This window comes from Arsenicicoccus sp. UBA6765 (assembly GCF_002453335.1).
GTDB lineage: Bacteria > Actinomycetota > Actinomycetes > Actinomycetales > Dermatophilaceae > Arsenicicoccus > Arsenicicoccus bolidensis.
In genome coordinates, this window is record NZ_DKGR01000024.1 from 193,386 (window position 1) to 237,819 (window position 44,434).

Genomic DNA, 44,434 nt, shown 5'->3' on the forward strand with positions numbered 1-44,434 from the left:
CACGCGCCGGGCTTCGTCATACCGGAGAAGCAGATCGACCGGCCTTGGTCACATCAGCCTGGCGAACGAAGGCTGGTCGATGGACCTACCGGGGGTAGGTGCATCAGCCTGGCGAACGAAGGCCGGTCGATGCCTTTACCCCCGGCGGGTCAGGCGTTGGCGACGCGCTCCTTGAGACCGTCGAGCTCGGCGCGCAGCTCGGCGGGCAGCTCGTCGCCGAACTTGCCGAACCACTCCTCGACCAGGGGGAGCTCCTTCTCCCAGCTGGCCTTGTCGAAGGCCAGCGCGGTGGCGAGCTGCTCGTCGGTCAGGTCGAGGCCGTCGGTGTTGATCTCCTCAGGCTTGGGCAGCAGGCCGATCGGGGACTCGACGCCCTCGGCCTTGCCCTCGAGGCGGTCGACGACCCAGGCGAGGACGCGGGAGTTCTCGCCGAAGCCCGGCCACACGAACTTGCCGTCGTCGTCCTTGCGGAACCAGTTGACCTGAAAGATCTTGGGCAGCTTGTCCGCGTCGCCCTTCTGGCCGATGGTGAGCCAGTGCTGGACGTAGTCACCGGCGTTGTAGCCGATGAAGGGCAGCATGGCCATCGGGTCGCGGCGCACGACGCCGACCGCACCGACCGCGGCGGCCGTGGTCTCCGAGGAGAGCGTGGCGCCCATGTAGGTGCCGTGCGTCCAGTCGCGGGACTGGGCCACGAGCGGGATGGTCGTGGCGCGACGCCCGCCGAAGAGGATCGCCGAGATCGGCACGCCGTTGGGGGAGTCGTACTCCGCCGCGGCCATCGGGCACTGGCTGATCGGTGTGCAGAAGCGGGCGTTGGGGTGGGCGGCCTTCTCCCCCGACTCCGGGGTCCACTCGTTGCCCTTCCAGTCGATGAGCTCGGCGGGCTTCTCGTCGGTCATGCCCTCCCACCAGACGTCGCCGTCCTTGGTGCGGGCGACATTGGTGAACACCGAGTTGCCGGCCTCGATCGTCTCCATCGCGGACCGGTTGGTGCTCCACCCCGTGCCGGGAGCGACGCCGAAGAGGCCGAACTCGGGGTTGACGGCATACAGCCGGCCGTCCTCGCCGAAGCGCATCCAGGCGATGTCGTCGCCGACCATCTCGGCCCTCCAGCCGGGGATGGTGGGGGCGAGCATGGCGAGGTTGGTCTTGCCGCAGGCGCTGGGGAAGGCGGCGGCGATGTAGTGGGTCTTGCCCTCGGGGTTGGTGAGCTTGAGGATCAGCATGTGCTCGGCCATCCAGCCCTCGTCGTGGGCGATGGCGGAGGCGATCCGCAGGGCGTAGCACTTCTTGCCGAGCAGGGCGTTGCCGCCGTAGCCGGACCCGAAGGACCAGATCGCCCGCTCCTCGGGGAAGTGGACGATGTACTTGGTGTCGTTGCAGGGCCACGGGACGTCCTCCTCGCCCTCGGCCAGCGGCGCGCCGACGGAGTGCAGGCACTCGACGAAGTCGGCCTGCGTCTCCTCCATCTGCTTGAGCACGTCCGAGCCGACGCGGGCCATGACGCGCATCGAGGCGACGACGTAGGCGGAGTCGGTGATCTCGACGCCGTACATCGGCTGGTCGGCCTCGAGGTGGCCCATCACGAAGGGGATGACGTACATCGTGCGGCCCTTCATGCACCCCTGATAGAGGTTGCGCATGATGCCCTTCATCTCGTCCGGGGCCATCCAGTTGTTGGTGAAGCCCGCGTCCTTCTCGTCCTTGGAGCAGATGTAGGTGCGGTCCTCCACGCGAGCGACGTCGTTGGGGTCGGACGCGGCGTAGTAGCTGTTGGGCTTCTTGTCGTCGGCGAGCTTGATGAAGGTCCCGGAGTCGACCAGCGCCTGGTTGAGCTGCGCGGCCTCCTCGTCCGTGCCGGTGATCCAGTGGATCTGGTCCGGCGTCGTCAGAGCGGCGATCTCCTCGACCCAGGCCGCGAGCTTCTTGTGCGTGGTGGACATGTGGATCCGGCCATCCCTTCTGGTTGCCGTCATTGGCAAGGTGTGCTTGTCACGGTAACCGCTGCCCACAGGCCGGGCCACCGAGAGAGTCGATCTGGGGGGAAGGTCACACTGAGGCTCACCTTCCCTGACATAGTTGAGTCGAGATTCGTATGACGAGACGCGAGGAGTGCGGTCACGTGCAACAGCTGCTGATGGGTGGGGTCCAGGTCGACGCCGGGAGCGAGCAGGAGGTCATGGACCTCTATCGCGCCGCACTGCGGGGCGAGGGCCGCCCGCTCGCCATCGAGTCCGCCAACCTCGACCACCTGCACTGGTACCCCTCGGGCTCGCACGACCGCTCTGCCGGCTCGGTGGGCGACGGCTCTGGCGGTCTGCGCTGGCTGACCCTCATGGACGGCGCGCCCTTCGTCCTCACGGCCAAGCGGGTGACCGGCGTGACCTACCCCCGGCTGACGGGCGCGAGCCTGCTGGAGCCCCAGCTGCGCGTGGCGGCCGAGGAGGGTGCGTCGGTCGGCTTCCTCGGCGGTATGCCGGACATGCACGTGCGTCTGCGCGAGGAGCTCGGCCGCCGTCTGCCGGACCTCCGCATCGCGGGGACCTGGGCCCCGGAGCGGGCCGACATCACCTCGCCCGAGGGCGCGGCCCGCTGGGCCGAGACGGTGCGCGAGGCCGGCGCCGACGTCGTCGTCGTGGGGCTGGGCAAACCGCGCCAGGAGGACTGGATCCGCGACCACGGCATCGCGTCCGGGGCGCGGGCCCTGCTGGCCTACGGCGCGGCGGCCGACTTCATCGCGGGGACCGTGCAGCGGGCGCCGCAGTTTTACCAGGACAACCACCTCGAGTGGGCCTACCGCCTGTCGCGCGAGCCCAAGCGGCTGGCCCGTCGCTACCTGCTGCAGGGTCCGCCCTCGCTGGCTCGCCTGGTCACCCACACCCGGCCCCGCCGCCGCTACTGAGGCCGCCACCGGCTCGGGCCGGGTCGACCGATTTCGTGGGGAGGCCCCCTCTGCTGTAAAGTCGGACCTCGTTGCGGACGCCCACGGGCGGCGCGGCGACTGCACCCGTAGCTCAACGGATAGAGCATCTGACTACGGATCAGAAGGTTAGGGGTTCGAATCCCTTCGGGTGCGCTCTGTGTTGAGACAGAAGCAAGGGCCCCGGCCGGCGGAGACGCTGGTCGGGGCCCTTCGCATTCCCCTGGGTCCCTGCGGTCCTCGCTGACGCCGAGCCGCGAGGCCCGAGCGCGAGGTCGCGGTGGAGGCGCGGGCGGCTGTCGATGCCGGCGCCTCAGCCGTTCACGTCCACCCCAAGGACGCCGCCGGGGTGGACACCCTGGACGCCGATGACGTGGCGAGGTTCGTGCTGGCCGTTCGACAGGCGTGTCCGGGCGTTCCCGTGGGCGTGACCACCGGCGCCTGGGCGTCACCCGACCCGGCGGCACGGGTCCGGTCGGTCCGGTCGTGGACGGCGCTGCCCGACTTCGCCTCGGTCAACTGGCACGAGGAGGGAGCGGACGACGTCGCCGCCGCCCTGATCGACCGCGGCATCGGCGTCGAGGCCGGGATCTGGCCCGGGGAAGGGCTGGCCCGGTGGCAGGCCTCGCCCTGGCGCGGGAGCTGCTTGCGAGCCTTGGTCGAGCTGGCCGACGTCCCAGACGAGGATGCCGCCGCCTGGGTGGCCCGTCAGGCGACACCACTCGTCGACGGAGTCCACCGCCTCGAGCCGGAGCTCCCGGTCCTGCTCCACGGCGCAGAGGGCAGCACCTGGGCAGCCGTCGACCTCGCTGCCCGACTGGGGCTGGACACCCGGGTCGGCCTCGAAGACACCACCCGGCTGCCGGGCGGCGCGACCGCTGCCGGGAACGCGCAGCTGGTGGAGGCCGCCCTCACCCGCGTCGCCGAGACCCGGTCGAGCAGAGCGCCCGCGGCCGATCCCGACAGCAACGACTGAGCGCGCGGCATGCCGCCGCGGCCTGCCGCGGTCAGGCGGCCCGGAGGCGGTGTGCGCTCTGTCCGGGGGAGAGGTCGAGACGGCGCAGGAGCTGCGCGTTGACGGCCACGACCACGGTGGACAGGGACATCAGGACGGCGCCGACGCTCATGGGGAGGACGAAGCCCACGGGTGCGAGCACCCCTGCGGCGAGTGGCACCGAGACGAGGTTGTAGCCGGCGGCCCACCAGAGGTTCTGGCGCATCTTGGCGTAGGTGGCCCGGGACAGCTCGACCACCGACAGGACCGACCGCGGGTCGGAGGATGCGAGGACGACGCCGGCCGAGCCGATCGCGACGTCCGTGCCGGCCCCGATCGCGATGCCGACGTCCGCCTGGGCGAGGGCGGGAGCGTCGTTGACGCCGTCGCCGACCATCGCGACCCGGCGGCCCTCGGCCTGCAGCTCTGCGACCTTGGCGGACTTGTCCTCCGGTCGGACGCCCGCAAAGACGCGGTCGATGCCGAGCTCGTGGCCGACGGTGTCGGCCACGGCCTGCGCGTCGCCCGTGATCATGACCACCTGTATGCCGAGGTCGTGCAAGGCGTCGACCGTCTCGCGGGACTCGGCCCGGATCTCGTCGGCGAGCCTCAGCGCCCCGGCCACCTCGCCGTCGACCAGGACGTGGAGGATGATCGCGCCCTCGGCGCGCCAGGCATCCGCCGCGGGGAGCTCGCGCTGGGCCCGGTGCTCGAGGAGCTGTGGACCACCGACCTCGACCACGGACCCGTCGACCGTTGCTCGGACGCCCACTGCGGGCGACGACGAGAAGTCGGTGGCGCGCCCCACCGAGATCGCTCGCGCCTGGGAGGCGCCGACGATGGCGCGTGCGAGAGGGTGCTCGCTGTCGGTCTCCGCGGCGGCGGCCAGCGCAAGCAGCTCGTCGGCCGAACGACCCCGGGCGGGCTCCACGGCGGTGACGGTGGGCTCGCCCTTGGTCAGCGTGCCGGTCTTGTCGACGAGCACGGTGTCCACCGTGCGCATGGACTCCAGCGCCAGTCGGTCCTTGACGAGGACACCTCCGCGGGCGGCTCGCTCGGTGGCGATCTGGACGACCAGCGGGATGGCCAGGCCCAGGGCGTGGGGGCAGGCGATGACGAGCACCGTGATGGTGCGGATGACGGCCGAGTCCGGCATACCCGCACTGGTCCAGACGATCGCAGTCACGATCGCGGCCGCGAGCGCGAACCAGAACAGCCAGGCCGCAGCCCTGTCGGCGATCCGCTGGGCTCGCGAGGTGGACGACTGGGCGTCGGCGACCAGAGCGCGGACCCCGGCGAGGGTGGTGTCGTCACCGACGGCCGTCACCTGGACCCGCAGGCCCGAGTCGGTGGCGACGGTGCCCGCGACCACGGCGTCGCCGGCTGCCCGGCGGACGGTCCGCGACTCGCCGGTGATCATGGACTCGTCCATGCTGGCGGACCCGGCGACGATCCGGCCATCCACCGGGACCGAGGCCCCCGGACGGACGACGACGACGTCACCGACCACCAGCTCGGAGGGGTCGACGGCAACCACGTCGTCGCCGACGACCTTCTCGGCCTCGTCCGGGAGGAGGGCGGCGAGCGAGTCGAGCGCGGAGGTGGTCTGGGCCAGAGACCTCATCTCGATCCAGTGCCCGAGGAGCATGATCACCACCAGCAGCGCCAGCTCCCACCAGAAGTCGAGGGTGTGGTCGACCAGCCCCAGGCTCGCGCCCCAGGAGGCCCCGAACGCAACAGTGAGGGCGAGCGCGATGAGCAGCATCATGCCGGGCCTGCGCGAGCGTGTCTCCGACCAGCCGCCCTCGAGAAACGGTCGGCCGCCCCAGAGGTACATCACCGTGCCGAGGACCGGTGAGACCCATGGCAGCCAAGAGCTCTCGGGCAGGGAGTAGCCGGCGAGCATCGCGAACATCTCGCTGAGGCCGACGACCGGGACGGCAAGGACCAGCATCACCCAGAAGAGGCGGCGAAAGACCTCGACGTGGTCCGCGTGCTCGTGCCCGCCGTGGTCGTCGTGACTCCTGTGCTGGGCGTGGTCGTGACGCATGGTCCTGGTCCTCTCGATGTCATATACCCCTAGGGGGTATATGACGGAACAGACTCGCCCCACCGGGTATTCCACCGGGGCCTCGTGCGAAAGAACGTGGGAAAGCCGTCGGGTGCGTGACACTGGGGCCATGCAGCCCGCACCTGCACCGGTCCGTGCCCTGGTCGTCGATGACGAGCCCGTGCTCGCAGGCACGGTTGCCACCTACCTGGACCGGGCCGGCTTCCAGACGTGCGTGGTCGCGGACGGTCGCGAGGCGGTGGAGGTCGCCCGTGGGTGGGTGCCCGAGGTGGTGGTGCTCGACCTGGGCCTGCCCGGGCTGGACGGCGTCGAGGTGTGTCGCCAGATCCGCACCTTCTCCGACTGCTACGTCCTGATGCTGACCGCGCGCGCCGACGAGGTCGACCTGCTGGTGGGGCTGTCCGTGGGGGCCGACGACTACATGACCAAGCCGTTCAGCGCGCGCGAGCTCGTCGCCAGGGTGCACGTCCTGCTGCGTCGCCCGAGGTCGGGTGGGCTGGTCCAGCGCTCGGTCCGCCGCATCTTCGGTGACCTCGTGATCGACCCCGACGCGCGGGAGGTCGAGGTGGGAGGGGTGCTGGTCGACCTGACGCGCACCGAGTTCGACGTACTCGACGCCCTGTCCAGCCAGCCGCGGCTCGCGTACTCGAGGCGCCAGCTCGTGGACGCCGTCTGGGGGCCTGACTGGGTCGGCGACGACCGCCTGGTCGACGTGCACGTCGCCCACGTCCGCCGCAAGCTGGGCGACGATCCCGCCAGCCCGCGCTACGTCTCCACCGTGCGTGGCGTCGGCTACCGGATGGGGACGGGGCGATGACGTCCCGACGGGTGAACGGGTCGCTGACCCACCGGCTGGTGCTCGCCCAGGTGGCGGTGATCGCCGCGATGACCGTCACTATGGTCGTCGCAGCGCTCATCGTCGGGCCGGCGGTGTTCGACCAGCACATGCACGAGGCGGGCCACGGCGAGCAGCCGCAGCTCCTCGCACACGCCCAGGAGGCGTTCCGGTCCGCGGGGCTGGCGTCGATGGGGGCCGGTGTCGCGCTCGCGGTCCTGGCGGCGGTCGGGGCCAGCGCCTTCGTGACCCGCCGGATCGGCCGCGCCCTGGACGCGCTCGCCAGGGGCGCCGACGAGGTCGCCCAGGGCCACTACGACCAGCCGGTGATGATGCAGCCGACGGGGCGAGAGCTGGACGCCGTGGCACGGACGTTCAACGCCATGGCCGGGCAGATCGCCGGCACGGAGGCCACCCGTCGCCGCCTGCTCACCGATCTCTCGCACGAGATGCGCACCCCGATCGCGGCGATCCAGGTGACCCTCGAGGCGGTCGAGGACGGTGTGACACCCCTCGACGACGCGACGCTCGACACGCTGCGCGCCCAGACCCGGCGCCTCGAGCGCCTCGCCACCGACCTCAAAGACGTGTCTGCTGCCGAGGAGGGGCGGCTCGACCTGCGGAGAGAGGCGGTGGACCCGGCCGATGTGGTCCGGGCGGCCACCGGTGCGGCGGCTGCGGCATACGGCCGTCAGGGGGTGCGCCTGGAGCTCGACGTCGGCGAGGACCCTCCTGCGCGGGTGCGCGCCGACCCGTCACGGCTCGGCCAGGTGGTCGACAACCTCCTGCGCAACGCGCTGCAGCACTGCACGGCGGGGGACGGGGTCCGGATCGAGGTGCGCAGCCGCGCGACGGGCACCACGGTCGCGGTCAGCGACACCGGGTCGGGCATCGCGGCTGAGCACCTCCCGCACGTGTTCGAGCGCTTCTACCGCGCTGACCCGGGACGGCGCCGCGATCCCGAGTCCGTCACGGGGACCGGTGTGGGACTGTCCATCTCGCAGGCCATCGTCTCGGCCCACGGAGGCACCCTCGACGTCCGCAGCGACGGCCCGGGCACGGGAGCGACCTTCACCATCGCCTTGCCCCCGGCCTGACCTTCATAGAACCTTCACAGTTCCTGCGGCAGCTCTTCGCAAGCGTGGCGCAGCGTGGTCCCCATCGAGCTCGACCGAACCCGGGAGACCATCATGAGCACGCTGACCGCGGCCACCCCCGCCACGACCGATCACGCACCGCGGCGCGGTGCCGCCACCACCCTCGCGGTCCTCACGGCGCTGGCCGTGGTCGGCGGCCTGGTGGCGCCCGACCGCACCCAGGGCAGCGGCATGGACGGGATGTCGATGACGCATTACATGGGCCTGCTCGCGGTCCAGCAGCCCTGGAACCTCTTGCTGTTCATGGCGATTCCCGTGATCCTCGCCGAGACCCTGGCGATCACGGAGCTGGTCATCCTGTTTGCCCGCCCTGCGCCGTCGTGGGTGCACGGGCTCAGCCGCTGGGCGGGCCTGCTCGCGGGGCCGGTGATGGTCGCGATCCTCGTCCACCTGCTCCGGCACGCCGTCATCCCGCTCACCCTCGACGGTGGATGGCGAGGGCCGGCCGATGTCATCGCGGTCCTGGCCTACCTGCTCGGCGCCGTGCCGATGGTCGGCATCAGCCTCGTGGCGGCGGGCCTGATCGGGCGGGACGAGCGCCACGCCCGCAAGCTGCACGTGGTCTTCGTGGCGGTGTTCCTCGTGGTCGCCCACGTCGCCATGATCGCCGGGATGCTCGACCCCGCCGTCATGGGGTGGACCCAGGGCGGCGGGCAGCACGAGATGCCGGGCGGCACGATGATGCCCGGCATGCACCACTGAGCTCAGACGAGGGCGCTCAGGTGCACGACGGGTCGGGTGCCCGAGGGCGCGGTCTGCTTGGCGGCGCGGGCGACGTCGGCCTCCGACGCGCCGGGGGTGAGCGTGACGGTGAGGGCCAGGCGGCGGCCCTCCCACGTGGCGGTGCACGACTCGACCCCGTCGAGCAGGGCCACGTCGTGGGCCACACCGTCGGCCTCGACGTGCCGGCCGTAGACCTGCCGCCGCCCCTCCACGGGGCCGTGCGCCACCACGCGTCCGTCCGGGAGGAGCGCCGCGAGCTGCCCGGTGGCGACGGTCCCTGACGCGGTGTGGGCGACGAGCTCGCCGACCTGGGTGAAGCCCGTCGTCCGACCGAGGGCGTCACGGATCGCGTAGCCACGGGGGGCGGCGGCGTCGAGCCCGGGCACCGTCAGCTGGTCCGGGGAGAGGACGTCGCCCCAGCGCGGGGCGGGGGATTCCGGCGCGCTGCCGGTGCGCGGGCGGGCCAGGACCGCGGCGGCCTCGGCCTCCTCCGGCAGCAGGTGGTCGACCTCCGTCAGCGGCGTGGCCAGCGTGGCGTGGCTGGCGAGGCGCGCGACGAACGTGGCGAACCGCTCGGCGTGCCAACGGGTCTGGGCGAGGGTGTAGATCTCGCGATGGGCCTCGCACTCGACGGCCAGCGACCCGTCCGCGAGCGGGTGGATCGTCAGCAGCAGGTCGTAGACCGGTCCGCGCTGCAGGGCCTGCGTCGTGACGGTGACTCCGGGGATCACGGGGTCGTCGTCATACGGCATGACGTTGATCGTGGGCCCGTGGAGTCGGCCGGCCCGCCAGGCCGACGGCACGGCCTCGAAGATCGTCTCTGTCGGCGTCTGCTGGTGGGGTCGGGTCGAGCGGGCGCTGTCGATGACCCGTCGGGTGAGGGAGGCCAGGTCGTCGTCGGGCTCGACGGGGACGCGCAGCGGCAGGACGTTCATCATGTTGACCGTCGTGGCGAGGTCGATGGCGGTGTCGCGACCGAGAACGGGCACGCCGACCACGGCTGAGTCCTCCTCGCTGACGCGAGCGACGTATGCCGCGCCCGCCGCGATCAGCGGGTAGGTCCAGACGCGGTTGCCGACGGTCGCGCCGAGCCCCACGCGCACCGACGACGGCAGCACCACGTCGTGGCGGTGGGGGCGGGCGACGACGTGGTGGGCCCGGTCGGCGGGGGAGACCCGCTCGGGCGCCCCCTGGAGGTACTCGCGCCAGAAGTCGCGCTGATCGTCCTCGGACCGTCGCGGCTGGGCGACGAGCTCCTCCACGGAGGGGTAGGCGCGGTCCGGGAGCTCCGTGCCGGAGACGAGGTGGTTGTAGTGCTCCACGACGCGGTCGCGTCCCAGCCAGGCACCGTAGCCGTCGACCACGGCGTGCAGGGCGCGCTGCACCCACCAGACGCCTGTGCGGCCCACGAGGAGCGTGTTCCTGACGAGGGGCCCACCGCCCGGCACGTCCCACGGCTCGGCGGCGAGCCGGGCGGCGAGGTGGCGAGCTGCCGCGGCCTCGTCGTCGGCTGCGCCCAGAGGGGTGGTGACCACGACGTCGTCGGTGAGGTCGGCGACGTGCTGGGTCACCGGCTCCGTGCTCACGTCGAAGCGCAGCCTCAGGCTCGGCATCTCGAGCGAGACCCGACGCAGGCACTCGGCGAGGACGGCGTCGTCGACCTGCCCGACGAGCTCGGTCAGGAGGGCCACGCCCCAGGCGGGGGATGCGGGATCGGTGAGGTGTCCCTGCAGCATGCCGCGCTGGGCGGGGACGAGGGGGAGCCGACGACGGGTGGCGCGGTCCGTCGAGAGGGCGGCGGCCGAGAACGTCACCGCGTCAGGATAGGTGAACGGCGCGAGCAGCGGGGTCGAGTGCGCCGGACGCTCCCGCCGGGCAACGCCGTCGCGCCGGCCCGCCGTGGCAGAGTGGGCCCCATGAGCGACCAGTTCGATCTCGAGCCCGGCGACAGCGGCGACCAGGACTCCTTCAGCATCGACGACGAGACCCAGCTGAGCGGCGAGGACCAGCTGCTCGACCGGGGCGTGGACGACCTGCTGGACGAGGGCTACTCCCCGCCGGAGCGTCCCCGTGAGGTCGAGAGCTATGGCATCACGGCGCAGGAGCAGCACGACGGGGAGTCGATCGACATGCGCCTCGAGGAGGAGCTGCCGGACGACCCGCAGGACGAGCACGACCCGCGGGCCCACGTGCGCCACGGCGACGACCGGGTGGGCGGGGACGACCCCGACGCGATCTCGGTCGAGGACGACTTCCTGGGTGACCCCGAGGTCGGCGATCGCCGCGCCGGGCGTCTGGTGGCACCCGACGAGGGGGCGCACGAGGACCGTGAGTCCGACCTCCTGGCCAACGACGAGGGGTTCAGCGGCGGCGCCGCATCGGCCGAGGAGGCCGCGGTCCACGTGATCGACGGCGACCCGGACGTGGAGGGTGACCGGGAGTACCCGCGTCAGGGCTGACGACCAGCCGTCCCGGTCCTGTGACCGAGGGCACGATGACGGGCGGCATACCGGTCGGTAGCCTGTGGGGACCGTGATCGCCCGTCGGCGGCTCGGCTCCCACCACAGAGCCGTATGCCGGGGGTGACGCACCGAGACCATCGGCACGAACGGCGACCCATCCCGTCGCGACGACCACGCGCCCAGCGCTGCCACGCCGTCCTTTGGGGTATGCCATGTCCTATGCCCACGCGTCCCGCCTGACCACCACGCCCGACCCGATCGTCCCCGACCCGACCGACCCGATCTTTGCCATGCACCTCGGCGGCAAGATCGAGACCGCCCTGCGGTGCGAGGTCCGGGACGCCACCGACCTCTCTCGTGCCTACAGCCCGGGCGTGGCCAAGGTGTGCACGGCCATCGCGGAGAACCTCTCGCTCGTCGACACCTACACCTCCCGCGCCTCGACCATCGCGGTCGTCAGCGACGGCACCGCGGTGCTCGGGCTCGGCGACATCGGGCCGCACGCCGCCATGCCGGTGATGGAGGGCAAGGCGATGCTGTTCAAGCACTTCGGCGGTCTCAACGCCGTCCCGATCTGCCTGGACACGACGGACGCCGACCAGATCGTCGAGACGGTGGTCGCGCTGGCGCCGACCTTCGGCGGCGTCAACCTCGAGGACATCAGCGCCCCTCGCTGCTTCGAGATCGAGCAGCGGTTGAAGGACCGCCTGGACATCCCCGTCTTTCACGACGACCAGCACGGCACGGCGATCGTCACCCTGGCCGGGCTCATGAACGGCGCGACGGTCCTCGGTCGCGAGCTGGCGTCCCTGCGCATCGCCATCACCGGGGCCGGGGCGGCGGGCGTCGCCATCACCAAGGTGCTGCAGCGCGCAGGGGTGCGCGACATCGTGGTCTGCGACCGCCAGGGCATCATCGGCTCGCACCGCGGTGACCTGCCGCCCCACAAGAGGCAGCTTGCCGCCACCACCAACCACCGGGACCTGTCCGGCGACATCTCGCGGGCACTGCGCGGCGCCGACGTGCTGATCGGCGTGGCCGGGGGCACCGTGCCGGAGGCAGCGGTGAGCCGGATGGCCGAGGACGCCATGATCTTTGCGCTCGCCAACCCCGACCCCGAGGTCCACCCCGACATCGCGGCCCGTCACGCGGCCATCGTGGCGACGGGCCGCAGCGACTACCCGAACCAGATCAACAACGTCCTCGCCTTCCCCGGGATCTTCAAAGGGGCGCTGTCGGTCGGGGCCACCCGCATCACCGAGGGGATGAAGCTGGCGGCGGCTGAGGCCATCGCAGCGTGTGTGCCAGACCCGACGCCCGGTCATGTGGTTCCGAGTCCGTTCGACCCTGCAGTTGTGGAGTCGGTCACCCGTTCAGTCGCTATGGCGGCCCGATCGGAGGGCGTTGCACGTCACTGATGTGGCATTTTCGCTGACGTCGAGTGAGGCTAGACGCACGGATTTCCGCACGCTACGTGGTGGTTAAGGGCCGAAGGGGTGACCGCCGCGTCGGAGTTGGGGTGATCAACACGCGCCCGTCACCTGCGTGCGAGACCCTGTCGGGGTGGCCCTGGCCATCCCCGCGACCGTGCCGCCGGACGGCCGCGAGCGCCCCCGGCCCCCGGAAGCAGATCGGCATGACAGACGTGATCGACTCGCGCGGAAGACATCGCCCACAGGGCGACTCTCTGCCTGCCCGCGTGCGCCCCCGGCCCCTCACGGATCCCGAGCTGCTCGCCTACGCCCCCAACTTCTGGAGTCGCGTGCGCAGCGTGGCGGCGCTCTCGGTGCTCGCCGACGTGGCGGCCTGCATGCTGGCCTGGCTGGTGACCGGAGTCGACGCGCGCCCGGCGCTGCTGATGACGATGATGATCGTGCTGCTCTTCGCCGGCAGCAAGCTCTACGACTCGCGCCTCAACCTGTCGGCCCTCGACGACCTGCCGGTCATCGCGGGCCGCTGGGTCATCGCCTGTGCCGTGGTGGCCATCATGGGAGCCGGGATCGACGGTCGTCCGATGACCAACGTGCTCGACGAGCTGCAGGTGCTGGCTTTCCCGGTGTCCCTCCTTCTCCTGCTTCTCGTGGGCCGCGCCGTGGCCTATGGCGTGATCCGGTGGGCACGATGCAACGGGCGGGTGGGGCACCGCGCCCTGATCGTCGGTGCCGGACTGGTCGGTCACGAGATCGCGCAGCTGCTGCAGGACCACCCGCAGTACGGCCTTCGTCCCTGCTGCTTCCTGGACAGCGATCCCAAGGTCGTCGACTCCAGGGACGGCCTGCCGGTGCTGGGCGGCCCCGAGGTCCTGGAGCGCACCCTCGTGGACAACCGGATCCACGTCGTCATCGTGGCCTTCTCCGCCATGAAGGAGTCGGACATGGTGCCGTTCATCCGCACCTGTGACCGCCTCGAGGCAGAGCTGTTCGTCGTCCCGCGGCTGTACGAGCTGCACCACGTCGACGGGGACATGGACACGGTGTGGGGCGTCCCCCTCGTGCGTCTGCGCCGCGCGGCCTACCGATCCGCGATGTGGCGGGTGAAGCGACTGGTCGACATCGTCCTCTCCGGGTTGGCGCTCCTGGTCCTGTCGATCCCCATGGCCATCGTCGCCCTGGGCGTCCGGCTCGACGGTGGCCCGGGGATCATCTTCAAGCAGGAGCGGGTGGGGGTCGACGGGCGTCCCGTCACGGTCATGAAGTTCCGCTCCATGCCTCCGGTCAACGAGGCCGAGTCGCAGACCAACTGGAACATCGCCAAGGACGACCGGTTGAGCAGGTTCGGCAAGTTCATCCGCAAGACCTCGCTGGACGAGCTGCCCCAGCTGCTCAACATCCTGCGCGGCGACATGAGCGTCGTGGGCCCGCGCCCCGAGCGCCCCTACTTCGTGGAGCAGTTCCAAGAGATGTACCCCGCCTACGGGGCTCGCCATCGCGTGCCGTGCGGGTTGACGGGCTGGGCAGCGGTCAACGGCCTGCGTGGCGACACCTCCATCGCGGAGCGTGCTCGGTTCGACAACTACTACATCCAGAACTGGTCGTTGTGGCTGGACATCAAGATCATGCTGCGCACGGTTGGCTCTGTCGTCAGCGGTGCGGGAGGCTGACCACATGCGAGTTCTGCACGTCGCCCAACCTACGGAGGCAGGAGTCGCGAACGTCCTTCTGGCCTTGGTCCGCGACCAGGTCGCGCGTGGCTGGCAGGTGCACGTCGCGTGCCCGGACGGGCCCGGCTCGTTGTCGGGCCGGGCGCAGGCCGAGGGTGCTGAGACGCACCCCTGGTCGGCCACGCGTTCTCCCGGCCCCAGCGTCCCGGCAGAGTGCCGGTCCTTGTCGCAGATTCTTGCGCGGGCCGAGCCCGACGTCGTGGTGCTGCATGCATCCAAGGCGGGACTGGCAGGTCGACTCTGCATCCGCGGCCGGATCCCCACGGTGTTCATGCCCCACTCCTGGTCCTTCGAGGCCGTCCGCGGCGTCGTCGGCCTGGTGTCCCAGCGATGGGAAGTGCTCGCCGCCCGGTGGACCACGCTCGACGTCCTCGTGAGCGAGGAGGAGCGCCACGTGGGCCGCCGGGCGCGCTGCCTGGCGCCACGGGCCGTCGTGATCCCCAACGGCGTGGACGTCGCGCGCTGGTCTCGGGCAGACCGGGTGAGTGCGCGGGCTCAGCTGGGTCTGAGCCACGATCCACTGGTCGTGCTGGTGGGCCGCCTGGCTCGGCAGAAGGGTCAGGATGTCGCGCTCCTCGCGTGGCCGCAGGTGAGAGAAGCGCATCCTTCGGCCCAGCTCGTCATCGTCGGCGACGGCCCCGACCGGGACAAGCTGCAGGCAGAGATGGTGGATGGAGCACGTCTGCAGCCGGGAGGAGACGTGCATCCGTGGTTCGCGGCCGCGGATCTCGTGATCATGCCGTCTCGGTGGGAGGGCATGCCGCTCGTTCTTCTCGAGGCGATGGCGTGCGGGCGCAGCGTGGTGGCGTCCGACGTGGCCGGGGTGCGCCAGGTGCTGGGGGAGTCGGAGGCGATCGTGCCTGTGGAGGACCCAGTAGCACTCGCGGCCCAGATCTCTGCACGGCTCGACGACGTCGGCCTGCGGCGAGCCGAGGAGGACTTCAACGCTCAGCGCATCGCCGAGTCCTTCGATGTCCGCGACACCTCCGCCCAGATGGCGCATCAACTCCTAGAGCTGGCCGGGGCACGGAGCACGTGATCGCGAACCGCCCGCACGACCCGCAGCCGCCTTCCTGGCCGGCGCGTCGTGACGCCGCCGTGAGTCGCCGCGCCGCCCTGGGGATGGCACTGACCATGGCTGTCGCCGCCTGTTCCAGTCCGGGTGAGCCGGTTGCCCGCGCCACGTACCACCCCCCGTTCGGCGGCGTGACGGTTCCCTTGCCGGGTGCTCGCACCGGCCAGACCCTGGATACCTGGAAGCGAGACGTGGCCGCAGTCGCAGACAGCGGGCTCCGCCTCATCCGGGCGCCGCTGTCGTCGTGGGTCGGCAGCTCACCCTCCGGAGCCAAGGGCCTCGACTTCTCCACCCAGCTTGCGAAGGACAACCTGCGTGCACTCGACCACGCCAAGGAGAAGGGGTTGTCGGTGCTGGTGGCGACCGCCGGGCACGCGGGCGGACCATACTCGGGCACGGCGGTCGCGTACATCGACGTGGCGCGTCAGTACCTCGGGGCTCTCGCTTCGAGGCTTGGCGCCCGGGTGGATGCCTGGCAGGTGTTCAACGAGCCAGATCGAGGGCACTTCCGGACCTATGCACCTGTCAGCCCTGACCCGGGCTACTGGTTGGAGCTGAGGAGGACCCTCGACGCGGGGAAGGAGGCGATCAGCGAAGCCCTTCCGGGGGTGCCCCTGACCACGAACCTCGGAGGTTGGCCCTGCAACGACGAGGTCGAGTCGTCGTGGGTCCAGGCCCTGGACGTCATCTCCCCTGCCCTGGACGTCATCGGCCTCGACTGCTACTGCGGCACGGACCTGGCCCTCATCGATGCTCTGGCGGGACGGGTGCAACGCATCGGCGCTCGATACACCAAGCCGGTGTGGATCGTCGAGACGGGTGCGCCCGTCGATCCCGAGAACCGCATCACGGCGCAGACGCAAGGCCGCTACGGCGCTGCCCACGTCCAGTCCTTGCGCCGCGGGGGAGCCGCGATGGTCGGGTGGTATGACCTGCGTGACCCCCTCGCGGGCGCGGAGCGTGGTTATGGTCTCCTCGACTCCTCGTGGAAGCCCAAGCCGGGCTTCGACACGCTGGTGAAGGAACTGTCATGACCAGCCCAGACCTGGAGCCGGCCCTCACCGACCAAGGACGTACCGGGACGGTGTCCGTCGCGACGAAGGCACTCGGAGTGCTGCGTCGGGGATGGCTGGGTCTGCTCGGGCAGGGGCTGAGCTTCCTTGCCATGCTCATGCCGATCGCCTTCGCGGAGTTCCAGCAGCTCTCGACACTTCTCGTCGCCAGCGCCGGAGCGCAGGTCCTGTCCTATACCTTCACGCTCGGCTTCCCCAGTGTCTTCCCCAGGATCAGGGAGGCCCACCGCATGCGGTCCGCCATCCTGGCCTCCGGTGGATGCGCTTCGGCAGTGTGCCTCCTCCTGCTCGCTGCTGGAGCGGGCTTGGCCCTGGCGGGACGGCCGGGTCCCGCCGCGATCTCGCTCGCATGGGGTGGCATGACCGCCTGCCAGGCCCTGTACCTCATGACGGCGGGTGCGGCGGTCCGCTACGGCAACTACCCGGTGATCGCGACAGGTCGCCTTGTCTACGGCGCCGCCATGGCGGCGGGAACGCTCATCGCCTGCCTCTGGTCGCCGACGCGTTTCGGGCTGGTTCTCGCCGCGAGCCTGGCCTACGTGGTGGCGGCCACCTTCGTGTGCTTCGCGAACCGGGTCGACCTGGCCGCGACCCTGACCCAGCGGGAGCGCGACACCACCGGGTCGGGCGTGAGGGCATACCTGAGGGACACCCGCGAAGCCTCCGTCTCAGCGGCGTTCACCGGTCTTGCTTCGCAGCTGAACCTGCTCATCATCCCCGGCATCGGCGTCTACCACGACGCTTGGACCGGGCTGATGCGCCTGGCCGGCGGAGTGACGACGGTGAGCATGCAGCTCATCGCACCTGCTCTCGACATCCAGGTGTCGCAGGGCGTTCGCGACCACCGGCCCCGTGACGTGCTGCGCGGGGTCAAAGGGCAGCTCTACGCGGGTCTTGGTCTGGGTGTCCTCACGATCGTCGTCGCCCTGCCGCTGCTCTCCGTAGTCGGCGCGTTGGACGCCCTGCACGGTCAACAAGTGGTCACGGTCAGCGTCGCAGGCACGTTGTACGTCGTCGCCATGATCTCGGTCTCAGCGATGTTCAACACCCTGCTGCTGCTCGGTGAGGACCGATCGCGTCTGCTGTGGGCGGTCGGCAAGTCAGCGCTGCTCGCCGCGGTTATCGTCGGCGGGGGAGACCACAGACTTCAGTGGTGCGTCCTGGTCGAGGTCGTGACCGACCTGGCCTACATCGCCCTCGTCTGGCGCGGGATGGGCAAGCGATCGGTCAGTGCTCGGGGACGCCATCGGCGAAGCCGGCGGCTCTTGGGGGGAGCGCGATAGCCATGAGGCACAGAAGGTCGGGCGGACCCCGCCTCAACCACGACGCGATCGGCCAGACGCTGCCGGCCGCTATCGTCGCGGTCTTCTTCCCGATCTCCTTGATCGTGGGACTCAACAACAAGGCGTTGCTCCCTGAGAAGTTCTTCTACGACTCAGCGACGCTGCGCTCTCGGATGCCTGTCGGAGATCCGTCTTCAGATGATTCGTTCATCGTGATGGGCTGGATCTATCGGCAGCTTGGAGGCATGAACCACTACGCGGAGGTTCAGATCGCGCAGATGGTCATCTTCGCGGTCCTCCTGCTCACCTGCGTTCCTTGGCGGCGCCTCTCGACGTTCGGGCCGCTGGCGACGGCCGGGGTGCTCTACGCCCTCGTCAGCAGCGCCGTCTACCTGGCGCAGTATTCGAAGGAAAGCCTGGTCGTCGTCCTCGTGCTGCTGCTCCGCGTCCTGCCGAAGCACTGGTCGATGGACCTGGCGTTCGTGGGGGCGCTGGCGGTCTATGCGCAGCACATTCGCACCTACTGGTACATCATCGCCGGCCTCTATCTCGTGCTGCGTGTGTTGCTGCCGCGCCTTCGGTCGATGGGGTGGCTCCCGATCCTGGCCCTGGTTGGATATGTGGTGATGGCCTTCGGACTGCAGGCGGTGATGGGGCAGCCACTCTCCTACGCTCGCGACGTCGTCTCAGAGAGCCGCACCTTCTCCCAGGATGCACAGTCGGCCATCCAGAACTATCTGCCTACGGCCAACCCGGTCCTGGGCGGACTCAATGCGTGGCTGACGCTGGCGACCCTCATCGTTCCTCTGCCGCTCCTCCTGTCCCCGAACCCGCTCTACCTCGTCTTCTGCGCTGTCACGATCGGCCTGTGGGTAGGCCTCGTCCTGTCGCTGCGCCGATTGCTGGCAGCAGGCCGTCTGAGAGTCGATGTGGGTCTGACGCGGGCGGTGAGCATGATCTTTGCCCTGATCTTCGCCCAGGCCCTGTTCGAGCCCGACTTCGGCTCCTACCTCCGACACAGCCTCCCCACGATGCCACTCTTCTTCCTCGTGTACGCGCGGGCACAGCAGCTCCCCTCGCGCCGAGCCCCACTAGCCGCACGCAGCCGAACGGAGCCGAACCATGTGGTCTGACGCCTTCAAGCAAGATCTCGTCCGAGCGGGCGGCCTCTCCCGCATCGTCACCGTGAGGATGCTGGCAACGGGCCTCTTCCGCCTGTCCCAGGCAGCCGGCGCCAATCACCCACTTCTCGGAACCCTCGTCAAGCAGCTCAATCACCTGGTCACGGGGGCGGACATCGCCTGGCAGGCTCAGCTGGGGCCAGGCCTCGCGCTGTTCCACCCTACGGGGGTGGTCGTCGGCGAACACGTCCGGGCGGGTGCCAGGTGCACCATCCAGCAGGGTGTGACGCTCGGCGGGCTGGGGGGAGACCAGGCGAATCCCGACGGGTTCCCGGTGCTGGGGGACGATGTGTTTCTCGGAGCAGGTTGCCGAGTCATCGGCCCGGTCAGTGTCGGAGACGGTGCCAAGGTGGGGGCGAACGCCGTGGTCGTCAAGGACGTGCCCCCGCACGCCGTGGCCGTCGGGATCCCCGCGCGCAACCGGGAGGCGAGGTGACCGTCGTGGATCGGGGTGAGCTGACGGTTCTCGTGCTGCACTGGGGTCGCACGGCGTCGGGGCCCGCACTGACCCTCAGGATCGCCGACAGCCTCCGGGGCGTCCCGGGTGTGCGAGCCCTGATCTCCTACTCGTCCGACGCCGAGATCGCTCAGGACTTCGCCGAGCTGGGGCTCGACTCCTTCCCCGTCCGCACCTGGGCCTCTGCGCGTGATGTGCCGAGGGCACTGATCGAGCTTCCCTTGACGCTGACCCGGCTGGTGCTGTTCCTGAGGCGGCATCGCGTCGACGTGGTCCTCGTGCCCATGGACCAAGTCCTCCAGTCCTTCGTCACCTGGGCATTTCGCCTCGGGGGCGCTTCGTACGTCCATTGCCTGCACGATGGTCAGCTGCACCTCGGCGAGGCCTCCAGGCTCCATGACAGGCTTCGCAGGATCCACCTCCGTCCGGCGAACCGCGTCGTCGTCTTCAGCGAGTCGGTGCAGCAGATCGCCTTGAAGGACTGGGGATTTCGCCCGGATCAGGTTGACCTGACCCATCTGCCACCCATCATGGGCCGGGAGACGCCTCGTTCGTCCGCACGCTCTCTCCCTGATGACCGCCCGGTCGTCCTGGGCATGTTCGGCCGAGTAGTGGCGTACAAGGGGTTCGATCTCGCGGTCGAGGCGGGCAGATTGCTGAGGGGTCGAGGTCAGCACGTGGTGGTCCGGCTCGTGGGGAAGGGGATCTCATCGGCGGTTCCGGACCGTGAGGAGTGGCTCGACCTGCAGGACAGGTGGGTCGGTGACACCGAGGTCATGGAGACCATCGCCGGGTTCGACCTGCTGCTGCTGCCCTACCGTGAGGCCAGCCAGTCGGGGGTTCTCACCGAGGCGCTGGCGCTGGGCGTTCCCGTCGTGGCGACCCCCGTCGGTGGCCTGTCAGAGCAGGTGACCGTGGCGGGCGCAGGCCGGGTGGCCACGGCCGTCTCTGCAGGCGCGCTGGCCGAGGCGATCGACCACCTGCTGGACCCTGAGGCCTACACGGCGGTCTCGATGGCAGAGCTGGAGGCCGCGGATGGGCCGATGAGCTGGAGGGGCTTCATGGCTGACGTCGTCGATTCGCTTCGGCGAGCGCGATGATCGTGCCGGCGCGGATCCGCCGCGTCCTGGTCCCTGCATTGGCGGTGGTGGCCGCCACGGGTGCCTGCCTGCTCGCCGTACTGGCATGGACCGTCAACGCCCCCCGCAGCGATGCCGGCGGCAAGACGGACGTCCTCCTCGTGCTGGGGCCATCCACCCCCGCGCGGCTGTCCGTGGCGGAGGACCTGATGTCGCGAGCCGAGGCCGACGTGATGGTGGTCAGCGCACACCCTTCCGACACGTTGTGGGAGGTGCCCAAGCCGTGCCGAGGTGGCATGCCCTACCCCGTCTACTGCTTCGACCCGAGCCCGGCCACGACCCAGGGGGAGGCTCGATCCGTGGCCCAGCTCATGCGTGAACATGGCTGGTCGTCCGTGCGAGCGCTGACCTACACACCCCACGTGGAGCGGGCACGGATCCTCCTTGAGCGGTGCATCGCGGGCGAGGTGAAAATGCAAGAAGTTCGCCAGCCCTACGACCGCTGGTACCAGCTCGCCTATCAGGGGGGCGGATACGCGAAGACTTTTGCTCGCTGGGGCTGCTGAACGCGCCGTGGACCACGGCGCGGATGAACGAGTGCGGGGAGACTGGGGACGATGACAACGATCCGAGCAACATCGAGCACGCCTACCTGGGTCATCCGGCCGGGCGGTGCACTCGCCGTGCAGGTGCACCGACCACAGAACGGCGAAGCGCGGGGGGTCGTGGTGCTGGCGCCGCCCATAGCCCGGGAATGGGCCATCACCTACCGAGCGATGAGGTCACTGGCCTGCCAGCTCACAGATGAGGGCTTCATCGCGGTTCGGTTCGCGTTCACGGGCGATGGCGACTCCCAGGGGCGTGTGGGCGACGACCTGGCTGACGAGCTGGTCAGCGATCTCGCAGCCGTCGTGGAGCTGGCGCGTTCGCTCGCCCCCGACGTGCCGCTCAGCGTCATCGGCCTGCGGATGGGTGGCTGCGTGGCTGCCATGTTGCCCGAACGTGCCCGCGGGAACCTGCTCGCCTGGGAGCCGGTGGAGCCCAGGCGTTGGCTGAGGGGCCAGCGAGCGATTCGACGGTTGTCGGTCAGCACCCCGCCGCGCAGCGACCTGGGCACCGAGATACTGGGGGCTCTGTACACGAAGGCTCAGGTGAGCAGCCTGCGGAACCTCGCTGAGCCGGGAGCGACGACACCAGCGTGCGTCGTCCGTCACGAGGCCGATGAGTCTGTGTCCAGCGCTCTCTACGCCACGGATGTCGCTCACGCGACGACACCGTTTGCCTCGCTGGACGAGATCGTCGCCTGGGTCCCACGTTCGGCGCCCCGGCAGGTTCGTGAGTGGTCTCCTGTCGTCAGCTACGTGGAGAGCACGACGGACGGAGCCGTCTCGCACACGTTCACCGCCATCACGGAGTTCGGGCTCCCCGCAGTCGTGAGCGAATCGCTGGACAGGGAATCGTCCTGCACCGTCATCTGCGCTCAGGGCTCCATGGAGTCGATGTGTGGTCCAGGCGGTCTGTGGGCGCAGATGAGTGGTCCGTTGGCGGCAGCCGGGGCCCGTGTGATCCGCACCGACCGCAGAGGTACGGGAGATCTCAGCAACCCGATGCGCCACCGAGAGCCGCTTCCCTACTCCGACCGAGGGGTCGAGGACTATCGCGCCATCGTTCGGGCCTGCGCTGACCGCGGGCACCCTGTCGTGTGCGTCGGAATCTGCGCCGGTGCGTGGTACGCCGGCCTCTCTGCACGGGGCGGAGGCGTCGATCGTGTCGTGGGGTTCAACAATCCGGTCTGGGGATTGTCTCCGCGGCCCTATCGAGCCCTGCTTGCGGCCAAGGACCGCATCAACATGGCCCGCGGGGTCTTCGACCTAGCGACGGCAGCTGCTGGCACGAGCCCCGAGCCGGTCGAAGGCACGTCGATCGCGAAGGCCGAGGACACCGGGCTCGTCCGGGGCCGTGGACCGGTATGGACGATTCTGATAGCAGCGGCGCGCTGGGCCGTAGGGACAGTCCCTGACAGTCTTCGCCTCCGGGCAGCAAGGGTGGGTCTGGCACAGGACCCTTCCGTCCTGGTGGGCGCTGCTCCGTCGGACACCTCGTTCGACTACCTGTTCGGTAACGACGACTGGCCGTCCTTTGCGAGCATCGGCGGGGACGACGCCTTCGTGGGACCGCGAGCCGGCGGTCAGCGGATCACGTCCCAACGACAGGACGTGCTTGACCATGGGCTTCTCTCAGTCGATGCCCGTACCTTTGTCACGGAGTATCTGCGCGGCGTGGTGAGGGACCTGACGGCGTCAGAGGCCGACCGCAGGGGTGAGGGGTTGTCCGACTCCCAGGAAACGTCGAAGGGTGTGACACCGTGAGCTTTGCTCAGATCTCGAGGTCGATCTCCGGTGCCTGGAAGGCCCTGGTGGTGGCCCTCCTCCTGGGGGCCGTTCTCGGGTACGCGGCCGGACGTCTGATGGCCCCTGGGTGGACCTCCTCCGCTGCCGTCGTGATGAGCTCGGCGACGAACGAAGGGGCCCCCAGCCTCCTTGCCAGGGTGCCGAGCTACGCACAGCTGGCGACGTCGCAGCGCGTGCTCGCCCCGGTGAGCGCCCAGTTCGACGTCGAAGACCTCTCGTCGCAGATCACGGGCACCTATGGCGACGGCACGTACCTGGTCCTCGTGTCCGGCACGGACCCTGACAAGGGGCGTGCCATCCAGCTGACCGAGGCTGTGGCCAACAGCTACACCAGGGAGCTCAACGGCGCGTTCGGCGGGGCCATCACCAAGGCGCAGGCCGTGGAGGCCTCGGTCGTAGAGCACGCTGACACCGCCGAGCCCGCGGGAAAGCTCTCACCTCCCGTCCTGGCGGTTCTGGGGGCGGTCCTCCTGCCGCTGCTCCTCCTCGCGTCGCTCATCGTCAGGGACAGCAGGCCGGCCGAGAGGCGTGCGGCGCGCTCGGTGGCTCGACGAGGGGGGTCGACGCAGACGGCGAAGTCGATCGCTCCTCTCGCGGCCGCCGCCGTCGTCGGTGCTCTGGTCGGGGCGGTCGCGACCGCTGCCATCCACGCCCCTTACGTGTCCAAGGCAACCCTGCTCGTCTCGCCGAACACGGCCGAGGGGGCCGCTACGTTCCTCGACCGTGTGCCCACCCTGGCGCAGTTCGGCTCCACCGACTCGGTGCTCGGACCCGCTGCGGCGCGACTCGGCATGGCTGGTGGCGCCCAGTCGCTCGCTCCCATGGTCGAGGTGAGCTCGCCCGCCAAGACGATCCTCATCAACGTCGAGGCGAGCGCCCCCGAAGCGTCCAGGTCGCATGACATCGCGGCGGCCGTGTCCGAGCAGCTGAGGACAGTCCTCCTGCAGACCTACGGCCGCGAGAAGCCGACCAACGAGTCCGTGAACGTCGCTGTGGTGGACCCGGCCCAGGTGGCCAAGAGGTCCGACCCGGTGAGTCCTCCGATCGGGGGTCTCGTGGGGGCGCTCCTCGGCATCGGCCTCGCTTATGCCATCAGGGCCTTGGTGCGCGCAGCTCGATCCCCTGGTCCCGCGGGGACGGACGGGGCCGAAGGCAGGCGCGGCAGCGACCACGGCGACACGGCCCGCGTCCCGGACGAAGGACAGGAGTGAGGCCGCTGGGGCTCGGCGGTCGAACGGCAGGGCCACGGGGCGGGTTAGCGTGAGTTCGTGATCCTTGCCATCGTCATGCTCGTCCTGGGCGTCCTCGCCTACGGCATCTCGGGGGCTCGGTTGCACAAGGGCTCGCGGGCCGAGGGCGGGCCCCTCCGCTCAGGCAGCTGGTGGATCGGCACCCTGCTTCAAGGGGCAGGGTTCCTCTTCACGCTCTTCGCACGCCGCTTCCTCCCCTTGCTGATCGTGCAGGCCTGCGTGACGTCCGCCCTGGCGGTGACCGCCGTCATCCAGCACGTCCAGGGCGTGCGGCGGCTGCGTGCCTCGGACGCCATTGCCGTCGTCGCTGTCGTCGCGGGCATCGCTGCGCTCGGGATGGTGACCGTCACCGGACCCCCGCCCCCGATCGAGGCTCGTGACGTCTACGTCCTGCTGGCCTGCGCGGTGGCCTGCGCGCTGGGGGTCCTGCTCCCCGGAGGGCCCGTGGTGAACGGCTTGCTCGCAGGCTTCGGGTTCTCCTTCTCGGCCATCTGCGGCCGCCTGCTGATCGGCGACCACGCACACCCCCTCTGGAGGTTCTGGGAGCTGCCACTACTCAGCTGGGCCGCCGGGATCCTCATCGTCAGTGGCATGGTCCTCGGCCAGGTGCACCTGACCAAGGGTCTGGCCCGCGGACATGCCGCTCCTGTGCTCGGCTGCAACTACGGGATGGCCACGGTCTTCCCCGCGGCCTTCGGGATCGGCCTGCTGGGGGAGCACACCCGGCCGGGCACCTTGCCGCAGGTGGCCGTCGGTCTGGTCCTCGCCCTCGCCGGAGCCTTCTGGCTGCTGCGCACCGAGGACGAGGCGGGTGCTCTCGACGGCAGCGACGCGCACGCCTGACGTCCACGACTGACGGCCGCGTCAGAAGTGGCGTGCTACGAAACGCAGCTCGTCCAGCGCCACACCGCCCCAGAACTCACGGTTGTGGTCCCCGGGACTGATGGTGAACTCGGGCGCCGGACGCGCAGTGGGGATGAAGTCCTTGTTGGTCTGCAGGAACTGGTCGTCCTCCCCGATGTCGACCCGCACCGGGATGCCGGACAGCCGCGGCCACAGAGCGCGGATGTCGTGCTTGGCGAAGTCCTCGGGCGAGTCGTAGGCGCCCTGGCTCACCTCGAACGACGGGATGAAGGGCGTGCTGGCTGCCACGACCGAGGCCACCCGCCCCTTCCCCAGCTGGGTCGCGAGCCAGATCGCCCCCACGCCGCCCATGGAGTACCCGTACAGGCCGACGCGCCGGGTATCCAGGCCACGGGCTGCCAGCAGCGGGATGAGCTCCTCGGTCACCATGGCGCCGCTGTCGGTGCCGTCGGCGCGCCGGTGCCACCAGGTGTCTCCCCCTGCCACCCCCACACACGCAAAGGGTGGCAGCCCCTCGTCGGCCAACGCCTGCGACGTCTCAGGCCATCGAAGGATCCACGGGGTCTCCTCGCCGCTACCTGTCCCGTGCAGGGTGATCAGGACGGGGAGCTTGGCGCCGCGCCGGTAGCCGGGTGGGTAGAGGACCAGCCAAGGTGTGTCCTGGTCGCCGCGCAGACGCGAGCGGAACGTGCCGCCGTCGGTTCGCTCCGGGGGAAAGGGAGACGACGTCGAGCCGCCCGACGTCCCTGGTGTGCCGCCTGACGTGGAGGAGCACGCGCCTAGCGTCCCGGCGAGCGAGAGTCCCCCCGCGAGCCGGAGCAGGCTGCGTCGATCCATGTCGCCCAGCCTAGGCGTCAGCCGAGGTGGCGCGACACGAACCGCAGCTGGTCGAGCGCGACCCGCCCCCAGTAGTCCCAGTCGTGCCCGCCGGGGGACACGGAGAACTCCGGCTGGGGGTCGGCCAGAGGGCGCAGGGCGAGGTTCTCCTGCAGGAAGGAGTCCTGGTCGCCGATGTCGACCCGGATCGGCAGTCCCCGCAGGCTCGCCCAGTGGCGGCGGATGTCGTGGGCCGCGAAGTCGGCAGGGGAGTCGTAGGACCCGCTGAACCGGTCCCACGTCGCGGGGAACGGGGTGCTGGCGATGGTGAGGCTCGACAACCGGTTGGGGCCGAGGCGCGAGGCCAGCCAGACGGCCCCCATGCCACCCATCGACAGTCCGTGGAGCGCCGGCCGGGTCAGGTCCAGGCCCAGACCGGTCAGGATGGGCGCCAGCTCGTGGACGACCATCGCCGCGCTGTCGGTGCCGTCGGCCCGGTCGTGCCACCAGGTGTCGCCGCCGTCGACGCCCACGCAGGCGAACGGCCGCAGGCCCTCGGCCCGCAGGGTCTCCGCGTGCTCCAGGAAGCGCATGCCCTCGGGCGTCGTGTGGTTGCCGCCCTTGCCGTGGAGGGTGATGAGGACGGGCAGCCGGTCATCTCGGGTGAACCCGGGCGGGTAGAGCACCTCCCAGACGGTCTCCCGGCCGCCGCGGTAGCGCGAGGCGAACGATCCGGTGGCGGCCTGGGGGCCGGAGACGTCGGCGTGCGCCGGCGCGGTGACGGAGGAGGTGAGGGCGACGGTGCCGAGACCGAGACCGAGGCCGAGGCGCAGGGCGTCGCGCCGGGTGAGGGGGGAGGGCATGACTCAATGAAACGCGACGAAGGTGGCCAATGGGATGAATCGCGTCAGCGGCGGCGCTGGCAGCGGCCGCACCAGTAGAGGGTGCGGCCGGCCACCTTGGCGGTGCGGATGCGGCTGTCGCAGGTCGGGCAGGGCTCGCCCGCGCGCTTGTAGGTCGCGAACTCCCGCGGGAAGGTCGTGCCCAGCGAGCGGCCGGTGATCACCGGTGGCTCCTCGCCCGCGGCGAGCCGCCGCTCGGCCTCCTCCACCTGCGGCTCGAGGGTGAGGATCTGCCCGTACGCCACGCCCAGCGGCAGCAGGCGCACGAGGTCCGCCCAGATGGTGTCCCAGGAGCTCTGGCGCAGCTCGCGCCCCGGGCGGTGGGGGTCGATGCGGTGGCGCCACAGCACCTCGCAGCGATAGACGTTGCCCACCCCGGCGACGACCGCCTGGTCCATGAGCAGCTCGGCGATCGTCTTGCCGCTCCGGGAGATCCGCGCCCACGCCTCGTCCGGGTCGGCGTCGGCGCGCAGGGGATCGGGGCCGAGCCGGTCGAGGACCGAGTGCGCCTCCTGCGGCGTGATCAGCGCGCACACCATCGGCCCGCGCAGGTCGGCCACGTGCGTGTCCGACGCGAGCCTCAACCTCACCTCTCCCTGCACCGGGACGTCCTCGGGCCGTATGCCGTCCGCCAACGGCGTCACCGCGAAGTTGCCGATGAGGCCGAGGTGCACGTGCAGCCAGCGGTCCCCGTCGACCTCCACCAGCAGGTGCTTGCCGGCGGCCTGCGCACCGATCAGCACCTCGCCGTCCAGCTGCGCGGCCGAGTCGGCGAACCTCCCCTGCGGGCTGCTCGCCCTGACGGGCTTTCCGGCATACGCCCGGTTGAGCCGCCCGGCCAGGGCGTGGATGGTGTGACCCTCCGGCACCTCAGCTGGCCTTCTTGGTGGTCCGCTTGGCCGTGGACTTCTTGGCGGCGGCCTTCTTCGTGGTGGAGCTCGCGGCCTTCTTGGCGGGGGCCTTGCGAGCGGTGGACTTCTTGGCGGCGGGCTTGTCGTCCGCCGTCGCGTCGTCGTCCTCGGTGTCGGCGCCGTCGTCCGACCCCGAGCCCTCCTGCCCCGCACCGGAGTCCGCGGAGGTGTCCTCGCCCCGCGCCGCCTTGGCCCGGTCGACCGAGCGCTGCAGCGCCGCGAGCAGGTCGACCACGTCGCCGCCCTCGTCGTCGTCCTTGGCCTTGGGAGCGGCCTTGACGTCACCACCGGCGAGCTTGCGCTCCACCAGGGCCTGCACGGCCTGCTGGTAGTCGTCCTCGTAGTCGTTGGGCTCGAAGTCGTCGACCATCGACTCGATGAGCAGGTCCGCCATCTTGACCTCCCGCTCGTTGGGCTCCGGGATGTCGTCCAGCACGTCGAACGACGGCTTGCGCACCTCGTCCGGCCACAGCATCGTCTGCAGCACGATCACGTCGTCCTTGACGCGCAGCACCGCCATCGACAGGCGGGTCCGCACCGCGACGGTGGTCACCGCCATACGGTCGGTGGAGCGCAAGGCCTCCCGCAGCAGGGCATAGGGCTTGACCGCGCTCTTGTCGGGCTCGAGGTAGTAGGACTTGTCCAGCAGCAGGGGGTCGATCTGCTCCGCGGGGACGAACTTCTCGACCGAGATCTCCTTGGAGCTCTTGGAGTCCAGGCTTGCGAGATCCTCGTCGGTGATCATCACCATCTTGCCGTCGGGCGACTCGTAGCCCTTGGCGATCTCGGAGTAGGGCACCTCCTCGCCGTCCGCCGCGGCGACCTTCTTGTACTTGATCCGCGAGCCGTCGCTCTTGCGGACCTGGTGGAACTGCAGGTCGTGGTTCTCGGTGGCCGTGAAGAGCCGCACCGGCACGGTGACGAGGCCGAACGAGACCGCGCCCTTCCAGATTGCACGCATGACCTGCTCCTTCGTCGCTGGTTAGCCCGCGATGGCACATACCCATCAGTCAGGATGAGGTATGCGCCCGATGCTCGCCACCCCCACCACCCAGGTGCCGCAGGGCGACGGGTGGGTGCACGAGGTCAAGTGGGACGGCATGCGGATCCTCGCCGACCGCTCACCCACGGGCCTGCGGCTGCGCGCCCGGTCCGGCGCCGACGCGACCGTGCGGTTCCCCGAGCTCGCCGGGCTGACCCGCGCCGGGGAGGACCTGCTGCTGGACGGCGAGGTGATCGCGCTGCAGGGCGGGGTGCCGTCGTTCGCCGCGCTGAGCGAGCGCATCCACGTCTCGGACGCGCGGGTGGCCCAGGCGCTGGCGGAGGTGCGGCCCGTGACCTACATGGTCTTCGACCTGCTGCGGTTCGGCGGGCAGGTGCTGATCGACCAGCCGTGGTCCGTGCGGCGCTCGCTGCTCGAGCGGCTCGACCTGGAGTCCTTCGGGGCGGGAGGGTCGGCCTGGAAGGTGCCCGAGGTGTATGACGACGGCCGGCTGCTGCACGACGTGACCCGCCACCAGGGCCTCGAGGGGGTGGTGTCGAAGCGGCGGGCCTCGGCATACCAGCCTGGCGCCCGCAGCCCCGACTGGCTCAAGCTGCCGCACCGCGCCACCCTGTCCGTCGTGGTCGGCGGATGGCGTCCCGAGACGTCGGGGCGGGACCGCGTCGGGTCCCTGCTTGTCGGGACGCCGGTGGGCGACGGCTCCGGCCTGCTGGAGCTGGACGGGCGCGTGGGCGCGGGGCTCGCCGGTCGTGCGGGGGAGGCGTTGCGGCCGTTGCTCGACGAGCGTGGGTGCGGTGGTGCGCCGTTCGTGGGGGAGGTGCCGCGTGAGGATGCGACCGGTGCGCGCTGGGTCGAGCCGACGCTCGTCGTGGACGTGCAGTCCCTCGGGCGTGCGGGCAACGGCAGGCTGCGGCAGCCGGCCTACCTCGGTGTGCGCACCGACCTGACCCCTGCGGACCTTCTCCCCTCCGCCGACTGGTCAGGTGCAGACGGGGACGTCGGCCGTGCCTGACCACGTGAGCGTCGAGATCGACGGCCGCACCCTGCGGCTCAGCTCCCTCGACAAGGTGCTGTATCCCGAGACCGGGACCACCAAGGGCGAGGTGCTGCAGTATTACGCGCAGGTGGCGCCGGTCCTGCTCGACCAGCTGCGCGATCGCGCCGTGACTCGCATCAGGTGGCCGTCGGGGACGGGTGGGCCGTCGTTCTTCGAGAAGAACGTGCCCCGCGGCACCCCCGCGTGGATCCGCACCGTGACCCTGCCGGCGCCGGGCTCGACGCGCGACCGCGAGACCATCACCTATCCCGTCATCGACTCCGTCGCCGGACTGACCTGGCTCGGCAACCTCGCCGCGCTGGAGCTGCACGTGCACCAGTGGCGGGTGTCGCCGTCGGGGGAGGCGCTGCACCCGGACCGGCTCGTCGTCGATCTCGACCCCGGGCCCGGCGCCGGGCTCGCGGAGTGCTCGCAGGTGGCGCTGTGGGCGCGAGACATCTTGTGCGACATGGGGATCGGCGATCTGTGGCCCGTCACCTCCGGATCCAAGGGCCTCCAGCTGTATGCCGAGCTCGACGGCACCCACCCCGTCTCCGTGGTCCGCGAGGTGGCTCAGGGGCTGGCCGTCGCGCTCGAGGCGGGCCACCCCACGTTGGTCGTGTCGTCGATGGTCAAGGCCAAGCGCGGTGGCAAGGTGCTCGTCGACTGGAGCCAGAACACCGCCTCCAAGACGACGATCTGCCCCTGGTCGCTGCGCGGGAAGTTCGGTCGCCCGACGGTGGCCGCGCCCCGTGAGTGGTCGGAGCTGGAGGACGCCGTCGCGGGGCGGGTGACCCTGCAGCAGCTTGGGCTGCACGAGGCGCTGGCCCGCCTCCCCTGACCGGACCCCACCCCTGCCGTGCCCGGTTGCCGTGCCCGGTTGCCGCCCCACCCGCCCCACGTGGCCGCCATTGGTCACCAATGACGTTGTCGCGGGTCATATGAACGATCCAAAACGTCACTGGTGACCAATGGCGCGGGGTGAGGGGAAGGCGCGCGCGCTCGGGTCGTGGCGCGTGCTCGGGACGGGGCGGCCGAGCAGTCGAGCCTGGTCGGCCATGGCGGATCGCAGCTGCTTGAGGACCCCACCGACCTGCGGATAGTCCTGCCGCGTGCCCACGACGACCCGCACGCCCTGCTGCTCGACGCGCCGGATCCGGGCGATGTCGTCCTGCCTCTGGTGCGAGGACTCGTAGTGCCACAGCCCGTCGTACTCGAACCCGACGCCGAGGTGCCGCCAGTACATGTCGAGATAGGCGACCAGGCCGCGGGACCTGTCGTAGATCGGGGCGTTCAGCTCCGGCTCGGGCAGGCCCGCCTCCAGGAAGCGCAGGCGGAACAGGGTCTCGCGTGGCGACGCGCTGCCCTCACGGACGTGCTCCAGGGCGGCGAGCGCAGCCACGCTGCCCGGGTGCCCGGCGGTGACGGCCGCCACCAGCCGGTCCAGGGTGCGACCGGTCCGCCAGCCCACGACGGCGTCCCCGAGGATGACGAGGTCCTCGTGCCCCAGCTCGCCTGCCAGCTGGGCGAACACGTGCTCGTGGGCCACCACGGGTGTGGCAAGGGTGGGCAGCACCATGTGATGGGGCACGGGTCCGCGGTGGCCCCTCACCTCGGGGCGACGGCACGCGTGGGCCGGACCCGCCACCAGCACGTCGATGAGCTGCTCCGGGAGCCAGTCGGCGGGCAGGGGCAGGTCGAGCAGGCGAGCTGCGGTCACATGGCTGTATGCCGCGCCCTCGGGCAGGACCACGGAGAGCATCCGGGCCTGCTCGAGCACGGTCTGCGGCGGCGAGGGGGCATAGACCCCCTGGAAGACACGAGCCAGCTGCTTGAGGTCCGCGACGGTCATCCCGGCGGCGAGGGCTTCGGCGCGGGTGAAGGCCGGGCGTCCGGCCAGCGATGGGGGCAGCACGAGGGACATGCAGCGATGGTCGTGCGGCCAGCTCGCGGCGTCATACGGTCATCCACAGCCGGGGCGGAAGGGTTGAGCGTTGTCCACAGGTCGCCGCGACTCCCACCCTCCGCCCTTGGTCACCAATGACGTTTTGGATCGTTCAAGCCAGCGCTGAAATCGTCATTGGTGACCAATGGCGCAAGGGGGCGGCGGGGGTGGGGCTGTGGGGGAGGTCATGTTGCCCGGTGAGGTCAGCATCGCCTAAGTTAGGGAGGCCTCACTCACGTCGACCAGGAATCGTAGGCTGCCATGCTCGCCAACTACCTCATCGGGCTGCGTGAGGGACTGGAGGCGTCGCTGGTCGTCGTCATCCTCGTCGCCTACCTCGTGAAGTCGGGACGCCAGCACCTGCTCGGGCGCATCTGGGCGGGAGTCGCGGCGGCGATCGCCATCTCCCTCGCCTTCGGCGCGCTGCTCACCTTCGGCCCCAAGGGCCTGACCTTCGAGGCGCAGGAGGCCATCGGCGGCGGGCTGTCCATCGTGGCGGTGGGGTTCGTGACCTGGATGATCTTTTGGATGGCGCGGCACAGCCGTGCCCTGTCCGGCGAGCTCAAGGGGGCGGTCGACCGGGCCGTCGAGGGCGCCCGCGGAGGCCTCGTGCTGGTCGCCATGCTGGCCGTCGGCCGCGAGGGTCTCGAGACCGCGCTGTTCCTGTGGGCGGCCACGCAGGCCGCGGCCCGCGACAACGCCTCCACCACGGCACCGCTGGTCGGCGCCCTCCTCGGCCTGCTGACCGCCGTCGCGCTCGGCGTCGGCGTCTACCGGGGAGCACTCAAGCTCGACCTCGGCGCGTTCTTCCGCTGGACCGGCGCCTTCCTCGTCATCATCGCCGGCGGGGTCCTGGCGTATGCCGTCCACGACCTGCAGGAGGCGCGCATCCTGCCCGGCCTGCACACCCTCGCGTTCGACGTGTCCGGCACGATCGAGCCCAGCTCGTGGGTCGCCACGCTGCTCAAGGGCGTCTTCAACTTCTCTCCCGCGATGACCGTGCTCGAGGTCGCCGCGTGGGTGCTCTACGTCCTCCCCGTCATGGCGTTGTTCGCCGCGCGGGTCCGTCGCCCCAAGCCCCCGGCCCCGCGTGACAGCGCGGCGTCCGGCATACGTAAAGGAGCTCATGCATGACCCGCCTCGCCGCCACCGGCGCGACCCTCGCGATCGCCGCGCTCGCGCTGACTGCCTGCACCGACAACTCCGCCACCACCTCCTCCGGGGGCGGGACGCAGGCCGGCGCGGGCAAGGGCACCCTGACGGTCACCTCCACCGACACCGAGTGCCAGGTCTCCGCGGCCGAGGCCCCCTCGGGCGCCGTGAAGTTCACGGTCACCAACGCCGGCTCCAAGGTCACCGAGTTCTACCTCCTGGCCGAGGACGGCCTGCGCATCGTCGCCGAGGTCGAGAACATCGGGCCCGGCCTCACCCGCGACCTCGTGCTGAAGGCCGCGCCCGGCACGTACAAGACGGCGTGCAAGCCGGGCATGGTCGGCGACGGCATCCGGCACGACTTCACCGTCACCGACTCGGGCGCGGACCTGTCCGCCCAGGGCGCCGACAAGGAGCTCGTCGCGACCGCCAACACGCAGTACGCGTCCTACGTCAAGGACCAGACCGAGCAGCTCCTCACCGGCACCAAGGCGTTCGCCGCGGCCTACAAGGCCGGTGACACGGCCAAGGCCAAGGAGCTCTACGCCCCCACCCGCGTCCACTGGGAGCGGATCGAGCCGGTGGCCGAGTCCTTCGGCGACCTCGACCCGATGATGGACGCGCGCGAGGCCGACCTCGAGCCGGGCCAGAAGTGGACCGGCTGGCACGTCGCCGAGAAGGACCTCTGGCCGCCGAAGACCGGCTACACGGCCCAGACCGCCGTCCAGCGTGCGGCGATCGCGGACCAGCTGGTCAAGGACACCGAGACGCTCTACCAGCGCACCCGGTCCATGCAGTTCACCGCTGACCAGATCGGCAACGGCGCCAAGGGCCTGCTCGACGAGGTCGCGACCGGCAAGGTCACCGGCGAGGAGGAGATCTGGAGCCACACCGACCTGTGGGACTTCCAGGCCAACGTCGACGGGGCCCGCGTCGCGTGGGAGGGCCTGCGCCCGATCCTCAAGAAGAAGGACGCCGCGCTGGACTCCCAGCTGCAGCTGAAGTTCTCGGCCCTGCAGAAGCTCCTCGACCAGCACAAGGTCGGCAAGGGCTTCAAGACCTACGACCAGCTCTCCAAGGAGGAGGTGAAGGCGCTGTCGGACGCGGTCAACGCGCTCTCCGAGCCGCTGTCCAAGCTGACTGCCGCCGTCATCTGATGCCCGAGTCCCTGTCTCGTCGTGGACTTCTCGGCTGGGGAGCCGCCTCGGCCGCGGTCGGTGCGGTCGGCTTCGCCGGCGGTATGGCGACCGCCAACGCCTCCGAGGGTGACGGCGACGGCCGTGGTGACGGCGACGGCACGGCGGGCGACGCGAAGGCCGTTGCCTCCGACAGCGTCTCGTTCTACGGCGCGCACCAGGCGGGGATCGTCACGCCCGCCCAGGACCGGCTGCACTTCGCGGCGTTCGACGTCACGACGACCTCCCGCGAGGACCTCGTCGCCCTGCTGACCGCCTGGACCGCGGCGGCCGCCGAGATGACGGCGGGTCGGCCGGTGGGTGGGGACCCGACGTCATACAGCGCGCCCCCCAACGACTCCGGCGAGGCGGACGGTCTGTCGGCCTCGAGGCTGACGCTGACCTTCGGCTTCGGGCCGACCCTGTTCCGGGACGCCGCCGGCAAGGATCGGTTCGGGCTCGCGGCGCGGCAACCCGCTGCGCTGCAACGCCTTCCGCACTTCCCCGCGGACGCGCTCGACCCCGCGCGCAGCGACGGTGACCTGTGCGTGCAGGCCTGCGCCGACGACCCGCAGGTGGCCGTGCACGCCATCCGCAACCTCGCGCGCATCGGGTTCGGCGTCGTGTCGCTGCGCTGGTCGCAGCTGGGCTACGGCCGCACCTCGTCGACGTCGACGGCGCAGGCGACCCCGCGAAACCTGTTCGGCTTCAAGGACGGCACGGCCAACCTCAAGGCCGAGGACCCGTCCGCGCTCGACGCCCACCTGTGGGTCGGCGCCAAGGACGACGCCAAGGCGCCGTGGATGGCCGGTGGCTCCTACCTCGTCGCCCGCCGCATCGCGATGAACCTCGAGACGTGGGACCGCTCCTCGTTGCGCGAGCAGGAGGCGATCATCGGCCGCGACCGCCGCGAGGGCGCGCCCCTGTCCGGCGGGAAGGAGTTCACCGCACCGGACTTCACCATCAAGGGGCGGGAGGGCCAGCCGCTGGTCGCCGCGAACTCCCATGTCGCGATGGCGCATCCGACGCGCAACGGTGGCGTGCAGATGCTGCGCCGCGGCTACAACTACACCGACGGCTCCGACGACCTCGGGCGCATGGACGCCGGGCTGTTCTTCATCGCCTACGTCCGCAACCCCGCCAAGCAGTACATCCCGATGCAGACCCGCATGGCCAAGCAGGACGCCCTCCAGGAGTACCTCCAGCACCGCGGGTCGGCGTTGTTCGCCATACCGCCTGGTGCCAAGGAGGGCGAGCACATCGGCCAGGCACTCTTCGCCTAGACCCGTCACGAAGTGGCCCGTCGGGGCGGACGGTGCGCCGAGGTCGCAGCTCTCCCGACACGAAGTGACCCGTCGGGTCGGGTGGGGCCCCGAGGGCGCAGCTCTCCCGACGCAAAGTGACCCGCCGGGTCGGGTGGGGCCCCGAGGCAGCGGGGCTCCCGACACGAAGTGACCCGTCGGGTCGGGTGGGGCCCCGAGGCAGCGGGGCTCCTGACAGGAAGTGACCCGTCAGGGCGGACCGTGCTCCGAGGAGGCGGGCTCCCGACAGGAAGTGACCCGTCGGGTCGGGTGGGGCCCCGAGGCAGCGGGGCTCCTGACAGGAAGTGACCCGTCAGGGCGGACCGTGCTCCGAGGCAGCGGGGCTCCTGACAGGAAGTGACCCGTCGGGGCCCTCAGGCGCCGTGGGGATTCGATGTATGACGTGGATCACGCTCGATTGTGGACGACGACAGACCTGTCGACCCGCCTGTGGATGAGGAGGGCTACGCCGAGGCGGGGTGGCGCAGGCTGGCGGCATGCGCACCCCTCTCCTGCCGCCCGAGATCGTGGACGGCAAGTGGTACACCACCGACCAGCTGGACCGCCTAGGCCTGACACGTGCCCAGCGGCGTCAGCTGGTCGCGGCTCATCGCGGCGTCCACGGACGACGACTGCCACGGACCGTGATCGAGGACATCGGGGCGGTGAGCCGCGTCGTGCCCGACGATGCCGTCGTCTGCGGGGAGTCGGCGCTGTGGGTCCACCACCTGCCACACGCACAGCAGTGGTCGCCGACGCCCCGTCCGCCGATCCACCTGCTGGTGCCCGGCGAGCGTCGGATCCGCCTGGCCACGGTGCGTGACCACCGCCTGGGCGGCCGCCAAGCAGACACGGTGCACGTCGAGGGGCTCCCGCTCCGCGTGCTCTCGCCACCGGCGCTGTTCGCGCAGATGGCCCCGCACCTGTCCTTCCTCGACACCGTGATCCTCGGGGACGCGGTTGTCGGGTGGCGGAGCGTGTGGACGCCGGAGCACCTCGAGGCGGCACTTGGGCCTGGGCTTCCGGGTGTGGTGCAGGCCCGACGGGCGCTGCACCACGTGCGACCCGGGTCCAACTCGGTCACGGAGACCAAGAGTCGCCTGCTTCTCCTCGAGGCCGGTCTGCCCGAGCCCGAGCTCAATGTCTCGGTCGTCGTCGACGGCACCTGGCTGGCGTACGTCGACTTCCTATGGCGGCGTCACCGGCTGGTGGTCGAGTACTACGGCGTCCACCACTTCACCTCTGACCGCCAGCGCCGCGACGACCTGCACCGGGTGAGGGGGCTGCGTGACCACGACTACCGGGTCGAGGAGCTGACCAGCCGGGACCTCGCCCGCCCCGCGGAGATGGTGGCACGCGTGGCCAACGCGCTGCGCGAGCAAGAGGTCGCGCTGGGGCTCTGACCGAGGCGGTGGGGTTCCGGGGCGCCCGACGGGAAGTGACCCGTCGGGGCCACGGGGAGCCGATACTCGGGGGTCTCCCGACGGGAAGTGACCTGTCGGGGCGGGCGATGTGCGGAGGCCGCCGGGTTGGCGACGGGAAGTGACCGGTCGGGGCGGAGGGGGCGCCGAGGAGGCGGGTTGGCGACGGGAAGTGACCTGTAGGGGTGGGCGGTATGCGGAGGCCGGGGGGCTCGCGGCGGGAAGTGACCCGACGGGGCACCTGGGGCGGTCACAGCTGGGTGCTGGATCGCCTGTGGTGCCCCGCCGGGTCACCTGACTCGTCCGTGCGCGGCGGACGGGGTCAGTCGAGGCGGGTGAACAGCGGGTGGTCGGGCTTGCAGCTGGTGTCGGATGCGGGCACGAGCCGGTTGACGAGGTACTGCGTGCGGAGCTTGTCGACGCAGGTGCTCACGCCGAGTGCCCCGTGGCCGTAGCCGTTGGTCAGGGTGATCAGGCGGGAGGTCTTGAGCTCCTTGCGGTAGGCCACGGCGCCGCTGTAGGGGGTCGCCGGGTCGTGGTGGTTGCCGATGATCAGGACGGGCGTCGAGGTGGCCTTGGTGAACGGCCCGCGGTAGGCGTCAGGGTTCATCCCCGGCCAGCCCGCGCACACGCTCGAGGACCACAGCCATGCCGGACCGAAGCCGGGTGCCTGCCACTTGACGCGGCGGTCGGCCGCGATCCAGGCCTTCGGGTCCTGCGGGTTGAGCGAGTCCGAGCACAGGACGCCGTGGAAGCCGGCCGAGTAGACGGGGGCCGCGGGCTCGCCGGGAGGCTCCTCCGCGGCGGGAGCGGACGAGGACGAGGACGAGGACGTGACCACGGACGAGCGCAGCGCGCCGGCCGACATGAGCGGGCCGTTGGTGCGGTGCGCGTTCTTAGGGGCGGTGGAGTCCGACAGGGGCGCGGGCGCCGGGTGCTCCCGGTCGACCTTGGCGGCCAGGGCCTTGAGCCGTGCCACGGCCGCCTTGGGCGTCGCCGTGGCGCCCGCCGTGCCGTTGCCGTCCGCGGTGGCCGAGCCAGATGCCTTGCGAGCGGGCTTCTTCGGCGTCGTGGGGGCGACCGCCTGACGCAGCTCGGTGATCAAGGGCATCAGCTGCGGGATGTCGTCGGCGGAGTAGAGCACCTGCAGCGCGAGGCCGATCACGTCGTCGTAGCGCAGGTAGTTGCCGTCGCCCATGTCGACCGGGCCCTTGGACAGGGTGGCGAGGATGGCCTGCCAGTCCTTGCGGACGGTCTTGGCCTCCGCGCAGAGGCTCGTCCCGCCGCGCTCGCACTCGGCCAACGCCGACATCAGCGCCTCGTGCGCGCCGAGGTGGGACTTGAGCCGCTCGGTGACCGGCTTGGTGCGGTGCTCGCCGCCGCGGCCGGTCGCCCACGCCACGGGGTCGAGGACGCCGTCCACGACGAGGGCCCGGATGTTGTTGGGATACAGAGCGGCGTATGTCGCACCGAGGTAGCTGCCGTAGGAGATGCCGTAGTAGCTGATCTGCTTGTCGCCGAGCGCGCGCCGCGCGAGGTCCATGTCGCGGGCCGTGTCGGCGGTCGACATGTGCTTGAGGATGCGGGGCATGGCGGTGGCGCAGGTCTTGCGATAGGCCCGGTCGTAGGCCAGGTGCTGCGCGAACTCCTTGTCCCACAAAGGGAACGCGTGCTCGTCTAGCTGCGGCATCTGCTCGCCCGGCTTGCCGAAGCACATCGCGAGGTCCTGGCCCTCGATGCCGCGCGGGCCCACCCCGACGATGTCGAACCGCTTGCGCACCTGCGCGCCGAGGTCCTTGGCGAAGTAGCCGACGGTCTGCGTGGCGGGGCCACCGGGTCCACCGGGGTTGGTGAAGAGGGAGCCGATGCGCTGGGACGGGTTGTCGGCGGGGCGACGGCTGATCGAGAGCCTGGTGGTGCCCAGCGTCGGGTCGTTGTAGTCGAGGGGCACCTCGAGGGTGGCGCACTGCAGGCCCGAGCCGCAGCGGGTCCACGTGACCTTGGGCGAGGCCATGGCGCGCAGGGCCGAGGCCGTCTTGGCGTCGTCCTTGGGCGACCGGCCGACGGTGCTGCCGGCCGTGACAGAGGTCGTGAGGCCGAGCGCGCTGCGGGAGGCAGCGGGTGCCGCTCCGGACGGTGAGGCGGCGACGAGACCGCCGCCGGCGGTGATCAGGACCGCTGCGGCGGCAGCGGCCGGGCGAGTGAGTGACATGGTCTGCTCCCCGGTGTTCGATGTCGGTCCCCCAGGTGCGTGGAGGCCCCCCGCACCCCATGCCGACGCGGCCATCCTTGCGCCCGAACGGGTGTCGGCGCCAGACCTCCCGGGAGAAACTTGGGAGGCGGTCACGTGCTGTGACCGCCTCCCGCGATGTCGCCGAGATTGGACCGTTCAGGTCACGCGGCGTGAGGGTGGGCTCCCGGCATACGGACAGGATCAGCCGGTCGCCATGGCGGCGGCGCGGCCCGCTGCCCGTCCGCTGAACAGGCAGCCGCCGAGGAAGGTCCCCTCGAGCGCGCGGTAGCCGTGCATGCCGCCCCCGCCGAACCCGGCGGCCTCGCCCGCGGCATAGAGGCCTGGGACCGGCGACCCGGAGGCGCTGAGGACCCGCGCGGACAGGTCCGTCTCGAGGCCGCCGAGCGTCTTGCGCGTGAGGGTGGACAGCCGCACCGCGATCATCGGGCCGTGCTCGGGGTCCTCGAGGCGGTGGGGCGGGACGGTGCGGATCAGCTTGTCCCCGAGGAACCGTCGTGAGCCGTGGATGTGCGTGACCTGGCTGTCCTTGCTGAAGGGGTTGACGATCTCGCGGTCGCGGGCCCGCACCTCGCGTCGCACCTGCTCGGGGTCCAGCCCCCCGTCCGGCTCGAGCGCGGCCATGCGCGCGATGAGCTCGTCCAGCGTGCTCGCCTGCACGAAGTCCTCGCCGTGGTCGAGGAAGGCCTGCACCGACGGGGGCATGTCGGTGCGCGCCCGGGAGGCGACGCCGCGCCAGGAGCGTCCGGTGAGGTCGAGGTTCTGCTCCTGGCCGGAGAGGGTGAACTCCTTGCCGGCGATGGTCTTGTCGAGCACGAACCAGCTGTGGTCGGCGCCGACCTGCTGCAGGTGCGCGAGCGTCCCCATCGTGTCGAACCCGGGGTAGAGCGGGACCGGCAGGCGGCGCCCGGTCGCGTCGAGCCACAGGGACGAGGGGCCGGGGAGGATCCGGATGCCGTGGCCCGGCCAGATCGGGTCCCAGTTGTGCACGCCCTCGGTGTAGTGCCACATGCGGTCGGGGTGGATGAGGCGACCACCCGCGGCCTGGGCGATGCCGATGCCGCGGCCGTCGACGTGCGCGGGGACGCCGGTCACCATGTGGCGCGGCGGGGTGCCGAGCCGCTCGGGCCAGGCGGCGCGCACGAGGTCGTGGTCGCCGCCGATGCCGCCGGTGGTGATGATGACGGCCTGCGCGCGGATCTCCTTGTCCTGCAGCACGGTCCGGTTGGTCGGGCGGCCGCGGTCCGCATCGTCGGGAGCGAGGACCGAGGCACGCACCCCGACGACCTCGCCGCCGCGACCGGGCTCGCCGCCCTCGACGATCAGCGAGTCCACGCGGTGGCGGAAGCCGAACCGCACGAGGCCGCGGTGCGCCAGGTCGCGGATGCGCCGCTCGAACGGCTCCACGATGCCCGGGCCGGTGCCCCAGGTGATGTGGAAGCGGGGGACCGAGTTGCCGGGCCCGAGGGCGTTGTAGCCGCCGCGCTCGGCCCACCCGACGACGGGGAAGAGCCGGTGCCCCATCTGGTGCAGCCACGAACGCTTCTCTCCCGCAGCGAAGCTCACGTAGGCGCGAGCCCACTCCCGCGGCCAGTGGTCCTCCGGCCGGTCGAACCCCGCGGTGCCCTCCCAGTCCTGCCAGGCCAGCTCCTCGGTGTCCTTGATCCGCAGCCGCCGCTGCTCGGGGCTGTCCACGAGGAACAGCCCGCCGAAGGACCAGTACGCCTGACCGCCGAGCGACTGCTCGCCCTCCTGGTCCAGCAGCAGCACCTGCCGGCCTGCGCTCGCGATCTCGCACGCGGCGACGAGACCGGCGAGGCCGGCTCCCACGACGATGACATCGGTGTCCATCTCGCTCCTTCGGTCGGGCCTACCGGCCAGTTCGGTCCTCACCGTATGCCGGAACCGCCCGCCTCGGGAGCCCCCTCGTCCGTCGGTGCTCCCCCTGGTCGAGCGCGAGCGACCGGCCGAGCCGTCAGGCTGTGACGGACATCTCGGCGCGCAGGGCCTCGGCGAACCCGTCGACGTCGCCCTCGGTGGTGTCCCACGAGCACATCAGGCGCACCTCGCCGGTCGCCTCCTTCCACACGTAGAAGGGGTAGCGCGCCTGCATCCGCAGCGTGACCTGCGGCGGCAGCACCGCGAACACGGCGTTGGCGGCGACCTCCTGGGTGACGGTGACCCCGTCGATGCCGCGCAGGGCCTCGCCGAGGCGCCGGGCCATGGCGTTGGCGTGGCGCCCGGACTCGAGCCACAGGTCCCCGGCGTAGAGCGCGAGCAGCTGGGCCGACATGAAGCGCATCTTGGACGGCAGCTGGGTGGACAGCTTGCGCACGAACTCCAGGCGTCGCACGGCGTCTGGGTTGACGACGACCACGGCCTCGACGCCCATCAGGCCGGCCTTGGTGCCGCCGAGCGAGACGACGTCGACGCCCACGTCCGTGGTGAGGTCGGCGAGCGAGCAGCCCAGCGCCGCAGCGGCGTTGGCGATGCGGGCACCGTCGAGGTGGACGAACATGCCCAGCGCGTGGGCGTGCTCGCACACGGCGCGCAGCTGGTCGGGGGTGTAGAGGGTGCCGACCTCGGTCGACTGGGTGACGCTGACGACGCGCGGCTGCGCGTGGTGCTCGAAGCCGAATCCGTAGGCCTCGCGGTCGATCCGCTCCGGGGTGAGGCGCCCGTCGGGGGACTCGACGTCGACGATCTTGATGCCGGCGACCTTCTCCGGGGCGCCGCACTCGTCGGTGTGGATGTGGGCGTGCGAGGAGCAGATGACCGAGTCCCAGCGGTCCGTCATCGCCGACAGCGCAACGACGTTCGCCCCGGTGCCGTTGAACGTCGGCCAGCACGAGGCGTTCTCGCCGAAGTGACCGCGGACGACGTCCTGCAGCGCCTCGGTGTAGGGGTCCGCGCCGTAGGACCCGACGTGCCCGCCGTTGGCGGTGGCGAGGGCCTCGAGGACCTCGGGGTGCACGCCGGCGTAGTTGTCGCTGGCGAAGCCTCGGCGGTCGGCGTCGTGCAAGCGGTCGAGGGGCGGGGTGTGGGGCATCGTCACGTCCTTCGGTGGGGTCAACCAAAGGTATGACGCCGCGGCCCCACCCGCGGCCGATGCCCGGCGCCCGGACCGGGTCGACGCTGGTGGTGGCGCCGCACCGGCGCCGCAGACCGAGCGTCCGAGGACCAGATGACCACCCGCACCCAGGGCCATGCCGCCGACCCGAACCCGAGCTCCAAGCCGGGCCCGACCCCGAACCTGTCGCCGGAACCGTCCGCGACGCGTCCGTCGACGCCGACCCCGGGGCGTCGCACCCCGGCGCCCTCGGGCGGATCGAGCCGGGGGCCCTGGCGGCGCCTGGCGGACGCCGTGACCTCCCGCCGTGGTGCCTGGGTCACCCTCGTGCTCGCCGTCCTGGTCACCACGGCCCTCATGGGTGTCCTGCGGGGCGCCGAGATCGGTCGCGCCGACGAGACGCTGCCGCCGGACTCCGAGTCCGCCCGGACCGCGGCGCTGCTCGCCGGCTTCCCCGGCAGCGAGCTCAGCCCCGTGATGGTGGTGATGACGCGGTATGACGAGCGCCCCCTCGCAGCGGGCGATCTCGCAGCCGCACAGCGTGTGGGCACTGCCGCGGCGGGCAGCGTCGGGCAGCGGGCGTCGCGCCCGATCCCCTCGCAGGACGGTCGTGCGGTGCTGGTGAGCATCCCGGTGCGGGCGGACCGTCCCAACACCGAGATCGCCACCGACGTCAAGGCGATGCGAGCCGCGATCGCGCGGCCCGGAGCGGCGACGGCGGGGGACGGACCCGCGACGGCGGGGACCGCTGGGGCACCGGGGCTGCGGGCCCAGGTGACCGGCGGGCCGGCGTTCGGTGCGGACGTGGCGGGCGCCTTCGACGGCGCCGACCTGCGCCTGCTCGCCGTCACGATCGGGATCGTCGCGCTGCTGCTCCTGCTGACCTATCGCTCCCCGGTGCTGTGGCTGGTGCCGCTGGCGGTCGTCGCCCTGGCGGATGGCCTGGCGGGCGTCGTGGCCAAGGCCCTCGGCCAGGCGTGGAGCCTCAGCTTCGACGGCGGGATCGTCAGCGTCCTCGTCTTCGGCGCGGGGACCAACTATGCGCTGCTGCTGATCTCGCGCTACCGCGAGGAGCTGCGTCGCAGCGACGACCACCGGGTCGCGCTGCGCGACGCCCTCGTGGCGACCGGCCCGGCGGTGCTCGCCTCCAACGTCACCGTCGTCCTGTCCCTGCTCACGCTCGTGCTGGCCGTGCTGCCCGGCACGCGGGGTCTCGGCCCCACGTCGGCGGCGGGTCTCCTGATCGCGGCGGCGTTCGCGCTGGTGGTGCTCCCCGCAGCGCTCGCCATGTGCGGACGGAAGCTGTTCTGGCCGTTCGTCCCTCGCGTGGGTGACGCCGACGCCTCGACGACCGGGCCGTGGGCCCGCGTGGCGCGCGCCGTCACCTCCCGCCCGGTGCCGGTCCTCGCCGTCAGCCTCGTCGTGGCCGCCGTCATGGCGAGCGGCCTCGTCGGCACGCGCGTCGGGCTGTCGCAGACCGAGCAGTTCCGTGTCGCCTCCGAGTCCTCGGCCGGGCTGCAGACGCTCGCGCGTCACTACCCCCAGGGCGAGAGCGCCCCGATGACGGTGGTCAGCCGCACCGAGGCCGCACCCCGCGTGGCCGAGGCGGCCCGGCATACGGCCGGGGTGGTCCGCGTCCAGCCCCTCGCCGAGCACGACGGGTGGACCCGCACCATGGTCGTCGGCAGCGCCGAACCCGACTCTGCCGCAGCGCAGGACGTCGTCCGCGAGCTGCGCGACGCGGTGCACGCCGTGCCCGGGTCCGACGCGGTCGTCGGGGGCCAGACCGCCCGCCAGGTCGACGCCGAGGTGGGCGCTCGTCACGACCTCACGCTCGTGGCCCCGCTCATCCTGCTCGTGGTGCTGCTCGTCCTGGTGGCCCTGCTGCGCGCGGTCGTCGCACCGCTGATCCTGCTGGGGGTCAACGTGATCAGCGCGCTGGCCGCCATCGGGCTCGGGACCTGGATCGGCCGGACGGCCCTCGGCTTCCCGGGGCTGGACGTGCTCGTGCCGCTGCTGTCCTTCCTGTTCCTGGTCGCGCTGGGGATCGACTACACGATCTTCCTCGCGCACCGCACCCTGCACGAGGCGCAGGACCACGGCATCCACGAGGGCGTCGTGCGCGCGGTCGGAGCGACCGGAGGTGTGATCACCAGCGCGGGGATCGTGCTGGCGGCAGTGTTCGCGGCGCTCGGGGTGCTGCCGCTCGTCACCCTCGGTCAGCTCGGGCTCATCGTCGGGCTCGGCGTGCTGATCGACACGCTGCTGGTCCGCACGCTGGTCGTGCCCGCCGTCCTCGCGGCCGCCGGTGAGCGGCTGTGGTGGCCGCGACGGCTAGGGCGTGTCTCTTAAAGGGGGCAGCCATAGGAGGATCGCGCGGAGCAGGACGCCGGCCCGGTAGGTCAGGGCGAGCTTGTCGTACCTGGTGGCCAGGGCGCGCCATTGCTTGACGC

36 protein-coding genes and 1 tRNA gene are annotated in these 44,434 nt (G+C 71.1%); 26 read left to right on the forward strand and 11 right to left on the reverse strand.

All coding sequences use genetic code 11. The annotated features are described in order from the left end of the window. Positions 1 to 149: 149 nt before the first annotated feature. The gene (locus B4K29_RS07815; RefSeq protein ID WP_376786844.1) at positions 150 to 1,979 is read right to left on the reverse strand and encodes a phosphoenolpyruvate carboxykinase (GTP); all 1,830 of its coding nucleotides are present in this window, start codon (positions 1,977 to 1,979) and stop codon (positions 150 to 152) included. A gap of 119 nt (positions 1,980 to 2,098) precedes the next feature. On the opposite strand from B4K29_RS07815, the gene B4K29_RS07820 reads away from it, so the two are divergent. From B4K29_RS07820 to B4K29_RS07830, 3 genes are all read left to right on the forward strand, one after another. Further along, positions 2,099 to 2,905, forward strand: coding sequence for a WecB/TagA/CpsF family glycosyltransferase (locus B4K29_RS07820; protein WP_286966941.1), 807 nt, complete (start codon positions 2,099 to 2,101; stop codon positions 2,903 to 2,905). 101 nt (positions 2,906 to 3,006) lie between these two features. Beyond that, positions 3,007 to 3,079: transfer RNA gene (locus B4K29_RS07825), tRNA-Arg, on the forward strand. Positions 3,080 to 3,203: 124 nt separating this feature from the next. Then, positions 3,204 to 3,899 carry a 3-keto-5-aminohexanoate cleavage protein gene (locus B4K29_RS07830; RefSeq protein WP_286966942.1) on the forward strand — a complete coding sequence of 232 codons (696 nt, stop codon included), beginning with the start codon at positions 3,204 to 3,206 and terminating at the stop codon, positions 3,897 to 3,899. A 31-nt stretch (positions 3,900 to 3,930) separates the two neighbouring features. Here B4K29_RS07830 and B4K29_RS07835 read toward each other — a convergent pair whose 3' ends face one another. After that, complete coding sequence (locus tag B4K29_RS07835) at positions 3,931 to 5,967, reverse strand: heavy metal translocating P-type ATPase (protein ID WP_239261574.1); 2,037 nt, start codon at positions 5,965 to 5,967, stop codon at positions 3,931 to 3,933. Between the two features lie 130 nt (positions 5,968 to 6,097). On the opposite strand from B4K29_RS07835, the gene B4K29_RS07840 reads away from it, so the two are divergent. The 3 genes from B4K29_RS07840 (at position 6,098) to B4K29_RS07850 (ending at position 8,682) form a co-directional block, all read left to right on the forward strand. Continuing rightward, on the forward strand, positions 6,098 to 6,805 hold the full coding sequence (locus B4K29_RS07840; protein WP_286966943.1) for a response regulator transcription factor: 708 nt from the start codon (positions 6,098 to 6,100) through the stop codon (positions 6,803 to 6,805). Further along, complete coding sequence (locus tag B4K29_RS07845; protein WP_286966945.1) at positions 6,802 to 7,920, forward strand: sensor histidine kinase; 1,119 nt, start codon at positions 6,802 to 6,804, stop codon at positions 7,918 to 7,920. Before B4K29_RS07840 ends, B4K29_RS07845 begins: the two co-directional genes overlap by 4 nt. 93 nt (positions 7,921 to 8,013) lie before the next feature. Continuing rightward, positions 8,014 to 8,682, forward strand: coding sequence for a DUF6803 family protein (locus B4K29_RS07850; RefSeq protein WP_286966946.1), 669 nt, complete (start codon positions 8,014 to 8,016; stop codon positions 8,680 to 8,682). 2 nt (positions 8,683 to 8,684) lie between these two features. On the opposite strand, the gene B4K29_RS07855 is transcribed toward B4K29_RS07850, so the two are convergent. Next, positions 8,685 to 10,517 (reverse strand): condensation domain-containing protein, encoded by a 1,833-nt coding sequence (locus tag B4K29_RS07855; RefSeq protein ID WP_286966947.1) that lies wholly within the window; start codon positions 10,515 to 10,517, stop codon positions 8,685 to 8,687. Positions 10,518 to 10,619: 102 nt separating this feature from the next. Between B4K29_RS07855 and B4K29_RS07860 the strand changes: the two genes are divergently transcribed. From B4K29_RS07860 to B4K29_RS07920, 13 genes are all read left to right on the forward strand, one after another. After that, the gene (locus tag B4K29_RS07860; protein ID WP_286966948.1) at positions 10,620 to 11,162 is read left to right on the forward strand and encodes a DUF5709 domain-containing protein; all 543 of its coding nucleotides are present in this window, start codon (positions 10,620 to 10,622) and stop codon (positions 11,160 to 11,162) included. Positions 11,163 to 11,377: 215 nt separating this feature from the next. Next, positions 11,378 to 12,583: an NAD(P)-dependent malic enzyme gene (locus B4K29_RS07865; protein WP_376786843.1), complete on the forward strand. Its 1,206-nt coding sequence runs from the start codon at positions 11,378 to 11,380 to the stop codon at positions 12,581 to 12,583. Positions 12,584 to 12,801: 218 nt separating this feature from the next. Then, positions 12,802 to 14,265 carry a sugar transferase gene (locus B4K29_RS07870; protein ID WP_286966949.1) on the forward strand — a complete coding sequence of 488 codons (1,464 nt, stop codon included), beginning with the start codon at positions 12,802 to 12,804 and terminating at the stop codon, positions 14,263 to 14,265. 4 nt (positions 14,266 to 14,269) lie between these two features. Continuing rightward, positions 14,270 to 15,364 carry a glycosyltransferase gene (locus B4K29_RS07875; RefSeq protein ID WP_286966950.1) on the forward strand — a complete coding sequence of 365 codons (1,095 nt, stop codon included), beginning with the start codon at positions 14,270 to 14,272 and terminating at the stop codon, positions 15,362 to 15,364. Beyond that, entirely contained in the window at positions 15,361 to 16,434 is a 1,074-nt protein-coding gene (locus B4K29_RS07880; protein ID WP_286966951.1) for a hypothetical protein, read from the forward strand. Before B4K29_RS07875 ends, B4K29_RS07880 begins: the two co-directional genes overlap by 4 nt. Beyond that, positions 16,386 to 17,756: a hypothetical protein gene (locus B4K29_RS07885; protein WP_286966953.1), complete on the forward strand. Its 1,371-nt coding sequence runs from the start codon at positions 16,386 to 16,388 to the stop codon at positions 17,754 to 17,756. Before B4K29_RS07880 ends, B4K29_RS07885 begins: the two co-directional genes overlap by 49 nt. 2 nt (positions 17,757 to 17,758) lie before the next feature. After that, positions 17,759 to 18,889, forward strand: a complete 1,131-nt coding sequence (locus B4K29_RS07890; protein WP_286966954.1) for a hypothetical protein — start codon at positions 17,759 to 17,761, stop codon at positions 18,887 to 18,889. After that, a complete protein-coding gene (locus B4K29_RS07895; RefSeq protein ID WP_286966956.1) occupies positions 18,879 to 19,373 on the forward strand; it encodes a serine O-acetyltransferase in 495 nt (164 codons plus the stop codon). Before B4K29_RS07890 ends, B4K29_RS07895 begins: the two co-directional genes overlap by 11 nt. Positions 19,374 to 19,378: 5 nt before the next feature. Further along, a complete protein-coding gene (locus B4K29_RS07900) occupies positions 19,379 to 20,494 on the forward strand; it encodes a glycosyltransferase family 4 protein (protein WP_286966957.1) in 1,116 nt (371 codons plus the stop codon). After that, positions 20,491 to 21,039 (forward strand): hypothetical protein, encoded by a 549-nt coding sequence (locus tag B4K29_RS07905; protein WP_286966958.1) that lies wholly within the window; start codon positions 20,491 to 20,493, stop codon positions 21,037 to 21,039. Before B4K29_RS07900 ends, B4K29_RS07905 begins: the two co-directional genes overlap by 4 nt. Positions 21,040 to 21,090: 51 nt before the next feature. Next, a complete protein-coding gene (locus tag B4K29_RS07910) occupies positions 21,091 to 22,842 on the forward strand; it encodes an alpha/beta fold hydrolase (RefSeq protein WP_286966960.1) in 1,752 nt (583 codons plus the stop codon). Positions 22,843 to 23,021: 179 nt separating this feature from the next. Continuing rightward, on the forward strand, positions 23,022 to 24,095 hold the full coding sequence (locus B4K29_RS07915) for a hypothetical protein (RefSeq protein ID WP_286966962.1): 1,074 nt from the start codon (positions 23,022 to 23,024) through the stop codon (positions 24,093 to 24,095). A 57-nt stretch (positions 24,096 to 24,152) separates the two neighbouring features. Beyond that, positions 24,153 to 24,977, forward strand: a complete 825-nt coding sequence (locus B4K29_RS07920) for a hypothetical protein (RefSeq protein WP_286966963.1) — start codon at positions 24,153 to 24,155, stop codon at positions 24,975 to 24,977. A gap of 21 nt (positions 24,978 to 24,998) precedes the next feature. Here B4K29_RS07920 and B4K29_RS07925 read toward each other — a convergent pair whose 3' ends face one another. Genes B4K29_RS07925 through B4K29_RS07940 form a run of 4 tightly spaced genes read right to left on the reverse strand, consistent with a single transcriptional unit; the run spans position 24,999 to position 28,588 of the window. Further along, positions 24,999 to 25,835: an alpha/beta hydrolase gene (locus B4K29_RS07925; protein WP_286966964.1), complete on the reverse strand. Its 837-nt coding sequence runs from the start codon at positions 25,833 to 25,835 to the stop codon at positions 24,999 to 25,001. Positions 25,836 to 25,852: 17 nt separating this feature from the next. After that, positions 25,853 to 26,677 carry an alpha/beta hydrolase gene (locus B4K29_RS07930; RefSeq protein WP_286966966.1) on the reverse strand — a complete coding sequence of 275 codons (825 nt, stop codon included), beginning with the start codon at positions 26,675 to 26,677 and terminating at the stop codon, positions 25,853 to 25,855. Between the two features lie 44 nt (positions 26,678 to 26,721). Then, complete coding sequence (locus tag B4K29_RS07935) at positions 26,722 to 27,585, reverse strand: Fpg/Nei family DNA glycosylase (RefSeq protein ID WP_286966968.1); 864 nt, start codon at positions 27,583 to 27,585, stop codon at positions 26,722 to 26,724. Position 27,586: 1 nt separating this feature from the next. Then, positions 27,587 to 28,588 carry a Ku protein gene (locus tag B4K29_RS07940; RefSeq protein WP_286966969.1) on the reverse strand — a complete coding sequence of 334 codons (1,002 nt, stop codon included), beginning with the start codon at positions 28,586 to 28,588 and terminating at the stop codon, positions 27,587 to 27,589. Positions 28,589 to 28,649: 61 nt separating this feature from the next. On the opposite strand from B4K29_RS07940, the gene B4K29_RS07945 reads away from it, so the two are divergent. After that, the gene (locus B4K29_RS07945) at positions 28,650 to 29,642 is read left to right on the forward strand and encodes a DNA ligase (RefSeq protein WP_286966970.1); all 993 of its coding nucleotides are present in this window, start codon (positions 28,650 to 28,652) and stop codon (positions 29,640 to 29,642) included. Next, complete coding sequence (gene ligD / locus B4K29_RS07950; protein ID WP_286966971.1) at positions 29,635 to 30,507, forward strand: non-homologous end-joining DNA ligase; 873 nt, start codon at positions 29,635 to 29,637, stop codon at positions 30,505 to 30,507. Before B4K29_RS07945 ends, ligD begins: the two co-directional genes overlap by 8 nt. Positions 30,508 to 30,624: 117 nt before the next feature. Here the strand turns inward: ligD and B4K29_RS07955 are convergent, their stop codons facing one another. Continuing rightward, positions 30,625 to 31,590 carry a hypothetical protein gene (locus B4K29_RS07955; RefSeq protein WP_286966973.1) on the reverse strand — a complete coding sequence of 322 codons (966 nt, stop codon included), beginning with the start codon at positions 31,588 to 31,590 and terminating at the stop codon, positions 30,625 to 30,627. A gap of 282 nt (positions 31,591 to 31,872) precedes the next feature. On the opposite strand from B4K29_RS07955, the gene efeU reads away from it, so the two are divergent. The 4 genes from efeU (at position 31,873) to B4K29_RS07975 (ending at position 36,642) form a co-directional block, all read left to right on the forward strand. Continuing rightward, entirely contained in the window at positions 31,873 to 32,745 is an 873-nt protein-coding gene (gene efeU, locus B4K29_RS07960) for an iron uptake transporter permease EfeU (protein WP_286958201.1), read from the forward strand. Beyond that, positions 32,742 to 33,920, forward strand: coding sequence for an iron uptake system protein EfeO (gene efeO, locus B4K29_RS07965; protein ID WP_286966974.1), 1,179 nt, complete (start codon positions 32,742 to 32,744; stop codon positions 33,918 to 33,920). Before efeU ends, efeO begins: the two co-directional genes overlap by 4 nt. Further along, positions 33,920 to 35,221 (forward strand): iron uptake transporter deferrochelatase/peroxidase subunit, encoded by a 1,302-nt coding sequence (gene efeB, locus B4K29_RS07970; RefSeq protein WP_286958205.1) that lies wholly within the window; start codon positions 33,920 to 33,922, stop codon positions 35,219 to 35,221. The genes efeO and efeB overlap by 1 nt, the downstream gene beginning before the upstream one ends. Before the next feature lie 515 nt (positions 35,222 to 35,736). Continuing rightward, positions 35,737 to 36,642 (forward strand): hypothetical protein, encoded by a 906-nt coding sequence (locus B4K29_RS07975; RefSeq protein ID WP_286961491.1) that lies wholly within the window; start codon positions 35,737 to 35,739, stop codon positions 36,640 to 36,642. 340 nt (positions 36,643 to 36,982) lie between these two features. Here the strand turns inward: B4K29_RS07975 and B4K29_RS07980 are convergent, their stop codons facing one another. The 3 genes from B4K29_RS07980 to B4K29_RS07990 form a co-directional block, all read right to left on the reverse strand. Continuing rightward, a complete protein-coding gene (locus B4K29_RS07980; protein WP_286966975.1) occupies positions 36,983 to 38,872 on the reverse strand; it encodes an alpha/beta hydrolase in 1,890 nt (629 codons plus the stop codon). Between the two features lie 222 nt (positions 38,873 to 39,094). After that, a complete protein-coding gene (locus B4K29_RS07985) occupies positions 39,095 to 40,762 on the reverse strand; it encodes an FAD-binding dehydrogenase (protein WP_286966977.1) in 1,668 nt (555 codons plus the stop codon). 124 nt (positions 40,763 to 40,886) lie between these two features. Next, entirely contained in the window at positions 40,887 to 41,960 is a 1,074-nt protein-coding gene (locus B4K29_RS07990; RefSeq protein ID WP_286966978.1) for a threonine aldolase family protein, read from the reverse strand. 135 nt (positions 41,961 to 42,095) lie between these two features. Between B4K29_RS07990 and B4K29_RS07995 the strand changes: the two genes are divergently transcribed. Next, the gene (locus B4K29_RS07995) at positions 42,096 to 44,333 is read left to right on the forward strand and encodes an MMPL family transporter (protein ID WP_286966979.1); all 2,238 of its coding nucleotides are present in this window, start codon (positions 42,096 to 42,098) and stop codon (positions 44,331 to 44,333) included. Positions 44,334 to 44,434: the final 101 nt, after the last annotated feature.

Excerpts from the sequence above, each read along its gene's own strand:
- B4K29_RS07815 (WP_376786844.1), bottom strand. The coding sequence starts at position 1,979 with ATGACGGCAACCAGAAGGGATGGCCGGATCCACATGTCCACCACGCAC.
- B4K29_RS07820 (WP_286966941.1), top strand. The coding sequence starts at position 2,099 with ATGACGAGACGCGAGGAGTGCGGTCACGTGCAACAGCTGCTGATGGGT.
- B4K29_RS07835 (WP_239261574.1), bottom strand. The coding sequence starts at position 5,967 with ATGCGTCACGACCACGCCCAGCACAGGAGTCACGACGACCACGGCGGG.
- B4K29_RS07840 (WP_286966943.1), top strand. The coding sequence starts at position 6,098 with ATGCAGCCCGCACCTGCACCGGTCCGTGCCCTGGTCGTCGATGACGAG.
- B4K29_RS07845 (WP_286966945.1), top strand. The coding sequence starts at position 6,802 with ATGACGTCCCGACGGGTGAACGGGTCGCTGACCCACCGGCTGGTGCTC.
- B4K29_RS07850 (WP_286966946.1), top strand. The coding sequence starts at position 8,014 with ATGAGCACGCTGACCGCGGCCACCCCCGCCACGACCGATCACGCACCG.
- B4K29_RS07860 (WP_286966948.1), top strand. The coding sequence starts at position 10,620 with ATGAGCGACCAGTTCGATCTCGAGCCCGGCGACAGCGGCGACCAGGAC.
- B4K29_RS07865 (WP_376786843.1), top strand. The coding sequence starts at position 11,378 with ATGTCCTATGCCCACGCGTCCCGCCTGACCACCACGCCCGACCCGATC.
- B4K29_RS07870 (WP_286966949.1), top strand. The coding sequence starts at position 12,802 with ATGACAGACGTGATCGACTCGCGCGGAAGACATCGCCCACAGGGCGAC.
- B4K29_RS07875 (WP_286966950.1), top strand. The coding sequence starts at position 14,270 with ATGCGAGTTCTGCACGTCGCCCAACCTACGGAGGCAGGAGTCGCGAAC.
- B4K29_RS07890 (WP_286966954.1), top strand. The coding sequence starts at position 17,759 with ATGAGGCACAGAAGGTCGGGCGGACCCCGCCTCAACCACGACGCGATC.
- B4K29_RS07895 (WP_286966956.1), top strand. The coding sequence starts at position 18,879 with ATGTGGTCTGACGCCTTCAAGCAAGATCTCGTCCGAGCGGGCGGCCTC.
- B4K29_RS07905 (WP_286966958.1), top strand. The coding sequence starts at position 20,491 with ATGATCGTGCCGGCGCGGATCCGCCGCGTCCTGGTCCCTGCATTGGCG.
- B4K29_RS07910 (WP_286966960.1), top strand. The coding sequence starts at position 21,091 with ATGACAACGATCCGAGCAACATCGAGCACGCCTACCTGGGTCATCCGG.
- B4K29_RS07925 (WP_286966964.1), bottom strand. The coding sequence starts at position 25,835 with ATGGATCGACGCAGCCTGCTCCGGCTCGCGGGGGGACTCTCGCTCGCC.
- B4K29_RS07930 (WP_286966966.1), bottom strand. The coding sequence starts at position 26,677 with ATGCCCTCCCCCCTCACCCGGCGCGACGCCCTGCGCCTCGGCCTCGGT.
- B4K29_RS07940 (WP_286966969.1), bottom strand. The coding sequence starts at position 28,588 with ATGCGTGCAATCTGGAAGGGCGCGGTCTCGTTCGGCCTCGTCACCGTG.
- B4K29_RS07945 (WP_286966970.1), top strand. The coding sequence starts at position 28,650 with ATGCGCCCGATGCTCGCCACCCCCACCACCCAGGTGCCGCAGGGCGAC.
- B4K29_RS07955 (WP_286966973.1), bottom strand. The coding sequence starts at position 31,590 with ATGTCCCTCGTGCTGCCCCCATCGCTGGCCGGACGCCCGGCCTTCACC.
- efeU (WP_286958201.1), top strand. The coding sequence starts at position 31,873 with ATGCTCGCCAACTACCTCATCGGGCTGCGTGAGGGACTGGAGGCGTCG.
- efeO (WP_286966974.1), top strand. The coding sequence starts at position 32,742 with ATGACCCGCCTCGCCGCCACCGGCGCGACCCTCGCGATCGCCGCGCTC.
- efeB (WP_286958205.1), top strand. The coding sequence starts at position 33,920 with ATGCCCGAGTCCCTGTCTCGTCGTGGACTTCTCGGCTGGGGAGCCGCC.
- B4K29_RS07975 (WP_286961491.1), top strand. The coding sequence starts at position 35,737 with ATGCGCACCCCTCTCCTGCCGCCCGAGATCGTGGACGGCAAGTGGTAC.
- B4K29_RS07980 (WP_286966975.1), bottom strand. The coding sequence starts at position 38,872 with ATGTCACTCACTCGCCCGGCCGCTGCCGCCGCAGCGGTCCTGATCACC.
- B4K29_RS07985 (WP_286966977.1), bottom strand. The coding sequence starts at position 40,762 with ATGGACACCGATGTCATCGTCGTGGGAGCCGGCCTCGCCGGTCTCGTC.
- B4K29_RS07990 (WP_286966978.1), bottom strand. The coding sequence starts at position 41,960 with ATGCCCCACACCCCGCCCCTCGACCGCTTGCACGACGCCGACCGCCGA.
- B4K29_RS07995 (WP_286966979.1), top strand. The coding sequence starts at position 42,096 with ATGACCACCCGCACCCAGGGCCATGCCGCCGACCCGAACCCGAGCTCC.